Annotated in this window: 49 protein-coding genes (2 of these 49 only partly in view); 15 read left to right on the top strand and 34 right to left on the bottom strand. The window is 40.5% G+C overall.

The window, feature by feature from the left end; translation table 11 throughout:
• The 14 genes from ACHUE3_RS12605 to ACHUE3_RS12540 all read right to left on the bottom strand — a co-directional run.
• On the bottom strand, positions 1 to 1,021 hold the beginning of the coding sequence (locus ACHUE3_RS12605; RefSeq protein ID WP_394192759.1) for a diguanylate cyclase domain-containing protein. 2,066 nt of this gene lie to the left of the window's left edge; 1,021 of the gene's 3,087 nt are visible here — the first part of the coding sequence; it begins with the start codon at positions 1,019 to 1,021; its stop codon lies beyond the left edge, outside the window.
• A 29-nt stretch (positions 1,022 to 1,050) separates the two neighbouring features.
• The gene (locus tag ACHUE3_RS12600) at positions 1,051 to 1,536 is read right to left on the bottom strand and encodes a phosphatidylglycerophosphatase A family protein (RefSeq protein ID WP_394192758.1); all 486 of its coding nucleotides are present in this window, start codon (positions 1,534 to 1,536) and stop codon (positions 1,051 to 1,053) included.
• Complete coding sequence (thiL, locus tag ACHUE3_RS12595) at positions 1,533 to 2,507, bottom strand: thiamine-phosphate kinase (RefSeq protein ID WP_394192757.1); 975 nt, start codon at positions 2,505 to 2,507, stop codon at positions 1,533 to 1,535. Before thiL ends, ACHUE3_RS12600 begins: the two co-directional genes overlap by 4 nt.
• A 45-nt stretch (positions 2,508 to 2,552) precedes the next feature.
• On the bottom strand, positions 2,553 to 2,963 hold the full coding sequence (gene nusB, locus ACHUE3_RS12590; protein ID WP_394192756.1) for a transcription antitermination factor NusB: 411 nt from the start codon (positions 2,961 to 2,963) through the stop codon (positions 2,553 to 2,555).
• Positions 2,964 to 2,978: 15 nt separating this feature from the next.
• The gene (gene ribH / locus ACHUE3_RS12585; protein WP_008110216.1) at positions 2,979 to 3,443 is read right to left on the bottom strand and encodes a 6,7-dimethyl-8-ribityllumazine synthase; all 465 of its coding nucleotides are present in this window, start codon (positions 3,441 to 3,443) and stop codon (positions 2,979 to 2,981) included.
• An 81-nt stretch (positions 3,444 to 3,524) separates the two neighbouring features.
• Positions 3,525 to 4,637: a bifunctional 3,4-dihydroxy-2-butanone-4-phosphate synthase/GTP cyclohydrolase II gene (gene ribBA / locus ACHUE3_RS12580; RefSeq protein ID WP_394192755.1), complete on the bottom strand. Its 1,113-nt coding sequence runs from the start codon at positions 4,635 to 4,637 to the stop codon at positions 3,525 to 3,527.
• Positions 4,638 to 4,664: 27 nt separating this feature from the next.
• Positions 4,665 to 5,318 (bottom strand): riboflavin synthase, encoded by a 654-nt coding sequence (locus ACHUE3_RS12575; protein WP_394192754.1) that lies wholly within the window; start codon positions 5,316 to 5,318, stop codon positions 4,665 to 4,667.
• 22 nt (positions 5,319 to 5,340) lie between these two features.
• Positions 5,341 to 6,474 (bottom strand): bifunctional diaminohydroxyphosphoribosylaminopyrimidine deaminase/5-amino-6-(5-phosphoribosylamino)uracil reductase RibD, encoded by a 1,134-nt coding sequence (gene ribD, locus ACHUE3_RS12570; RefSeq protein WP_394192753.1) that lies wholly within the window; start codon positions 6,472 to 6,474, stop codon positions 5,341 to 5,343.
• 1 nt (position 6,475) lies between these two features.
• Complete coding sequence (gene nrdR / locus ACHUE3_RS12565; protein WP_058561959.1) at positions 6,476 to 6,925, bottom strand: transcriptional regulator NrdR; 450 nt, start codon at positions 6,923 to 6,925, stop codon at positions 6,476 to 6,478.
• Between the two features lie 95 nt (positions 6,926 to 7,020).
• A complete protein-coding gene (glyA, locus tag ACHUE3_RS12560) occupies positions 7,021 to 8,277 on the bottom strand; it encodes a serine hydroxymethyltransferase (protein ID WP_394192752.1) in 1,257 nt (418 codons plus the stop codon).
• A gap of 727 nt (positions 8,278 to 9,004) precedes the next feature.
• Complete coding sequence (thrC, locus tag ACHUE3_RS12555; protein ID WP_394192751.1) at positions 9,005 to 10,288, bottom strand: threonine synthase; 1,284 nt, start codon at positions 10,286 to 10,288, stop codon at positions 9,005 to 9,007.
• A gap of 18 nt (positions 10,289 to 10,306) precedes the next feature.
• Complete coding sequence (thrB, locus tag ACHUE3_RS12550) at positions 10,307 to 11,233, bottom strand: homoserine kinase (RefSeq protein WP_394192750.1); 927 nt, start codon at positions 11,231 to 11,233, stop codon at positions 10,307 to 10,309.
• Positions 11,234 to 11,242: 9 nt separating this feature from the next.
• On the bottom strand, positions 11,243 to 13,660 hold the full coding sequence (thrA, locus tag ACHUE3_RS12545) for a bifunctional aspartate kinase/homoserine dehydrogenase I (protein ID WP_394192749.1): 2,418 nt from the start codon (positions 13,658 to 13,660) through the stop codon (positions 11,243 to 11,245).
• 230 nt (positions 13,661 to 13,890) lie between these two features.
• Entirely contained in the window at positions 13,891 to 14,256 is a 366-nt protein-coding gene (locus ACHUE3_RS12540; RefSeq protein ID WP_394192748.1) for a response regulator, read from the bottom strand.
• Between the two features lie 252 nt (positions 14,257 to 14,508).
• Between ACHUE3_RS12540 and ACHUE3_RS12535 the strand changes: the two genes are divergently transcribed.
• Both ACHUE3_RS12535 and rdgC read left to right on the top strand, forming a co-directional pair.
• The gene (locus ACHUE3_RS12535; protein WP_394192747.1) at positions 14,509 to 16,272 is read left to right on the top strand and encodes a sensor histidine kinase; all 1,764 of its coding nucleotides are present in this window, start codon (positions 14,509 to 14,511) and stop codon (positions 16,270 to 16,272) included.
• A gap of 121 nt (positions 16,273 to 16,393) precedes the next feature.
• On the top strand, positions 16,394 to 17,305 hold the full coding sequence (gene rdgC, locus ACHUE3_RS12530) for a recombination-associated protein RdgC (protein WP_099296340.1): 912 nt from the start codon (positions 16,394 to 16,396) through the stop codon (positions 17,303 to 17,305).
• Positions 17,306 to 17,357: 52 nt separating this feature from the next.
• Here the strand turns inward: rdgC and ACHUE3_RS12525 are convergent, their stop codons facing one another.
• Positions 17,358 to 18,197, bottom strand: a complete 840-nt coding sequence (locus tag ACHUE3_RS12525) for an HDOD domain-containing protein (RefSeq protein ID WP_394192746.1) — start codon at positions 18,195 to 18,197, stop codon at positions 17,358 to 17,360.
• 275 nt (positions 18,198 to 18,472) lie between these two features.
• Here ACHUE3_RS12525 and ACHUE3_RS12520 point away from each other — a divergent pair, with 275 nt between their 5' ends.
• On the top strand, positions 18,473 to 20,167 hold the full coding sequence (locus tag ACHUE3_RS12520; RefSeq protein WP_394192745.1) for a dipeptidyl-peptidase 3 family protein: 1,695 nt from the start codon (positions 18,473 to 18,475) through the stop codon (positions 20,165 to 20,167).
• Positions 20,168 to 20,217: 50 nt separating this feature from the next.
• On the opposite strand, the gene ACHUE3_RS12515 is transcribed toward ACHUE3_RS12520, so the two are convergent.
• Together ACHUE3_RS12515 and ACHUE3_RS12510 are read right to left on the bottom strand one after the other, a co-directional pair.
• Positions 20,218 to 20,964 carry a substrate-binding periplasmic protein gene (locus ACHUE3_RS12515; protein WP_394192744.1) on the bottom strand — a complete coding sequence of 249 codons (747 nt, stop codon included), beginning with the start codon at positions 20,962 to 20,964 and terminating at the stop codon, positions 20,218 to 20,220.
• Positions 20,965 to 21,127: 163 nt separating this feature from the next.
• Entirely contained in the window at positions 21,128 to 21,523 is a 396-nt protein-coding gene (locus ACHUE3_RS12510) for an HIT domain-containing protein (protein ID WP_394192743.1), read from the bottom strand.
• 109 nt (positions 21,524 to 21,632) lie between these two features.
• On the opposite strand from ACHUE3_RS12510, the gene ACHUE3_RS12505 reads away from it, so the two are divergent.
• On the top strand, positions 21,633 to 23,858 hold the full coding sequence (locus tag ACHUE3_RS12505; protein ID WP_394192742.1) for a S9 family peptidase: 2,226 nt from the start codon (positions 21,633 to 21,635) through the stop codon (positions 23,856 to 23,858).
• 313 nt (positions 23,859 to 24,171) lie between these two features.
• Entirely contained in the window at positions 24,172 to 25,809 is a 1,638-nt protein-coding gene (locus tag ACHUE3_RS12500; RefSeq protein WP_394192741.1) for a methyl-accepting chemotaxis protein, read from the top strand.
• A 65-nt stretch (positions 25,810 to 25,874) separates the two neighbouring features.
• Here ACHUE3_RS12500 and ACHUE3_RS12495 read toward each other — a convergent pair whose 3' ends face one another.
• The 4 genes from ACHUE3_RS12495 to ACHUE3_RS12480 all read right to left on the bottom strand — a co-directional run bounded on the left by ACHUE3_RS12495 (position 25,875) and on the right by ACHUE3_RS12480 (position 30,857).
• Positions 25,875 to 27,398 carry a M17 family metallopeptidase gene (locus ACHUE3_RS12495; protein WP_394192740.1) on the bottom strand — a complete coding sequence of 508 codons (1,524 nt, stop codon included), beginning with the start codon at positions 27,396 to 27,398 and terminating at the stop codon, positions 25,875 to 25,877.
• A 124-nt stretch (positions 27,399 to 27,522) separates the two neighbouring features.
• Positions 27,523 to 29,205 carry a carbon starvation CstA family protein gene (locus ACHUE3_RS12490; protein ID WP_394192739.1) on the bottom strand — a complete coding sequence of 561 codons (1,683 nt, stop codon included), beginning with the start codon at positions 29,203 to 29,205 and terminating at the stop codon, positions 27,523 to 27,525.
• A 329-nt stretch (positions 29,206 to 29,534) separates the two neighbouring features.
• Positions 29,535 to 30,587, bottom strand: a complete 1,053-nt coding sequence (gene dinB, locus ACHUE3_RS12485) for a DNA polymerase IV (RefSeq protein ID WP_394192738.1) — start codon at positions 30,585 to 30,587, stop codon at positions 29,535 to 29,537.
• Between the two features lie 63 nt (positions 30,588 to 30,650).
• Entirely contained in the window at positions 30,651 to 30,857 is a 207-nt protein-coding gene (locus ACHUE3_RS12480; protein WP_394192737.1) for a hypothetical protein, read from the bottom strand.
• Between the two features lie 153 nt (positions 30,858 to 31,010).
• Between ACHUE3_RS12480 and ACHUE3_RS12475 the strand changes: the two genes are divergently transcribed.
• The 3 genes from ACHUE3_RS12475 (at position 31,011) to ACHUE3_RS12465 (ending at position 33,520) form a co-directional block, all read left to right on the top strand.
• The gene (locus tag ACHUE3_RS12475) at positions 31,011 to 31,439 is read left to right on the top strand and encodes an acyl-CoA thioesterase (RefSeq protein WP_394192736.1); all 429 of its coding nucleotides are present in this window, start codon (positions 31,011 to 31,013) and stop codon (positions 31,437 to 31,439) included.
• A gap of 11 nt (positions 31,440 to 31,450) precedes the next feature.
• Positions 31,451 to 32,503 carry an aldo/keto reductase gene (locus tag ACHUE3_RS12470; RefSeq protein ID WP_394192735.1) on the top strand — a complete coding sequence of 351 codons (1,053 nt, stop codon included), beginning with the start codon at positions 31,451 to 31,453 and terminating at the stop codon, positions 32,501 to 32,503.
• 108 nt (positions 32,504 to 32,611) lie between these two features.
• Positions 32,612 to 33,520 carry an ABC transporter substrate-binding protein gene (locus ACHUE3_RS12465; RefSeq protein WP_394192734.1) on the top strand — a complete coding sequence of 303 codons (909 nt, stop codon included), beginning with the start codon at positions 32,612 to 32,614 and terminating at the stop codon, positions 33,518 to 33,520.
• On the opposite strand, the gene ACHUE3_RS12460 is transcribed toward ACHUE3_RS12465, so the two are convergent.
• The 3 genes from ACHUE3_RS12460 to ACHUE3_RS12450 all read right to left on the bottom strand — a co-directional run bounded on the left by ACHUE3_RS12460 (position 33,492) and on the right by ACHUE3_RS12450 (position 38,071).
• A complete protein-coding gene (locus ACHUE3_RS12460; protein WP_394192733.1) occupies positions 33,492 to 34,097 on the bottom strand; it encodes a fumarylacetoacetate hydrolase family protein in 606 nt (201 codons plus the stop codon). The genes ACHUE3_RS12465 and ACHUE3_RS12460 overlap by 29 nt on opposite strands.
• Positions 34,098 to 34,278: 181 nt before the next feature.
• Positions 34,279 to 36,798, bottom strand: coding sequence for a glycoside hydrolase family 3 protein (locus tag ACHUE3_RS12455; RefSeq protein WP_394192732.1), 2,520 nt, complete (start codon positions 36,796 to 36,798; stop codon positions 34,279 to 34,281).
• Between the two features lie 13 nt (positions 36,799 to 36,811).
• On the bottom strand, positions 36,812 to 38,071 hold the full coding sequence (locus ACHUE3_RS12450; RefSeq protein WP_394192731.1) for a sugar MFS transporter: 1,260 nt from the start codon (positions 38,069 to 38,071) through the stop codon (positions 36,812 to 36,814).
• A 271-nt stretch (positions 38,072 to 38,342) separates the two neighbouring features.
• Here ACHUE3_RS12450 and ACHUE3_RS12445 point away from each other — a divergent pair, with 271 nt between their 5' ends.
• Genes ACHUE3_RS12445 through ACHUE3_RS12435 form a run of 3 tightly spaced genes read left to right on the top strand, consistent with a single transcriptional unit; the run spans position 38,343 to position 42,009 of the window.
• Entirely contained in the window at positions 38,343 to 39,635 is a 1,293-nt protein-coding gene (locus ACHUE3_RS12445) for a GH1 family beta-glucosidase (protein ID WP_394192776.1), read from the top strand.
• 39 nt (positions 39,636 to 39,674) lie between these two features.
• The gene (locus ACHUE3_RS12440) at positions 39,675 to 40,997 is read left to right on the top strand and encodes a glycoside-pentoside-hexuronide (GPH):cation symporter (protein WP_394192775.1); all 1,323 of its coding nucleotides are present in this window, start codon (positions 39,675 to 39,677) and stop codon (positions 40,995 to 40,997) included.
• A gap of 10 nt (positions 40,998 to 41,007) precedes the next feature.
• Complete coding sequence (locus ACHUE3_RS12435) at positions 41,008 to 42,009, top strand: LacI family DNA-binding transcriptional regulator (protein ID WP_394192730.1); 1,002 nt, start codon at positions 41,008 to 41,010, stop codon at positions 42,007 to 42,009.
• Here the strand turns inward: ACHUE3_RS12435 and ACHUE3_RS12430 are convergent.
• The 5 genes from ACHUE3_RS12430 to ACHUE3_RS12410 are packed head-to-tail and all read right to left on the bottom strand — an operon-like array spanning position 41,989 to position 47,523.
• Positions 41,989 to 43,965, bottom strand: a complete 1,977-nt coding sequence (locus ACHUE3_RS12430; RefSeq protein WP_394192729.1) for a response regulator — start codon at positions 43,963 to 43,965, stop codon at positions 41,989 to 41,991. The genes ACHUE3_RS12435 and ACHUE3_RS12430 overlap by 21 nt on opposite strands.
• A 17-nt stretch (positions 43,966 to 43,982) precedes the next feature.
• Positions 43,983 to 44,444 (bottom strand): response regulator, encoded by a 462-nt coding sequence (locus tag ACHUE3_RS12425; protein ID WP_394192728.1) that lies wholly within the window; start codon positions 44,442 to 44,444, stop codon positions 43,983 to 43,985.
• The gene (locus ACHUE3_RS12420; protein WP_394192727.1) at positions 44,445 to 45,929 is read right to left on the bottom strand and encodes a sensor histidine kinase; all 1,485 of its coding nucleotides are present in this window, start codon (positions 45,927 to 45,929) and stop codon (positions 44,445 to 44,447) included.
• Positions 45,930 to 45,945: 16 nt separating this feature from the next.
• Positions 45,946 to 46,161 (bottom strand): histidine kinase dimerization/phospho-acceptor domain-containing protein, encoded by a 216-nt coding sequence (locus ACHUE3_RS12415; protein ID WP_394192726.1) that lies wholly within the window; start codon positions 46,159 to 46,161, stop codon positions 45,946 to 45,948.
• 21 nt (positions 46,162 to 46,182) lie between these two features.
• Entirely contained in the window at positions 46,183 to 47,523 is a 1,341-nt protein-coding gene (locus ACHUE3_RS12410) for a sigma-54-dependent transcriptional regulator (RefSeq protein WP_394192725.1), read from the bottom strand.
• Between the two features lie 153 nt (positions 47,524 to 47,676).
• Here ACHUE3_RS12410 and ACHUE3_RS12405 point away from each other — a divergent pair, with 153 nt between their 5' ends.
• On the top strand, positions 47,677 to 48,189 hold the full coding sequence (locus ACHUE3_RS12405) for an NUDIX hydrolase (RefSeq protein ID WP_394192724.1): 513 nt from the start codon (positions 47,677 to 47,679) through the stop codon (positions 48,187 to 48,189).
• On the opposite strand, the gene ACHUE3_RS12400 is transcribed toward ACHUE3_RS12405, so the two are convergent.
• From ACHUE3_RS12400 to ACHUE3_RS12390, 3 genes are read right to left on the bottom strand one after another with little or no spacing between them, the layout of a single operon-like run.
• The gene (locus ACHUE3_RS12400; RefSeq protein WP_394192723.1) at positions 48,176 to 48,682 is read right to left on the bottom strand and encodes a YgjV family protein; all 507 of its coding nucleotides are present in this window, start codon (positions 48,680 to 48,682) and stop codon (positions 48,176 to 48,178) included. The genes ACHUE3_RS12405 and ACHUE3_RS12400 overlap by 14 nt on opposite strands.
• A gap of 48 nt (positions 48,683 to 48,730) precedes the next feature.
• Positions 48,731 to 49,297, bottom strand: coding sequence for a Crp/Fnr family transcriptional regulator (locus ACHUE3_RS12395; protein ID WP_394192722.1), 567 nt, complete (start codon positions 49,295 to 49,297; stop codon positions 48,731 to 48,733).
• Between the two features lie 6 nt (positions 49,298 to 49,303).
• Positions 49,304 to 50,335: an NAD(P)H-dependent flavin oxidoreductase gene (locus ACHUE3_RS12390; RefSeq protein ID WP_394192721.1), complete on the bottom strand. Its 1,032-nt coding sequence runs from the start codon at positions 50,333 to 50,335 to the stop codon at positions 49,304 to 49,306.
• A gap of 194 nt (positions 50,336 to 50,529) precedes the next feature.
• Between ACHUE3_RS12390 and ACHUE3_RS12385 the strand changes: the two genes are divergently transcribed.
• A complete protein-coding gene (locus ACHUE3_RS12385; RefSeq protein ID WP_394192720.1) occupies positions 50,530 to 51,906 on the top strand; it encodes an NAD-dependent succinate-semialdehyde dehydrogenase in 1,377 nt (458 codons plus the stop codon).
• A 100-nt stretch (positions 51,907 to 52,006) separates the two neighbouring features.
• On the opposite strand, the gene ACHUE3_RS12380 is transcribed toward ACHUE3_RS12385, so the two are convergent.
• On the bottom strand, positions 52,007 to 53,104 hold the full coding sequence (locus tag ACHUE3_RS12380) for an endonuclease/exonuclease/phosphatase family protein (RefSeq protein ID WP_394192719.1): 1,098 nt from the start codon (positions 53,102 to 53,104) through the stop codon (positions 52,007 to 52,009).
• 490 nt (positions 53,105 to 53,594) lie between these two features.
• Here ACHUE3_RS12380 and ACHUE3_RS12375 point away from each other — a divergent pair, with 490 nt between their 5' ends.
• Positions 53,595 to 55,172, top strand: a complete 1,578-nt coding sequence (locus ACHUE3_RS12375; RefSeq protein WP_394192718.1) for an ATP-binding cassette domain-containing protein — start codon at positions 53,595 to 53,597, stop codon at positions 55,170 to 55,172.
• A 65-nt stretch (positions 55,173 to 55,237) separates the two neighbouring features.
• A complete protein-coding gene (locus ACHUE3_RS12370) occupies positions 55,238 to 57,292 on the top strand; it encodes a TonB-dependent receptor (RefSeq protein WP_394192717.1) in 2,055 nt (684 codons plus the stop codon).
• Between the two features lie 267 nt (positions 57,293 to 57,559).
• Here ACHUE3_RS12370 and ACHUE3_RS12365 read toward each other — a convergent pair whose 3' ends face one another.
• Positions 57,560 to 57,671: the 3' portion of a Na/Pi symporter gene (locus ACHUE3_RS12365; RefSeq protein WP_394192716.1), read on the bottom strand. It continues 1,028 nt past the right edge of the window; 112 of the gene's 1,140 nt are visible here — the last part of the coding sequence; its start codon lies beyond the right edge, outside the window; the stop codon is at positions 57,560 to 57,562.

The raw sequence follows: 57,671 nt of genomic DNA, 5'->3' as shown, positions 1-57,671 counted from the left end.
TTTGGGAAATAGCTGAATGACGCTCTATACGCCCCTCGTGAGCAAGCCATAACCCTTCGCTAAAGCTGGCTAACCAAACGTTATTATCGTTATCACGATACAAGTCAGCGAACCAGATATTTTGATCTAGCTGACTTGGCTCAACCCATTGCCAATCACCTGAATTATCCCTAACCAACAATCGCCCATAGGTTGAAATCCATAATGCACCATCTGAGTCGCTCATAAACTTATAAACAGCAGAGTTATTAGCATTAGGTAATGGGAAAGGACGAAGCTCATCATCTAAATCAAGAAAGTATGCACCCAACTCAGAAGCAAGATAGAGGTTTCCTTCAAGAAAGGTTAGGTCATGAATAATTGTTTGTGCAACACGCTCCGGTAACGATACTTTTGCGGTTAGCTCTAATCGTAACTTTGCAAAGTCAGATGAGGAGTTAGTCAAACGTAATAGCTGTCTTTCATTAACAAGCCAAATACCCTCAGGTGATAAAGCTAATTGACTTACCGTGCCTGTAATTTGTTTTACAGAACTGGCTTTCACTGTGTTATTCGATGTATTAGTATTTAATTTGAGGTCTATTTGATTGCGAGGAACAAAATACAAACCATTTGCTGCAATCCAAATACTACCGCGAGAATCTTCAATAACATCACGAACAGGGCCTTTAACTATGTACTCTTGAGCGGCCATTGTTTGTGGATCAACAACGACAATACCTTTTTTTGTGCCTACCCATAAATACCCCTCACTATCGATGATAAGTTTATTAATACCGTTACTCGGTAAAAAAGGGGTATTTAGCGTATTATAATTTGTGAAAGTATTACCATCAAAACGGCTAAGGCCAAACTGAGTGCCTAGCCACATATAGCCTTGTTCATCTTGAACGACGCTTTTTAATGATTGCGAAGGTAAACCGTTCTTTATATTCCACTGTTTAACAACATAATCAGTAATTGACGCACTGCTTGGTAAACTGCAAAACAATAAAATATAAACCAATAAAAACCGCATCATAACGTCAATACCTCGTTGAAAAACTAAGGTTAAAAAGGTAAATAACCCATTTTGAATAGAGCTTGTAAACAAATTAGTGAGAATATTCCCGCTAAAACATCATCTGCCATAATCCCTATACCACCATGTAGGCGCTTATCTAATATACGGATTGGGCCTGGTTTAGCAATATCAAAAAAGCGAAATAACAAGAACCCAACTAACAGTGATTGCCAGCTTAACGCCGCACCAATCATTGTTATATAAAAGCCAGCAACCTCATCCCACACAATTGCAGGGTGATCATGTACACCCAAATCATCGGCTGTTTTACCACAAGCCCAAACACCAAATATACTAATAACTACAGCAAATACAATTTGTAGCCAGAGCGGGTAATGCATGGTAATAAAAATAAATGGTAAAGCGGCAAATGTGCCAAAAGTGCCAGGTGCTTTAGGCGCTAAACCCAAGCCAAAGCCCAGACCAAAAAATTGGTGTGGGCGCTTTAAGTTAAATTTTGAGGGGTTATTCAAACCGGCTCCTTGGAGAAATGTTCAAAGCCGGTGTCATGAAAATCGAGCTTTTCACCATCAAGCGATAGCTCAATTTGTCCTTCACCACTTTTTATCTGACCGATACAGGTCGCTTCTACGCCATATTGGCGTAATTTAAGTTCCAACATACTCTTATTATCATCAGGCACAGTAAACAATAACTCATAGTCATCGCCATAATTGAGAATAAAAGGTAACTGCTGAGATTTATCTAATGTGTCTTGCATTGCATCAGATGTTGGCACTTTTTCAACATGGATTTGAGCACTGACTTGTGACATAGCCAAAATATGACCTAGATCTGCAAGTAAACCATCAGAAACATCAATAGCAGATGATGCCAAACCTCTAAGAACTTGGCCTGCCGCAACCCGAGGAGCAGGATAATCAAAGCGCTGATTCACATAGCGAAGGTGCTCTGGAGCAATTTTAAATTCTTGCTTGCGAGACTCAATAGCAAGACCTGCATCTCCCAATGGTCCAGTAACATAAATCCAATCACCTACTTTTGCACCACCTCGTCGCAGAGCTTTGCCTTCAGGGACAGTGCCTTTAGCACAAATAGTGATTGTTAATGGGCCTTGAGTTGTATCACCACCAATGATTTGCACATTATAGTACTCTGCAATTTCATGCATTCCCTCAGTGAACTCTTCAAGCCATTCAACATCTATATTAGGTAACGTCAGAGCAACTGATACCCAAGTAGGCTCAGCACCCATTGCAGCTAAATCACTTAAATTTACAGCTAATACACGATGCCCTAAAGCACGAGGTGAAATGTCATCAAAAAAATGGACGCCTGCCACAAGTGTGTCTGTGGTGACTGCTAATTGGCAGTTCGCAGGGACAGTTACTAAAGCACAATCATCACCAATACCAAGGTTTACATCGCGGCGAGTTACTCCACGCCCCTTAAAGTAACGATTTATTAATTCAAATTCCTTCATACACAAAAAAGCCGGCCTATGCCGGCTCTCCTTTTTGCAGTAAAATTACTTACGTAATTCTTTAACTGCTTTATCAAGTACACCATTTACAAATTTATGGCTGTCTTCAGCGCCAAATATTTTAGCAAGCTCAATGCCTTCATTGATTGCTACTTTGTAAGGTACATCTTCACGGAACTTCAGCTCATAAGCGCTCAGACGTAAAATCGCCTTTTCAACCATATCTAACTCATCAAAAGGACGTGTTAAATGAGGAGATACAGCTTCGTCAAGTTGCGTCTTATTTACAGCAACGCCACGAGCGAGATCTTTAAAATATTCAACGTCGATTTTAGTCACGTCGTTTTCGATCAACATTTGTTGTTCGATATCGGCAATTGCATTGCCACTTAGTTGCCAAGAATAAACGGCTTGAAGTGCTAAGATACGTGCTTTACGTCTTGCTGCTGGTTTCACAAAAATTCCTTAAACTTAAATTTTATCTAACACATTAACCATTTCAAGTGCACCTAAAGCAGCTTCGCCACCTTTGTTGCCCATCTTGGTGCCAGCGCGTTCAATCGCTTGCTCAATGCTTTCTGTGGTTAATACGCCAAATGCAACCGGGATATCATACTCAAGCGACACTTGCGCCAAGCCTTTATTTGATTCGCCAGCAACGAGGTCAAAGTGTGGTGTACCACCTCTGATCACAACGCCTAAAGCGATGATTGCATCATACTCTTTCTTTGCCGCAACGCGTTTTGCTGCCAAAGGTAACTCAACCGCACCTGGTACATAAATAACAGTGATATCATCTTCAGATACACCACCAGTACGCTTTAGTTCATCAACAGCACCTGCTAAAAGGCTGCTACCAATAAAATCATTAAAGCGAGAAATGACAATGGCAAATTTCTTGCCCGGAGCGTATTTATTACCTTCGATAATTTTCATTCGATAACCCTAAAAATAAGTTTAAGCGATTGCGCAAAAATTGCTGCGCATCATAGCACAAAAATAAAAAAATAGCCTAGCTTATTGCGGCTCTACGTAGTCAACCACTTCAAGGTGAAAACCAGAAAGTGCGTGATACTTTTTAGGTCGACTCATAAGGCGCATTTTCTCAATACCTAGATCCGCTAAAATTTGTGAGCCCACACCAACGGTACGTGATGTGCCTTGAAATTTACGATGACTCACATTTTCGCCCGCATCTTCAGCGGCAAATGCTTTAACTGTCGCCTCTAACTCTTCTGTATGCTCTTGCTTTCCTAAGATCACAAGTGCGCCTTGGTGCTGTGCAATGTAGGCCATTGCTTCAGACAAGCCCCAGCTTCTGTCGGCACTACGATCTGATAGTAAAATATCGTTGAATGTGCTTTGTAAGTGAACACGTACTAACGTTGGTTCATCAGCTTTAATCTCACCATTTAATAATGCGTAGTGCAGTTGGCCATCAATGGTGTCTTTATACGTTACTAGGTCAAACTCACCATGCTGAGTGGGTAACTTACACTTAGCAACCTGCTCAATAGTGGTTTCGTTTATGTTGCGATACTCAATTAAATCCGCAATAGTACCAATCTTAATATTGTGCTCTTTAGCAAATATTTCTAAATCAGGACGACGGGCCATTGTGCCATCTGCATTGAGGATTTCTACGATTACAGAAGACGGCTCAAGGCCTGCTAAACGTGCTAAATCACATCCAGCTTCAGTATGGCCAGCACGCGTTAGTACGCCACCTGGTTGGGCCATAATTGGGAAAATATGCCCAGGCTGAACAATATCTGATGGTTCAGCGCCTTTTGCAATGGCAGCTTGTACTGTACGTGCGCGATCGGCAGCAGAAATACCGGTTGTTACGCCTTTCGATGCTTCAATCGACATAGTGAAATTAGTAGAAAATGCAGCACCGTTGTTTTTAACCATTAACGGCAAGTCAAGCTGTTCACAGCGTTCTTGGGTCATAGTTAAACAGATAAGGCCGCGGCCATGAGTAGCCATAAAGTTAATTGCTTCAGCACTAATATGCTCAGCAGCAATAATTAAATCACCTTCATTTTCTCTGTCTTCGTCATCCATTAAAATAACCATTTTACCGGCTTTAATGTCATCAATAATTTCTTGCGCGCTGTGTAAATTCATAGTCTACTCATAATTAATTTGTGGAGTTTATTTTATAAAACCAGCTTGAGCTAATAAGCTCATTGAAATATCTGAGCTTGCTGGTTGCTCTGCACCTTTGATCAAACGCTCAAGGTAACGGGCTATTTGGTCAACTTCTAAGTTTACTGAAGTGCCAACTTTAAAGTCAGCAATCGTGGTTTGTTCTGATGTGTGAGGCACGATGGTGAGTTTGAATTTATTATCTTCAACCGCATTTACGGTTAAACTAATACCATCTACACATACTGAACCTTTGTATGGAATGTACTTCATCAACGCCGCATCGGTCGATAACCAATATTCAGTTGCGCGTGCGTTAGCTGTGATTGCGGTAATTGTTGCCATACCATCAACATGACCTGACACTAAATGCCCACCTAATCGCGATACTGGCTGCATTGCTTTTTCAAGGTTAACTTTTTGCCCTTGTTTGTAATGTGCAAATCCCGTCAAATCAATTGTTTCATTTGATAAATCAGCACTAAACCCATCATCATGCTTAGCAACAACGGTTAAGCAAACACCATTAGTGGCGATGCTATCACCTAGTTTTACATCTGCCATATTCAAATCATGGCTTTGAATACGAATAGCCAAATCACCTTGAGTTTTGCGCAAATCACTTATAATGCCTGTTGCTTCAATAATACCAGTGAACATAAAGTTTACTCTCAAAAATAAATTAAGACGATTTGGTGGCCGCCACACTAGCTGTGATACGAATATCACCGCCAATTAGCGTACAGTCACTAATTGTTAGGTTAATAGTATCTTGCATACTGGTTAGAGTTGCAAAGTTTAGTAAGCTTTTTGCATCATTTCCTAGTAGTTTAGGTGCAACATACACGATAAATTCATCAATTAAATTTTGCTGTGCCATCTCACCGGCCAATGTCGCGCCGGCTTCAAGCCATACTGTATTTATTTGTCTTTTAGCTAAAATTTGCAATGCAGCGAGTAAATCTACTTTTTGAGATTTTTCGGGCACTTCAACATGGCTAACGTAATGAGGCCATTGAATCGATTTATCAAGCTTAGTCGTAAGAATAATGATCTCGCTTTCAATACTGAATAAAGCAAGATCAGGTGTTAAACGGTTTTGAGAGTCAATAATAACGCGTATTGGTTGGCGAAGAGGTAAATTTGTTGGTAACGCTTGAGGCAGCTCATTAATACGTACATTGAGCTTAGCATCGTCAATTAATACTGTATCTGCACCCGTTAAAATGGCACAACTTTGCGCTCTAAATAACTGCACATCTTGGCGAGCTTGTGTACCAGTAATCCATTTACTTTGGCCATTTTTTAGGGCTGTTTTACCATCTAAACTAGCAGCCATTTTACATGTTACAAAGGGTAAGCCTTGTTCCATACGCTTTAAAAAGCCCCTGTTTAACAATCGAGCCTGTTGCTCAAGTAATCCTGAGGCAACTTCGATGCCGGCACTCGCTAATATTGCCAATCCCTTTCCTGCTACCTGAGGATTTGGGTCAACCATAGCAGCAATTACCTTACTGACGCCGACTTCTTTTAATGCTTGAGCGCAAGGCGGGGTTTTACCAAAGTGGCTACAGGGTTCAAGGGTCACATAGGCCGTAGCCCCTCTCGCTTTTTCACCGGCTATAGCAAGGGCGTTTACTTCAGCATGCCCTTGGCCCGCAACCTGATGAAAACCTTCACCTATCACTACATTGTCTTTAACTAATACACAGCCTACATTAGGGTTGGGTGTTGTGGTAAATCGACCTAAACTAGCTAATTCTATGGCACGAGCCATATAGTGATGATCTTGCTCAGTGAACATTTGAGCGCTCATACTACTCCCCTAAGCGTGCTATTTCTTCACCAAACTCTCGGATATCTTCGAATGAACGATAAACCGAAGCAAACCGAACATAGGCCACTTTATCGAGTTTTTTTAATGACTCCATGATGCATTCGCCAACGAGATGACTGGAGATCTCTCGTTCACCGGTCGCACGCAATTGAGATTTGATAATGTTTACCACCTCATCAACTTGCTCGGTGCTTACTGGGCGTTTTTCTAAGGCACGGTGTAAACCGTTAAGGAGTTTGTCTTCGTTGAAAGGTTCGCGACTGCCATCTTGTTTAATAACTCGCGGCATAACCAACTCAGCACCTTCAAAAGTGGTAAAACGCTCATGGCATTCGTTACATTCACGACGGCGTCTTACTTGATGACCACCACCAACTAAACGCGAATCAATTACCTTGGTATCTTTCTCAGAGCAAAAAGGGCAATGCATATAGTGTAAATTCCATAACTAAAAACAAAAAGGCCGCTCTAGGGCGGCCTTTATGATAGCAAAAAACATTGCTGTTGTTATCTAAATTACTGTGATTAAGCGTACACAGGTAATTTTTTACAGATAGCTTGTACTTTCTCTTTTACTTGTACTTGTACTGACTCATCGTTAATGTTGTCTAAAACATCACAAATCCAGCCTGCTAGCTCTTTTGACTCAGCTTCTTTAAAGCCACGACGCGTGATTGCAGGTGAGCCAATACGTAAACCAGACGTAACGAACGGAGAACGTGGATCATTTGGTACTGAATTTTTGTTTACTGTGATATTCGCATTACCTAATGCTGCATCAGCATCTTTACCAGTGATGTCTTTATCGATTAGATCAAGTAAGAACAAGTGGTTTTCAGTTTTGTCAGAAACGATTTTATAGCCGCGCTCTTGCATTACCGCAACCATTGCTTGTGCGTTTTTAACAACCTGTGTTTGGTATTCTTTAAACTCAGGTTGTAGTGCTTCTTTAAATGCCACTGCTTTTGCAGCAATAATGTGGCATAAAGGACCACCTTGGCCACCTGGGAATACAGCGCTGTTAAGCTTTTTATAAATAGCTTCGTCGCCACATGCTGAAATAATTAAACCACCACGAGGACCAGCAAGTGTTTTATGTGTTGTTGTAGTAACAACGTGTGCATGTGGTACTGGGTTAGGATAAACACCCGCCGCGATAAGACCTGCAACGTGAGCCATATCAACAAATAAGTAAGCACCTACTTTATCTGCAATTTCACGGAATTTAGCCCAATCAACAATACCTGAGTATGCTGAGAAACCACCGATGATCATTTTTGGCTTATGCTCAAGCGCTAAAGCTTCAACTTGTGCGTAATCAATTTCGCCTGTTACTTCATCAAGCCCGTATTGAATCGCATTATAAAGTTTACCAGAGAAGCTTACGTGAGAACCGTGAGTTAAGTGACCACCATGAGCTAAGCTCATACCTAGCACTGTATCGCCAGCTTCTAAAAGCGCTAAAAAAACGGCCGCATTAGCTTGTGAACCAGCATGTGGCTGAACGTTTGCGTATTCAGAACCAAACAACTCATTAGCACGGTCGATAGCCAATTGCTCAACTACGTCTACATGCTCACAACCACCGTAATAACGTTTGCCAGGGTAGCCTTCTGCATACTTATTTGTAAGCTGCGATCCCTGTGCTTCTAATACGCGTGGGCTACAGTAGTTTTCAGATGCAATAAGCTCAATGTGTTCTTCTTGACGAGCAGTCTCTTTATTGATTGCTGCAAATAACTCTGGATCGAAATCCGAAATATTCATGCTACGTTCTAACATGGGGGCTCCTAGGGCAACGTGTATGGTATTTTGAAGGCTGAATTATACGCTGAAAACGTCAATTTGCCTATGGTCTAAAGATGAACATATTTAAACAGGGATTGAATTTAATTCACAGTGTTTTTGTAATGATATTTTTTTATAGAAGCATAAGTATTATTAATAAACATACCACCTAAGCATTTACAATTATAATATACAATCACATTGCATACGTTTCTATTTAAACAACAATTTAATGAAATGTGATCAAGGATGATACTTTAACCGCTATGCTCGCAAAACCTATATACGAATCGATTCCCTATTTTTACTTCACCTTTGGTGCAAGCTGCTTACTTATCGCAAGCTCTATTATCCCAACCATGATTGGTATTCTAGTGTTTTTAAATGGGGCTAACATTTGGCGATTACGCTCTAACGCTCGACGGGTTGATCACAAAGTTAATCGCAAAAAAGTAAAGAAATACTATTATTACTATGAGTTTAAACCCTTTCTTTTATTAACTTGCGCACTACTTTTGATTAGGTGGGCTCCTTATCAAATAGTGACAATTGCAGGTTTAATACTGTGTTTAATCGCGATGCTGATAATATTGCTGAGAGTATTAAACAGGCGCTCACGCTCAATAGTGTGATTAACAACTTCACTAGTAAGAGTATTTTAATTACGGCTCAGCTTAGAGTGCAACAGCATTGCTCATCTCGCTGCTGTTGCACTTTAGGTCTAACCTAGCTTTTCTAAGATAATGTTTCGTAACTCTTCATAATCATCTTTAATTTCTTGTGCTAAACACGGCTTAGCAAGGGCATCTGCAAGTGGTTTTGGCATATCAAGTTCAATTTCTAAAATCTCTTCTACGCTTTCTTTAAACTTAGCCGGATGTGCGGTTGCTAAAAAGATACCGGCACTCCCTGGCGCTAAATCAGCTTTTAAGCCTTGATAAGCAATCGCCGTGTGTGGCTCTGCAACATACCCTTTTGTTTGAATTGCTTTCATTACTGCTTGGGTGTCATTTTCGTCAACACTGGTTGAATAAAAGTTATCATAACTAAACCAGTTGTTATCAAGCATGGTTTGCACGCGAGGCCAGTTATTAGGTTTACTCACGTCCATTGCGTTTGAAAGTGACTCGATAGTTATATTAGGTGCCCAGTTTTTATCTGCAATAAAACGCGGCACAGTATCATTTTGATTGGTTGTGGCGCTTAGTTTAGCAACGGGTAAGCCTATCACAGCACCAATCATTGCAGCACATACGTTACCAAAGTTACCACTTGGCACTGAAACATGCGCCGTTGCACGTTTTTCTTTTGGTAGCTGTGCGATGGCCTCAAAGTAATAGCATACTTGTGCCACTAAACGGCTAATATTGATTGAGTTCGCCGAGTTCAAGCCTAAGCGTGTTTTTACTTCATCATCTAAAAAGGCATTTTTTACCATGCTTTGGCAATCATCAAAACTGCCCTCTACTGCATAGCAATGAATGTTATTGCCAAGAGTAGTAAAGAGCTTTTGCTGAGCCAGTGATATTTTGCCTTTAGGGTATAAAATGACCACATCGATATTGGGCTTATTATAAAAAGCATGTGCCACAGCTGCGCCAGTATCTCCTGAGGTCGCAGTTAAAATAGTCGTTTTTTCGCCTTGGCTAAACTGCGCCAAGCACTCCGCCATAAAACGCCCGCCAAAGTCTTTAAACGCAAGAGTTGGACCATGAAACAGCTCTAGGCAATAAATGTTCTCTTCTACTTCCACTAATTTAACCGGGAAGTTAAACGCATTTTGCACCATTTGTGCCACGGTATCTGCCGGGAGCTCATCGCCAATCAGGTGAGATAAAATAGCCGAGCTACGGCTGACAAAATCCATATCAAGCAAGGCATCAATATCTGCCATAGGTGCTAACGATTCAGGAAAAAACACCCCTTGATTACGCCCTAAGCCTGTTTTAACCGCTTCAATAAATGATACTTTTTGCGTGTCGTCTTTTAAATTATGTAATTGCATTATTAATTCCTTAAATTCTTATAGCTGACGCGTGCCGGCGTTATCAAGCTTACAGATATAGCAAAAGCCTTGTTCGTTAATATAATTGCTTTGTAACCATTGCTCGCACTGTTTTGCCGCTTCAAGCGTTTTACACACAGTAAATAACGTAGGTCCTGCTCCTGAAATACTGACAATTTCAGCACCTAACTCAGGCAAAGCAGCTTTAGCTTCGCTAAACCCAGCAATAAGCGGTGCACGATGTGGTTCGGCTATTTCATCATTCATAATTGATAGAGCGTCATCAAAGCGACTCGTGAGCAGTAGCGTGCTAAACGCCGATAAACGCTGGGCAAATTCTACACTCGCATGCATGCTTATCTGCGTAGGTAACACCGAACGCGCCTTGGCTGTATTGAGTGAAAAACCAGGAAAAGCCGCCACGTAATACCAGCTATCATCCACAGGTAAACTAATCGATTTATCCGGGATTAGATCGCCCGTTAACTGCAAACCCCCTAAGTAACATGGAGTAATGTTGTCATAATGACGACCGCCACTGACAATGGCTTCAAAGTCAGCCATTAACTCAATGAGTGCAACTTGACTAAGCTTTGTATCAGCAAACTTATCAAGCGCTGCAAATGTGGCAACTACTGAGCAAGCACTTGATCCTAACCCTGAGCCAATCGGTAAGTTCTTTTTCAGTTCAAGCTTAACCGTAGGCATATTAGGTGCAACATGTTCACGAAAATGCACCAAACATTGATACGCTAAATTTTCACTGGCGTCACTGGGGAGCTTATGGGCATAGTCACCAGAGCAAATAAACTCATCAGCTGGCGCTGAACTAACAGCCACTACATCACCCAATAAAGTGCCATCAATCGGCGCAAGTGCTGCACCTAAGGCATCAAACCCTACCGCAAAGTTACCAATAGAAGCTGGCGCGTATACTTCAATCATAGCCCTCTCCTAACGCGACAATGTTTTTAAGATATCAGCGAATACACCCGCAGCGGTTACAGCAGAGCCTGCACCATAACCACGAATTACAAATGGGCGCGGTTGGTAGTACTCACTCAAAATTGCTAATGCGTTTTCACCATCACGGATAACACTCAATGCGTGGCTAGAGTCAACAGCCTCAATACCTACTTTGCAGTGACCTTGTTTGATTGTGCCAACATAACGTAGCACTTTGCCTTCACTCGCAGCACTTTGAATACGGTCATTAAAGGCAGCATCTAAGCTAGGCAACTTAGTCATAAAGTCATCAACACTGTCATCTTGTGCAAACCCTTCTGGTAGCACAGATTCTACTTCGATATCACTAAGCTCTAATTTTAACCCAGCCTCGCGAGCAATGATTAATAGTTTACGTGCAACATCAGTGCCCGATAAGTCATCACGCGGATCTGGCTCAGTAAAACCGCTTTCTTTTGCTTTTACTGTGGCCTCTGATAGTGACAAACCATCTTCTAAGGCACCGAACATATACGACAACGAACCCGATAAAATACCGCTGAACTCAAGTAGCTCATCACCTGCACCAAATAGCGACTGCAAGTTATCAATAACCGGAAGGCCTGCGCCTACGTTGGTTTCATATAAAAACTTACGGTTATTTTTTTGCGTTGCACTAATTAAATCTTGGTAATAAGTATACGAGCTGGTTGTGGCTTTTTTATTGGCCGCAACTACGTGGAAACCAGCATTTAAAAAGTCAACGTATTGCGCAGCTAATGCATCCGAAGATGTACAATCAACCAGCACCGGATTGATTAAATGATTTTGTTTTACAAATTGTTCAACCAGCTTCAAATCAAAAGCCTGCTCTGATTCTGCAAGCTTTTGCTGCCAATCAGCAAATGCAATGCCTTCGCTGTCTAAATGAAGTTGACGAGAGTTAGCAACGCCATATAAGTTAAGTTTAATGTTACGTTTTTCAAGCCACGCTTGCTGACGCTCTAACTGCTGAATTAGCTCTTGCCCAACTAAGCCACAACCCAGTAAAAATACATCAATTGATGGGACATGAGTAAAGAAGTTTTCGTGGCATACTTTAACTGCATCGTTACACAATTCACCGTCAATAACTGCTGAAATAGCACTTTCAGTCGAATCTTGTGCAATTGCAACAATGTTTACCTGTGCTTGCGCTAAAGAGGCAAAAAACTTAGCAGCTAAACCTTTGTGTGCGCGCATGTTGTCACCAACGAGCGTAACAATCGCTAAATTACGCTGTACTTGTACTGGTTCAATTAAGCCCGCTTGCGACTCTAGTTCAAAAGCCGTTTGTAAAGCTTCAAGTGCAAGAGCTAAATCTGATTCATGAACACAAAAGCTGATACTAAATTCACACGACGATTGCGTGATTAACACGATAGACACGTTATCATGGGCAAGTGCATTAAATACCTTTGATGCCATACCTACTTTACCTTTCATGCCAGGGCCCGACACCGTTAACATAGCAAGATCTTGTAAGCTAGACAGCGCTTTTACCGGTTCATCTGATGAGTAATCATTACCAATTAATGAGCCTTGCGCCTCTGGGTTATGCGTATTTTTAATTTCACATGGCACGCCCGCTTTAGCGCACGGTAAAATGGTTTTCGGGTGAAGTACTTTGGCACCAAAATACGACAGCTCCATCGCTTCTTTATAAGATAAGAAATCGACCTTAGTTGCCTTTTTAATATAGCGAGGATCGGCATTATAAACGCCATCTACATCAGTCCAGATTTGGCACACATCGGCTTCTAAACACGCTGCTGCAATTGCCGCAGAGTAATCAGAGCCATTACGGCCAAGTGTTGTTAGCTCACCTTGTTCATTGCTTGCCGTAAAGCCAGGCATGATATAAATACTGGCAGGGCTTTCTTTTAACGCCGCTTGAAAACGAACCTTACTTGCAGCTAAGTCAGCTTCAGCATCAATATGACCACCTGTAGAAGCGATACAAGCTGTTGCTTCTAAATAACGTGCACTGTGCGAGCCCAATAAACACTGCATTAGTGACACACTCACACGCTCACCAAAACTAATAACATACGCACGCACTTGATCAGGGCAACATTTAATAAGTTTTACGCCTGCCAGTTTATTGCTTAATTCATCAAGATCAGGCCAGTTCTCGACTTGACCAAAATCGGCTTCTACCGCACTTTTTAAACTTTCACAACGCTTTGTTAAAGCTTGCCATTGGTCGCTGTAATCAAGCCCTTGCTCTGCACTACTTGCCAGTGCAACTAAAGAGTCTGTCATTCCGCCTGGTGCTGACAGCACCAATAACATTTCATCTTTTAACTGTGCTTTAACCAACTGAGCTACCTGTTGTAAACACGCAAAGTCGGCGAGCGATGACCCACCAAATTTTAATACTCGCATTTTTTATGTTTCCTCATCCCATAAAACGAAAAAAGGCCTGTGTTCTTAGTGAACACAGGCCTTTAAATTTGTTGCACCGACCTATGCCACTATCCAGTAAGAATGGTGGTTGTAATAATAATGGTCAGTACGTGATTATTTGTTTTCATAGCCTTTAGACTGCACTAAAGGAGGCTATACTGTCAACCCTACATAAAAAGATAAATTATGTCTTTTGGTTATATTAAGAACTATCTAATACCAAATTTATGCAAAACTTCTTTCAACCTTGGTTTATCTATTGGCTTGTGAATAAAGTCAATCGCCCCCAATTGAGTGACGCGTAGCTTCATTTTTTCTTGAATATCGGCTGAAATAACTAATACAAAACACTCAATTTTTTGTGCTTTTATAGCTTCTAATACCTGCACGCCATCTACTTCAGGCATGGTTAAATCAAGACACAGTAGGTCAAAGCTCTGGGTCTTCATAAATTCAAGTGCTTCTTTACCGTTTTTAGCCTGCTTGATATCTGCATCAATACATTCATTTAAACAGCGCACTACTTGCTTACGTGCTACAGTTGAGTCGTCACAGACTAATACAGAAAAATTCATACCTTTAACTACTAGTTTAAGAATAAAAAAGTTAATAAGTGGATCATACACTCATTGCGTTTTGACAAGTGATTATAGATTTTATATCACAAATAATAAAATGAGATAAGCTTAAGTTTTTGCTAAAAAAAGAAAATTTCCTTACTTTGTTGCTTAATAAACAATTCTTTTATTTATTTTTATACGTTTATTAGCTAACTTTAGTAAAAGCAAAACGTAATTCAATTGCCACCAAGGAGCTATGGACAATCCATGCTACAAAAAAGTCTCTCAAAAAAGCTATTGACCAGCGTATTATCTGTCTACTTTTTACTTACATTTGTCGTCACTTGCGGCCAAGTAATTGCTGAATATATCAATACTAAAGATTACATTCGCAACGAGCTAACTACGTTACAAAAAACTTTTAGCCGTAGTTTAACTCGCGCAATTTGGGAGTTAAACACAAAGCAAACCATCACAACAGCTGAAGGGCTGCTTGCGATCCCAATGATTGAGGGCATTATTGTACGCGATGATAGCGGTGAAATAATTTCACAACTAGGCCGCTCATTAGATATACGAGAACTATACAGCCAGCAGCTTGTTCAAGAAGAGGCCATTATTGAAGATACGCCTTCAGGTTTATTTGGTTACACTTTCCCCTTAATTTTTGAATTCTCAGGACGCGCCACTCAAGTAGGTGACGTGACTCTTTTCTCAAGTAGAGAAGTTGTCTTTAGCCGAATTATGATCTCAATTTACTTTTTAATAGGTAATGCGATGATCAAAACCACATTTTTGATCATTCTATTTTTAATGGCCTTTAGGAAGCTTTTGACCGATCCTCTTGCTCAATTAACAGAGCAAATAGAAGATTTAGAACTGAACGATATTGAAGGACAACACATCAATATTGAAACAACTGAACATAACGAATTAAAAGTTATGGAGCAGTCTTTCAATACATTGATAGATAAAGTAGTGCAATACCGTAAAGAACTTGAGCACACTCAAAAAGAACTTATTATCAGTAATGAAAAGCTTGACCAACAAAATCTACAATTAGAGCAGGAAGTGGCACGAAAAACCTCTAATTTGAGCCAAGCAATGATGGACTTACAGCAGCAAAAGTATGAGCTTGAAAAACAAAAGCTAACATTGACTGAAGAAGTTGATTTACGCCGTCATACAGAGCAAGAACTCCTTACTAAGCAAACTCAGCTACAACGCTATGTTGACGAGTTAAACATTGCTCAGGAGCGCTTAGTTAGTTCGGAAAAGATGGCTGCATTGGGTGGCTTAGTCGCAGGTATTACTCACGATATCAATACACCAGTAGGAATAGGTGTTACAGCTACGTCGTTTTTACAAGAGCGATTAGTGCAAATCGAAGCTGCATATAAAGACAAAACACTCTCGCCAAAAGCGCTAGAAGAGTTTATTAATGACGCTAAACAAAGCACCAGCTTATTAACCAGCAACCTTGATAGAGCGTCAGAGCTTGTCGCTAGCTTTAAGCAAATAGCTGTTGACCAAGCAAGTGAAGCAGTGCGTACTATTAATTTTAAGGAATATCTCGGTGAAGTAATTCGCTCATTACACCCTAAGATTAAAAATACTAGCCACCACATAAATTTAGATTGCCCTGAAGAGCTAACACTGAACTTACCCGCAGGAGCTATTAGCCAGATTTTCACTAATTTGATCATGAATTCATTGATTCACGGTTTTGATGGATTAGAAAATGGCATTATTGATATCATAATCAAAGATGATGATGATTACGTTGTTATTGATTTTAAAGACAACGGTAATGGCGTGAGCGAGCAACAACTAGAAAAACTATTTGACCCATTTTTTACCACCAAACGTGACCAAGGCGGAAGTGGTTTAGGTACGCACATTACATTTAATTTAGTTAAGCAAACATTAAGTGGCGATATCGACGTAACAAGCTCGCCGGGTAATGGTCTCCACTACCATATTAGCTTTCCTAAAGACATGCCAAAGCCACTTTCTATCTTCAATAATTAACGGCATTTTAAGTTTAGGTTAATGCTTGGCTTAATTGCTGAGCATTAACTAAATCAGCCGTTCCAGCATCCGGTTTTTATTGCTATGATTGAGCAAATTTACCAAATGGATCAATTCCCCTATGTGGTTTAGTAACCTAATTTGTTACCGCTTTAAACAAGACGTTTCATACACTCAAGAAGACTTTGATAATGCCCTAGAGCAAGATGTTTTTCGCCCTTGCGGCAGTCAAGACTTAAGCACGTTTGGCTGGACCAAAGCCTTTGGTAAACACGGTGAATCACTTTCACACTTTTCTCAAAAAAGTATCTTAGTGTGCGCAAAACGTGAAGAAAAAGTTTTACCCGCTGCCGTTGTAAATGAAATGGTTGCTGAGAAAATTGAGCAGATTGAAGCTGAAGAAAATCGCCCAGTAAAGAAAAAAGAAAAAGATGAGCTTAAAGAAAACATTCTTCACACTTTGTTACCTCAAGCTTTTAAAAAATCGAGCTTACAATTTGCTTTTATCGATCAAGAAAACGGCTGGGTCGTGGTAAATAGTGGTAGTTTCAACAAAGCAGAAGAACTATTAGCACTATTACGTAAATCACTGGGCACTTTACCAGTTGTTCCTGCGTTTGCAAATTATGACTTAGACGTGTTTTTAACTGACTGGCTAACCAACTTTAGTACTCCTGAAGGGTTTGCAATTGGTTCTGATGCAGAACTTGAAGAAGCGGACGACAGTGGCGCACAAGTAAAACTTAAAGGCCATGATCTTGCCTGTGACGAAGTTAAATCACACCTTGAAAGTGGTAAGCGAGTGACTAAGCTAGCCCTTGATTGGCAAGAACGTCTTAAGTTTATGTTACAAAACGACGGGTCAATCAAACGATTGAGTTACTCAGAGACACTCAAAGAAGAAAATGCTGATATTCCTAAAGAAGATATGCTGATTAAGCTTGATGCTGATTTTATTTTAGCTTCTGAAGAAATAAAGCAAATGTTAGAAGAGCTAACGTCGGGTTTAGGCGATGCTGACGATCTAGCTTAACCCTAAAAAATAAGCGCCTATGTGGCGCTTATCAATCTAGGTAAAGCTTTAACTAGCTAAAAACAGCTTTCACATCATCTAACATTTCATTGTATTCATCAGTAGTAAACACATCTAAAGACGAGATAGTGCCCTTATCGATATACATCTGTAAAGCAGCTGACTTATCAGAAACTTGAAGAATACCTTCCATAATTGCACCAATACGAATGAAATCAACATAGCAAATATGCTCAGGACGATAATTTGGATTTGCCCAACTCTCAGCTACTTCCACAAATTCATCAGTAAACTCCCAAGCGCGCATAATAGCCCCACCTACTTTTCCACTCAGTTTTTGAATTGCATGAGCTAAAAAGCTTGGATTTGCAAACACCTCAGGATGACGCTCAGCCTCAGTTAAAATAGGTAAAACACCGATATTATAAACAAGGGCTGCTAAGGTAATTGTGTCTCGATTTAATGAGGTTTGCTTGTTCTCTTTTAAGAAGAACTCCATAAGCGTAATAGAGTGGCATGCCACCTTAAGCGTTTTTTGCCATGCTTTATCCATATAGCCTTTGATTAGCTCGTTTTGAGAAACAAAGAGTTGTTCCATCGCCATAGCGGTTGCAATATTCTTGATTTGCCTTAAGCCGATACGCGTTACTGCTTGGTTTAAATTAGATACTTTAACTGAGCGCCCCATAAATGCACTGTTTGCCACTTTGATCATGCGAGCAGCTAGTGCCGGATCATGAGATATTACATCAGCCATCTGCATTAAGTTTACATCTGGGTCATCTGCCGCTTGGCGAACGCGAATCGCAATTTCAGGTAATGTAGGTAACACGAGAGTGTCATTATTAATTCGGTCAACCAAAATGGTTAATAGTGCGTTTTCTGTTGACATAAATGTGTCATCCTTTGTTATTAGCTTGCTGAAAAAGCCAAACTATGGAACTTTTATTTGTTATACCCACAGTATTGTCTAAGTTCTCGCTAAAGTTAAGGAAATTACTGAAATTATCTCGCTTTATTTTATAACTAAGCTCACTTTGTCCAGTCTGTTTATAAAATTGCAGTAAACTTGCTATTTGCGCTTAAGGTTTGCTTTAATGCGTTATTCAAGCAAAGCTAGTAACCCAAAGTGACTGGCTATTAACTTCTCTTTTAACAGGCAATAAAATGACTCTTAACCAAATTAGCAAAGCACTCGTTTTATGCGGTGCCGCTTTTCTTAGTGCATGCTCAGAGCAAGCTACAACCTCAAACTCAGACACATCAGCTGAAAATAAAACTCAAAAACCACTCTCGCAGCAGCTTATTAATGTCGATACAGACCGCTTAGCTATTTATACTGACTTTAGCTTAACCACAGATCTTTCGCATTTAACTGATAATCAAAAAGCGATGATCGCAACGTTAATCGATGCCTCAAAAATTATGGATGAGCTATTTTGGCGTCAAGCATTTGGTGAAGACAAAGCCAGCTTTTTAGCAAAAATAAACGACCCGAAAGTACAAAAGTTTGCCGCCATTAACTACGGCCCTTGGGACCGCTTAAATGGTGACCAAGTGTTTTTATCAGGTTATGAAGAAAAAGCACCTGGCGCACAATTTTATCCTGCAGACATAACAAAAGAAGAACTAAATAATGCAGACATCAAGGATAAAAACGGACTGTACTCAATTGTAAAACGTGATGAAGCAGGTAAGCTTTATACAGTTGATTACTCTGTTGAATACGCACAAGCACTAGAGAAAGCAGCTGGCCTATTGCGTGAGGCAAGTAAACTTGCTGATGATAAAGAGTTCGCGAACTACTTAAACCTTCGTGCTGATGCGCTACTGAGTAATGAATACCAAGCATCTGACTTTGCTTGGATGGATATGAAAAACAACCCTATCGATGTGGTTATTGGCCCAATTGAAACATATGAAGATCAATTATTTGGCTCACGTGCGGCATTTGAATCTTATGTACTTGTTAAAGACTTAGCCTGGAGCGAGCGCTTAGCCAAATTTGCAGCTTTCTTACCTGAGTTACAAAAAGGCTTACCTGTTGATGCTAAATACAAACAAGAAGTACCAGGATCAGATGCAGACCTAAACGCATACGACGTTGTTTACTATGCAGGTCACTCAAATGCGGGTAGTAAAACAATTGCTATAAACTTGCCGAACGATGAACAAGTTCAACTAGAAAAAGGCACACGCCGTCTTCAGCTTAAAAATGCCATGCGCGCTAAGTTTGATAAAATTTTAGTACCTATCGCAGAGCAATTAATTGTACCAGAGCAACGTAAGCACATTACTTTTGACGCATTTTTTGCTAATACGATGTTCCACGAAGTTGCCCACGGTTTAGGTATCAAAAACACAATCACAGGTAAAGGAACCGTTCGCCAGTCTTTACAAGAACACGCCAGCGCGCTTGAAGAAGGAAAAGCAGACATCCTTGGCCTTTACATGGTTGAACAATTACTTAAAAAGGGCGAAATCACGCAAGGTACACTGGTAGATTACTACACCACGTTTATGGCGGGTATTTTCCGTTCAGTGCGTTTTGGAGCTTCAAGTGCTCATGGTAAAGCAAACATGATCCGTTTTAACTTTTTTGCCCAAGAAGGCGCTTTCTCTAAAAACGAGCAAGGCCTTTACCGTGTAAATATGGAAAAAATGGGTCAAGCAATGGCTAAGCTATCTGGGCTTATTTTAACTTTGCAAGGCGATGGCGATTATCAAAAAGTAGATCAACTTATTGCTACTCATGGTGATATTAAGTCAGAACTTGCTAAAGACTTAGAAAAGCTCAGCCAAGCCAACATTCCTGTGGATGTAACCTTTAAACAGGGTAAAGACGTGTTGGGTTTAAATTAACAACTAACAACGCTATCATTATTAGGGGACTAAGACTGAAAGTCGGTACTTTAATAATGATAGTTTAAACCATATGACTCACTTAAATATTGAATCTCACCATTAACTAACATCTTAGTTAACTCACTATCAAACTGTTCAAAAACCTCTGTTAAACTTTCTTTTTTAGTAAACCCAAAATAACCTTTATTCACCGTAAGTATAGGTAACACTCGTCTCACTTTATATTCTAATGCTAATTTTTCAATTACTGGTGCAGCAGCACGGGGATGGCATACGATTACATCAACGCGATTATATAATAACTGTAAAAAACTCGCTTCGACTGTATTCACTGCGGAGATATTTAAATTAGCTTCGTTTTTTTCAAACTGTTCACCATAATTCCAGCCTCTTATGACTCCAACCACAAGTTTATTAAGCTTACTGTAATGCCCTTCCCATTGCAGTGTACTATTTTGTAATACATAGAACATTATCTGGTCTTGATAAAAAGCCACATCTGTGTAATTCATATATAGCTCTCTCTCAGGTGATTTATAGGGGCCAATCATGCCATCAGCGACCCCTTGCTCAACCATTTTTAAAGCTCTTTTTAATGGCATTACTTCAATTATTAGCTGATGTCCTAAACGTTTAAAGATTTCCTGTGCTATATCAACTCCAAGTCCAGTAATTTCACCATTTTTTTGTTGTTCTACTATGGCTGGGAAATTGGTTCCAACAAAATAAAATGAACTTGCTTGCGTTGGTGATGACATTAATAACAGACAAATTACCAACATATAATCTTTCATAAGATATATTGAGCTCCTGACTTTTAATCAATCCATTACCCGTATGACACAACAATTATTTACAGGCAGCTAACCCATTTAATGTAGCTAAAAATTTTCAAACCACAAGTTTGAACAGTTCAATTTCGTGTTTAAATCATTGTAAATAAGTATGAAATTAAACCTAAAAATGCAGTTTCAATTCTGCTATCTGCGCATCAGAGTAAGGAATAGCGAGATGCTTACCCCATACAGGTGCTGGCCAAGCAGCATCCGTTTTATTGCGGGCAATGTGATGAATATGTAGCTGTGGCACCATATTACCCAGCGCTGCGACATTGAGCTTATCAGGGGAGAAAATATCTTGTAGTAATCGACTTAACTTGGCCGACTCTTGCATTAAAACAATTTGCTCTGTTTCACTTAAATCTATGCTTTCTTTTAACCCAGCCTTACGAGGTACTAAAATAAACCAAGGATATTGGCTATCATTCATTAATAACACTTTGCAAAGAGGCCAGTCAGCCACGTCAATGCAATCACGGGCAAGCTCTGGTGCTAAAGTAAATCCAGCAGTCATTTTTATTCCTTATGATTTAGTTACTATCGCTACTTTAAAGCATTTAGTTGCAGTTGCACACGCTTGGCTTTAACATCATGGCAGTTTTTATTCGAGCGAAGGTAATTACGTGTTAAAAAAAATTAAACACCTCTCATGGGCTCTGCCCCTAGTAGCTACAACACTAACAGTGCAAGCAAAACCTCTCACATTAGAGCGTATTTTTGATGATCCTAGTTTAGCGGGCAAAGCGCCTGTGCAACTGAAGTTTTCGCCTGATGGTAGCCGTGTTACTTACCTACAAGGTAAAACCGACGATTACAACCGCTATGATTTATGGGAATACAATCTTAAAGATAACAAAAACCGCTTATTAGTCGATTCGGCACAGCTATTTTCTGGTCCTGAAAACCTATCAGACGAAGAAAAAGCCCGCCGTGAGCGCCAGCGTATTTTTGGTAAAGGTATTTTGGAATATAAATGGTCAAAGGATGGTAAAGCGCTGCTTTTCCCGCTAAATGGCGACCTTTATTATTACGACTTAGCCTCAGCAAAAAGCCGTAAATTAACAGATACCGACGCATTTGAAACCGATGCTCGCTTCTCGCCAAAAGGGAATTTTGTATCTTTTATACGTGAACAAAACTTATTTGCGCTAAACCTGAGCTCAGGTAAAGAAATTCAACTAAGTAAAGACGGCGGCGGCGTTATTAAAAACGGCATGGCTGAGTTTGTGGCGCAAGAGGAAATGGGCCGAATGACTGGCTACTGGTGGGCAGGTGATGAATCAAAAATAGCCTTTACCCGCATTGATGAAAGCCCTGTAAAAGAAGCTATCCGCAATGAAATCTACGCCGATGAAGTTAAGCTTTTTAACCAACGCTACCCGTTTACCGGCACCAATAACGTAAAAATCCAACTCGGTGTGGTAAAAATTAACAACCAGCAAACAGACTGGATTGATTTAGGTAAAAATGAAGATATCTATATTGCGCGTGCAAAATGGTTAGAAGACGACACCACGTTATCTTACCAATGGCAAAACCGCTCACAACATAAATTAGAACTGCGCTTTTACAACGCTAAAACTAAAAATCAACGCGTTGCCCTAACTGAAACCAGTGACACGTGGATCAATTTGCATTTTGACTTACAGTTCTTAAAAGACAAAAAGCACTTTGTATGGGCGTCTGAACGTGATGGTTTTAAACACCTTTACCTATACCGTACTAATGGCAAACTTGTTCGTCAAATAACCCGTGGAGACTGGGTTGTTGATAGCTTAAAAGGTATTGATGAGAAAAAAGGCATTGTGTATTTTGCTGGCCGCAAAGATACACCACTTGAAAGCCATTTATACAGCGTACCATTATTCAAAAAAGGTAATATTGAACGCATTACCGAGCAAGGTGCTTATCACAAAGTAGTTATGGCTAAAGACAGCAAAACCTTTATTGATAATAGCTCGTCGGTAAATCAACCTAACTCAGCAGCACTTCGCAAAGTAAATGGTGAGTTTATTACATGGCTTGAACAAAATAAGCTTGATAATAACCACCCACTAACCCCTTTCCTCGACCAGTTAGCTGAGCCTGAGTACGGCACGTTAACAGCAGAAGACGGTCAGGTTATGCACTACCGTTTATTTAAGCCTGCGACAGTGAATAATGGTAAAAAACACCCTGTACTTGTTAACGTATATGGTGGCCCGCACGCACAACGTGTTACTAACAGCTGGCGTAGCAAAAACTTATATTTCCAATATATGGCACAACAAGGCTATGTTGTGTTTCAACTTGATAACCGAGGCTCTTATAATCGCGGTAAAAAGTTTGAAGATGCCATCTACAAAAACTTAGGTGAAATAGAAGTTGCCGATCAGATAAAGGGCGTAGAGTTCTTACGAACGCTTGATTACGTAGACCCACAACGTATTGGTATTTATGGTCACAGTTATGGTGGTTACATGGCATTAATGACCATGTTTAAAGCCGGTGATTATTTTCAAGCGGGCGTATCTGGCGCGCCGGTAACCGATTGGGCTTTATATGATACGCATTATACAGAACGTTATTTATCGCACCCAGCAACAAACGCTGAGGGTTATAAAAACAGCGCCGTGTTCCCTTACGCTGATGGCCTAAAAGGCCCGTTGATGATTTACCATGGTATGGCTGATGACAATGTATTGTTTACTCACGCAACCAAGTTATTTAAACAACTGCAAGATAATAAAAAGCAGTTTGAAATGATGACTTACCCAGGCTCAAAACACAGCTTACGTGGTAAACATGTACAAACACATTTGCACCAAACTATTACTAACTTCTTTAACCGTCACTTTGACGTGCAATAAGTTATTTAAAAGGTATTAAAACTACACTAAAGGCTGATTACAAAAATCAGCCTTTTTTTTGCTTACCCATTACTCCCCATGAATTTTAAAAGATAACCTAGATATATTACCTGTTTTTACTACACTCAATTAAGAGTGCTTAGCCTTAAATATTAGAGCTTACTCTGATTAGGTAAGCTTAGGCTTAATAAAATCTTAGTAAATACTGAGAAACCAGCAAACACTCAAGCAATTATCTTTAAAGGCTCTTAAATAAGAGCAGGTGTAACAACACACAAGAGCTACCAAACACATTAACTTATTGAGAACAGCTATGTCGTACCTTCGTCGATTTACAATTTTTCAGCGATTAGCGCTATTAGTATGCGTTGTTGTTATTGGTTTAATGCTGTTAAGTGTTACCACATTAACTCAGCAATATGATTCGTTGAAAACCGAGCAACACACTAAAACAAAAAACTTGGTTGAATCTGCGCACAGTATTTTTAGTCATTTTTACGCACTACAGCAAAGCGGAAAAATGAATGAGCAACAAGCCAAACAAGCTGCGCTCAATGCACTAGAAGCACTGCGTTATGATGGTGATAACTATTTTTGGGTTAATGACTACACACCAACAATGGTTATGCATCCTTTTAAACCAAACCTCGTTGGCAAGTCATTAAGCAATACCAAGGATCCTGATGGCGTATTGCTATTTGTTGACATGGTTAACTTAGTAAAAACACAAGGTGAGGGGATCATTCCCTATAAATGGCCAAAACCCGGGGCCGATAAACCCGTTGATAAAATTGCCTATGTAAGAGGCTTTAAACCTTGGCAGCTGATTGTAGGTTCAGGTGTTTATATCGACACAATAGATGAAGCTTTTGCACACCTTCGCAACTTAGTGATTATTAATGCAACTGTTATTATTTTACTGCTAATTGGGCTTAGTTACTTAATTGCTCGCAGCATATTATTACCCACAAAACTTGCCGCAAACATGATGAAAGATATCTCTCAAGGTGAAGGCGATTTAACTCAAGCACTTGATGAGCAGGGAAATGATGAAGTATCACGCCTTTCTCGCCACTTTAATTTATATACAAATAAAATGCGTGAATCACTCAAACATGTAGCGTTAAGTGCAAATAACGTAAATCAATATGCGCACAATATTGATGAGGCAAGTAAAACAAATTTATCATTCATCGAATTACAAAATGATAGCTCAACCCAAGTTGCCACCGCTATGGCGCAAATGACTAACCAAATACATGATGTAAGTCGCAATGCTGAAGCTGCAGAGCACGCCGCAGCTGAGGCGGCGACTAACGCATCTGATGGTAAAAATGTGGTAGCACAAACGATCAAAGCAATCGAAACGCTGTCGCATCATATCGAAACAGTAAGCCAAGTAACGGCTGATTTAGCGCAAGAGAGTAACAACATAGGGTCGGTACTGGATGTTATTCGTGGCATAGCTGAACAAACAAATTTACTTGCATTAAATGCGGCCATTGAAGCAGCTAGAGCAGGAGAGCAAGGTCGGGGATTTGCTGTTGTCGCAGATGAAGTACGAACGCTGGCCAGCCGAACAGGTAAAAGTACCGACGAAATTCAGGCCATGATAGCCAAACTACAAAAAGGCGCACAAGCTGCTGTTGAAGCTGTTACCGCAAGTCAGCAACTATCTAGTAGTACAGTTGAACAAGTCGGCACGGCTAACAGCTCACTTTCTGAAATTGAGCGTCTTGTCACTGTAATTACAGACATGAACAGCCAAATAGCGCGGGCAACTGAACAACAGTCAAGTGCTGCGGATGAAGTAAACCTACGAATTAGTGAGCTATCGCAATCAACAGAACAGTCATTACAAAATACGGCTCAATTATCTGATGCCAGTGATAATTTAAAGCATAGCAGCCAAGAGCTCAATGACGTAGTTAACCGTTTTAAATTAGATTAATACCTTCTCAAATAACAAAAAGCCCCGCCAATTTGATTGGCGGGGCTTTTTATTTACCATTTACGTTATAAACAGTAGCGAGCAAATAAACTACTTAAACCTGCTGCTGTTGGCTTACCATGCTGCCAATCGCCACCTTCAACGCCACTACCAGCAATGTCCATATGTACATACGGTAAAGGCTGTGCTGATTCAGAGCCATGCTTATCAAGACCACCTACAACTGCTAAAAACGCCATTGGGAACTGATGACCACGAGCAGTCACCGCAGACGCTGCATTGTTACTTGAAAGCACATCATCGGCCAAAGTACGTGGTTTAATAAAATCATAATCTTCACGGCGGCTACGAGATACTTCAGCACCATCAGCCCATAAATCACCGCAATCAGCTAATTTACGTGACACATTAGCAAGACGTGCAGGGCCATTTTCAACATAGGCACTATAAGGCCCCATAGCACGAGCTGCATGACCTGTTAATGTTGCAACAGTGAAAAGCTCAGGGTTAACTTCATTTTTAGCAAGGTCTTTCATCTCACTTAATAAATCGCCCATTGCTAAACGTCCTTCTGCATCAGTATTACCAATACGAACGCGAACACCTTCACGGCTAGTAATAATTTCATCTGGAACAAAACAATCTGAACCAATTGAGTTGCGAACCACAGCTAAAAAGGCAATAACCTTAACGCCTTTTGGTTGAAAGTCAGCAACTGACTTCATAAAACCAGCAACCGATGCTGCGCCGCCTTTATCTCGACTCATGCCAGCCATGTAGCCGCCAACTTTTAAATCTGCGCCGCCTGTATCGTAAACTAACCCTTTACCGACGAACATTAACGTACGGGTAACTTCGCCCTCTGGGATATATTCAAGTTTTACAACACGTGGGTGGTGGCGCTCTACCGCATACGATGCACGGGCAACCGTACTCATCATTGGGTAATCTTTATCAATCGCTTTGATATCTGAAATTACTTCGACATTTACGCTTGAGTCTTTAAATAAATCAACACAATAATCAGCAAATCTTGGCGGTGCCATACGCTCAGGTTCAGTACCACATAAATCACGTGCTGCATACTGCCCTGCTGCAATAGCGTTAACGGCTTTAATCGTTTGCTCTGAGGCACCAAATAGCGCGATTTGTGTAATAGGCTCAATGCCCTCACCGTGGTGCTCACGCGCTTCTAGTGGTTGCCACAATGCTTGACATGCTCCTAAGTACGCAACTTCTAACGCATATTGATAACGAGAATCTTGGCTTGCCTGAGGAAGGAAAATTGCAGGCTTTTTACTACCAGAAGCTTTTGCTTCATTGATAGCCAACTTTGCTGCATCAAAATAACGACGTACATCGTCGTAATCACGGTTTAAAGGACCAGTTGGTGCTAAAATCACACGTTTAGAGTCAACGACAAGAAGTGTTACTTTTTTACCTATGCGGGCATCAACAGCCATTTGAGCTTTAATTGCTTTGCTCAAATTAGGATCGTCTAGCTGTGAAAAGTCATCAGCAATGATAATAAGCGCATCGTGTTTAGCGTTATCTAATTGCGGGGCCGCAACTGCATGTGGGTATGCCATAAAAAAAGGTCCTGTTGTCAAAAAGCTTAGGACCTTATTATCATTTATTTAAGTACCTATTGCCAGTAATGTGAGATGAGTTAACACATAACTGGCAACTAAGTTTTACAGCTTAAACTGCCTGCTATTGGTCAGATTTAAGTGCGTTATCGCGGCGGTGTTTTGCAATAACAGACCACGCTTCAAGCATTACGAATACACTGATCACCAGCACAACAACATCAAGTATCACAAGTAACCAATTACCTTGCTGGTAATATTCGCCTAATTTAATAACACCCGCGAAGAATGCCATAACTAATACAAAGCTCATTGGGATCAAAGTATATCGCGCAGGTCGATTAGCTTTAATCAAAATTACCGAGATAACCAATAAAGTTAAGCTTGCTAAAATTTGATTCGTCGAACCAAACAGAGGCCATATAATCATTCCCCCGCTTCCGCTGGCGCCACCTGCACCAAACGCAAGTAATAAGCAGCTCAAAACAGCAATTAGAGTTGCTATCACACCATTTTTAATCACTTTGATGTTATAGATATCGCCCCACTCTTGAATAATATAACGCTGTAAGCGAACGCCAGAATCCATTGTAGTACCAGCAAATAACACTACCATAACAGCAAGCAGAGTTGACGCTATTTCGTTGGATATACCCCAACCGCTTTCAATCAAGTTCGCGCCACCATTAACAAAGGCCCCCACACTACCCGCACCTAGGTGGCTATAAATTTCATGCCACTCTTCAGGTGAAACAGCCAACGCGACGCCACTGACGGCAACAAGAGTAATCAATGCAAGCATACCTTCACCAACTGCGCCTAAATAACCTACAAAGCGCCCATCGGTCTCTTTGTTTAGTTGCTTAGAGCTCGTCCCTGATGACACAATGCCATGGAAACCAGAAACCGCACCACAGGCAATGGTCACAAATAATAGCGGAATAATACTCGGGGTATCCATTGCTGTTTGCGTGTTAAATGCAGGTGCCGTGATGTCAGGCATTGAAACAAATACTGCTCCGTATAACAGCACCAAACCCACCAGCAGTTGCATACCGTTTATAAAATCACGTGGTTGCAATAACATCCAAACAGGTAATAAAGACGCAATTGCAGCATAAATGAATAAGATAATTATCCAATTTGCGTTCGCAGATAAACCAAATAGCTCATCCGGTAACATAATTGGCATACTACTACCTAGATAGATGGTGTAGTACAAGATCCCAACACCTATAAAACATAACGGAATTAGCGATACTTTTTTACGTAGTAGTTGGCCTATAACAAGTGCTACCACAATGGCTGACCATGCAGGAAACACGGCATTTGGGCTATTGATAAACGACTTTGCAATGACCACGCCAAATACGGCATTAACCATTAACAGAACAAGGAAAACAACAATCATAAATAAAGCGCGAGTGCGTTTACCTATAACCGACTCAGAGAGCGCTCCCATGGATTTACCTTTATTGCGCGCACTTGCCCACAAAGCGCCCATATCATGTACACCGGCAAAAAATATGGTACCAAATACAACCCAAAGTACGGCAGGCACCCACCCCCAGTAAACTGCAATTGCAGGTCCTACAATTGGTGCAGCCCCTGCAACAGAGGTAAAGTGATGCCCCCATAAAACCACTTTATTCGTGGGCACATAATCCACACCGTCTTCTAACTCATGAGCGGGTGTGACAAAATTGTCATCCATCTTGAAAATCTTTTCGGCGATAAACTTTGAGTAAACAAACCAACCAAAAAGCATTCCAACCATACCCAGCAGTACAATTACAACTGATTGCATAGCATTCTCTCTTATAATTAAAATTGATATACCCAAGTGTCATCTTGATACGAGCTGAGTTGTATTTAAAACTTGCTTAACAAGCGGTTAAAAGAAAAGTTAACCATCTTTTTATTGCCAGTTTGGTGATATGAATGAATTTGAAACTACACGCAAAAGCATTTCATTCCAATGCATTTAGAGTTTAAAAAGACAACATATCAGCCAATTATAACAACGCTTATTACTGCTTTTTGTTTCAACACTCAACTTAGGTCTTGAGGTGACAAAGGTATTAGTATGTTCAACTTCCACACTAACAATAATTCCCTCATTCTGACTCTAAACCTTTAGTCTAATATGCTTAACTGAAGATGTTGTTGTGGCTCGCTTTTGATACCAACCCCAATACCTAGCAGCCGCACGGGCTGCTGGTTGCCACGCTGATATGCTTTAGTTAACAGTTCACCTAATATACTTGAGTTGAGCTGGTGAGAACTCTGATCCGCAGATGTAACAACAAAATTAGCAAATTTGACTTTAACACTTAACTTATTAATTCTCTGCTCTAACTGCTGCTTAGCTAACCGCCGAGTTAGCTCCTCTAATAACGCTGGTAATTGATCTAAGCACTCTTGTAAGCTGGTTTTGTTGTATTCATAAGTGTGCTCTACACTCAGCGACTTTCTTACTCGCTCTGTTGATACTTTGCCAATATGTAACCCCGCACATTTTTGATAAAGCGATACACCAAAGTTCCCCACATGCTGCTGCATCCAATTAACTCCTTTCTCGCATACATCGGCACCGGTATACAGCCCTTTTAAATTAAGCTTTTCCAGTGTGACCTTCCCAACCCCCGGTATTTTACCAAGTGGTAAGGTTGCTAAAAAGTCATCTACATTTTCTGGTAGCACAACACATTGGCCATTAGGCTTATTTTCATCACTGGCTATTTTGGCAATAAACTTAATCGGTGCAATACCCGCAGACGCAGTGAGTCCGGTTGTTGCAAATATATCAGCTCTGATTTGCTGCGCTATTAAGGTTGCACTGCCTTTACACGCACTGCTATCGGTTACATCAAGGTAAGCTTCGTCTAATGAAAGAGGTTCTATTAGGTGTGTATAGTCTTGGAAAATCGCGCGAATTTGTTGAGATACTTCTTTGTAAACATGCATGCGCCCTGGCACGATAACTAAGTCAGGGCATAGTTGTTTAGCATGGTAGTTCGACATTGCCGAGCGCACACCATATTGCCTAGCAATATAATTAGCGGTGGAGAGTACACCTCGTCGACTCTTTCCCCCTATCGCTAAGGGAACATTCGCAAGCGATGGGTTATCACGCATCTCAACGGCCGCATAAAAGCAATCCATGTCGATGTGAATAAACTTTTTCATTCCCCAACCAAACAACTGTATATATGAACAGCTATTATTAATTAAGTTTTACTGATTAGCAAGTCAGTAAGTATGTGACTCGGTACCTTTGGTTTTTTTACGCGTAAGTAACTTATGACCAAATAACCAAAAAACACCTTCAAACGCAAAACCCAGTACAATTAAAATAATGGCGCCTGAAGCATTTCCCATTGCATAGCAAGTAAGCGACAAACAAAGCAGAACGAATAAAGCTATCCACTTTAATACTTTTCCTGTAACCGATTGCATAATCAACTCCTTTAAGTCAAACATCAAAAAATGAAGCGGTAAATACCATTTAGCTTTTAAATATAGTGATGTTTTTATAAAAACTCTAATCTGCTTGAGCTAAAAGCACCATGTTGCTAACCTAACGACTCTTTAAATTAATAGAGCTTTGCTATGCAATCGTTTATAGAACAATACCCTATCCACACTAAAATAAATGTAGCGTGGGGTGAAATGGACGCCCTGCAACACGTCAACAACGTGGTATATTTTCGTTACTTTGAAACCGCTCGCATTGACTTTTTTAATCAAGTAAACCTACTTGAAGACTTACAAACAACCGGTGTTGGCCCGGTGATAAGCGAAAATAATGCCCGCTATAAACGCCCGGTAACTTTTCCTGACACCGTACTTGTTGGTGTGACAATCAGCGATATTAAAGCTGATCGTTTTATGATGCACTACACTGTTTTTAGTCAGCAACAAAATGCCATAACAACCGTTGGATCATCACAAGTCGTTATGTTTAATTTTAAAACAGGTAAAAAAGCAACCTTAAGTGACCCGCTCATCGAGGCGCTGAAAACTTACTCGCAAGAATAAAAGGAATAACCATGTTATATAGTCCATTAGGTAGAAGTGGAGTCAATGTTTCTCGCGTATGTTTAGGAAGTATGACTTGGGGTCTACAAAATTCACAAGCTGATGCAGATGAGCAAATAGCCTATGCATTGGCCAGTGGTGTTAACTTTATTGACACCGCAGAAATGTACGCAGTCCCCCCATCGGCTGATACCTACGGTAAAACAGAAGCGATCATTGGTGATTGGCTGTCACGTAATAAAGCTAAACGTGATGGTATTGTTATTGCGACTAAAATTGCAGGCAATGGCTTACCTTGGGTACGAGAAGGTGGCGACATAACACGCCAATCAGTTATTGATGCTGTTGAGGACTCACTCAAACGCTTAAAAACCGATGTAATCGATTTATACCAGTTACACTGGCCAAATCGTTCAACTCCTCACTTTGGCCGTCATTTTCCAGGAACAATTCGTTTTAGCGAAGCTGACACCGAACAAAACACAGCCAGCATGCTCGATATTCTAGAGGGGTTAAATGACTGTGTAAAAGCAGGAAAAATAAAACACTGCGGTTTGTCAGATGATACGCCTTGGGGCATTAGCCAATTTTTACGCCTAAGTGATGAACATAACTTGCCACGCATGGTGTCTATTCAAAACGAGTTTAGCCTTGTTCATGGTAAAGATTGGCCTTACCTAATAGAGCAATGTATTCATGAGGATGTTGCGTACCTTCCGTGGTCTCCCTTGGCTGGTGGTATGCTCAGTGGCAAATATCAAAATGGTGCACGCCCAGCAGGTAGCCGCTGGACAATATCGCAACGTAATGGTTTGTTTCGTAATACCCAAGCTTCAGAGCAAGCAATCGGCCAGTACATGGCGATTGCCAGCCAACTAGGTATTACACCAGCCCAACTCGCCCTTGCATGGTGTAATCAAGTCGATGGTGTGTCATCAACAATAATTGGTGCCACCAGCATAGCGCAGCTCAAAGAAAATATAGATGCATTTAATATTCAACTCAGCGAACAAACGTTAAATGATATTACACAGGTATACCAACAATTTCCTGTCCCTTTTTAATCCATACTCTTGATAAAATAATGAGCTTCTAATGGTTAATCATTAGCAGCTCATTAAAAACCTTCTATAATTAACAGCTGGATAGAATTATGTAGTTGGGGTTTGTTAATGATTAAACGGTGGAACAAAAACAACACAGCGCTTTTATTACTTTGGACATCAGGCGCATTCGCTAACACCACTGATAATATATCAGAGATTACATGGCTACAAAGTGACACTCCTCCCTTTCATTTGAATAAGAGTGAACTCACACCTTACGGCGGGTTATGTGACAACCTCGTTGAGCAACTGATTGAACACTTACCCTCACTTAAACACACCCGTGTTGTGATGCCACAAAAGCGCATTGGAAAAAATTTGGACGAAGGTGAAAATGCCTGCTTTCCATGCATGATTTACCTTAAAGAAGATACCGCAAGAGCAACCTACTCAGTCCCGACAGCGGTTTATCCCCCTTTTAGTATTATTACCACCGCTAACAATGCGACTAAAATAAATAATAAGCACGGACAACCCGTGCAACTTGTAAACCTGCTTATTGATCCCGAGTTTGTTTTTGGTCAAAGTGCAGCGAGAAAATTCACGCCTAAGCTAAATGAGATTGCAAAAAATACTCAAATCTATAACTCAGCTTCTTTAAGCTGGAGTAGTGAAAATGAATCTAAAACCGTGATCTCACGTATTAATCATGGGTATATAGACTATACAATCGACTACCCATTTATGGCCGATTACTTCAACCGAGAAAATGAGCACAATACTATTGTTTCTTTAAACTTTGAGGCGAATCAGGCGCCCTTTGTAATGGGTGCCATTGGTTGCTCATCAAGTGCACCAAATGAGTTTGGTCGCAAAGCTATTGAAAAAATAAATAAGGTACTAACGCAAAAAGTACTTCCTTCAAAAGCATATCAACGCAGTCAACTATTTTGGTTAGAAAACTCATTTACTAATTTTAATCAAATTTACCAGCAAAATATTTTGGCTAAACCGCCTGCCAAGACACCTCAATAAGCGATTGCTCTGCACATAATAAGTGGGCCTTAAACACATCCCCAGCGATTACTTTTCCTACCCCTGCTGGTGTGCCAGTCATAATAATATCGCCGTCATTTAAAGTCATAAACTCATTTATTTGCGTTAATATATCTGCAGGCTTGTAAAGCATTAACCCTACATCACCTTGTTGCTGAAGTTGATTATTAATACTGAGTGAGATTTTTAATTTAGCAATGTCATCCTGCTCTATTGCAACAAAATGACTAAATAAAGCGGAACCATCAAATGCTTTTGCTCGCTCCCAAGGTAAACCTTTCGCTTTTAGCTTTGATTGTAAATCGCGTTTAGTAAGATCTAAACCAACCCCTACAGCAGCTAAGCGACCATGCTGTACTTTAAAACAGATCTCAGTCTCAAAATGCAATGGCTCGCCATTATGTTCACTCGAAAGTTGACTGCTAATAGCTGTGTTTGGCTTATTAAACACCACCATCTGGTCGGCTATTTGATTGCCCAACTCGTTAATATGCTCAACATAATTTCGTCCAACACAAACAATTTTCGAGGGAACTAACGATAAAGATGGGTTCATTTTTAATGGCCTTTTTTAGAGCTTAAACACAGCAGTTTATTATCAAATCACAGTAGCATAAAATTTAATGATTTTCATCAATGGGTTAGCGTGAGAAGGCACAGAGTATACAGGATGTGAATAGTTAAAGAATAGCAGGTACTAATGGGCTAAGTACCTGCTAGGAGGGATTAAACTGCTTTTACTGACAAGTTATTGCAGAGGTAGTATCACGATTAGTGTGAATACTTAACTTTGCAATTGATACATGCCAAGCTGCAGAAGTGCTTATTTGCCAAGGTGAGAATACCTGAGACAAGTTAACTCCTTGATCTGCAAAACACGCTAAATCTATGTTAAGAGTTTGCCAACCACTTTGCCCCTTGAGCTGTTCTGAAATATCAAATTTCCCCTGACAGTCATCGCCACATTGCATACCAAGCCATAGCGGCGCATCAGCAGCCTGATCGACTTTAATTTGCATTTGCAGTTGACCTGACTTTTCTACATATGAGCGCAAGTCTGATGGAAATGCAGCCATTAAGCGAACAGCAGCGGTTTCACTGCCTGTAAAACTGATTGCTCGTGCATCTTCTTGTACATCTTTATCAAACGTTTTAACACTAACAGCACCAACAGACTCACGACTACTAGCCATAGTTTTTTGTTGCTCTGCACTTTGTAATACAAGACTCCACGGCGATTTAACTGCTCGCTCAAACATTACTAAATCTTCAAGTTGTTGTGATGATTGACTTTGCTCAGCAAGGTCATCACCGAGCGTGTTTTTGTCTGTATAGGTTAAACCAAATCCGTATGGTAACAATGGCGTGTAGTCTTCATCACCACGGTTATGGTTATCAACTGGGTTATTTGGCCAAGAAAACGATAACTTGCCTTTAAAGTCATAATTTACAGAGCCGTCAGCGTGCGAAAATAACACATCACTGATAGCATCACCTTCGGTGCCTGGTAACCAAGTTGCCACAAAAGCATCGCTGGCATTTAATTCAGCATTTACCCACATTGGTCGCCCGCTAATAAATAACGACACAACAGGGATACCCTGATCTTTAAACTTATGTAATAAAGCTAAATCGGTTTTATTACCACGTTGATACTCAAGGTTATCTAAATCACCATTACCTTCTGCATATGGCTGCTCACCGAATACCACAATTGCAACGTCTGGACGGGTATTAAATTCACCATTTAAGTCATACTGAACTTGCCCACCAGCTTGGTTAATAGTGTGTTTAATACCATCCAGAATTGACGTACCACCTGGGAAGTCACTATTCTCATTGCCTGTTCCCTGCCACGTGATACTCCAACCACCTGACTGCATACCAATATTGTCGGCCCCTAGGCCTGCTACAAGTACGTTAGCTTTAGGTGAAAGAGGAAGCAATTGTTGCTTGTTCTTAAGCAGAACAAGTGATTCACGAACAGCTTGTTTTGCAATTTCACGATGCTCAGCGCTACCAATAACCTCTGTTTTACCTGAAAGTGGTCGTTTTGCAGGGCTTGGTTTGTCAAATAAACCCGCACGCATTTTCACACGTAAAACACGGGTTACAGCATCATCAATACGTGATTGCGCAATGGTGCCATTTTTAACTTGTTTAACCAGGTTTTCATACAAAGGCTTCCACGCATCTGTTGGAACCATATATACATCTAAGCCTGCATTAGCAGCTTGTGCACAGTCAGCGTTGGTGCACCCGGGGATTTGCCCATGACCATTCCAATCGCCAACAACAAATCCATCAAATCCCATTTTTCCTTTGAGTACATCAGTAAGTAGGTACTTACTGCCATGTATTTTTTCACCATGCCAGCTATTAAACGACGCCATAACCGTTTGCGCACCCGCGCTTAAGCCACCCACGTAACCTTGCGCGTGAATAGCAAATAAATCGGCTTCACTGTCTATATTATTTCCTTGATCATCACCGCCTTGCGTACCACCATCACCCAAAAAGTGTTTAACAGTGCTGATGACGCGTCTATCTGATAAAAAGTCTTCATCAGCAGCGCCTTGCAAGCCTTTTACTATTGCCGCTGAGTACGCTTTAACTATCTGTGGATCTTCAGAGTACCCTTCATATGTGCGGCCCCAACGATCATCGCGTACTACTGCAACGGTAGGAGCAAATACCCAGTCAATACCTGTTACCATCACTTCTTGTGCGGTAGCTGCGGCTATTTTTTCAATTAGCTCAGGGTTATTTGTCGCCCCTAGACCAATGTTATGTGGAAATAGCGTCGCACCAATAACGTTATTGTGACCATGTACAGCATCGGTTCCCCACATAGTAGGAATATTGATGCCATCTAACGAATCATCGACTGATGCCTGATACATTTTTTCAGCTAAATCTATCCAGTCTGCTGCGGTGGCATGTTTATTGTTATTAGGAAATGCTCCCCCACCGTTCAAGTAAGAACCAAAGCCGTATTTACGCATATCTTCAACCGTAATATCACGGATTTCAGGCTGTATCATTTGTGCAATTTTTTGCTCTAATGTCATACTCGACAGCAGTTTAGCTATTTTAACTTCCATATCGGCATCGTCTTTAATACCCGTTGAAATGGTTGGCCAAATTTGTAAATCACTTTTCTCGTTTACAGGTTTGGTATCAGGGCCAGAACAGCCGTTCATCGCAATTGTCGCCATTAGTAGCGCCGAGAGTGTGAATGGTTTTTTTAAAGTCATGGTTTGCACCTAATTATTGTTGACGAGTTGAAGAAACCTTTGAGCCTGATAGCGCAAAGTATGTGATGTAGAGGTAACAAATAATAGGCAGCATCAACGCTAACTGAACACCCATGTTATCTGCTAATACGCCTTGCAGCAGCGGCACGATAGCCCCGCCAACAATTGCCAGACATAAAATCCCTGAGCCCTGAGAGGTATATTTACCTAAGCCTTGTAATGCCAAACTAAAGATAGTCGGAAACATTATTGAATTACATAAGCCAACCAATAAAATAGCCCACATAGCTAATGAGCCCTGTCCGGTCATAGCAATCAGAATAAACACAACGGCTAGTAACCCATGACAAGCCAGTACTAAATGCGCGTTTACTTTTTGCATGATTACCGCACCTGCAAAACGTCCAATCATCGCCCCTGCAAAATAATAACTAATATAATGTGCGGCTTGTTGCTCGCTGAGCGCAGTAATATGGTCAAGGGTTAAAAAGCCCACTAAAAAGCTACCAATAGCAACCTCAGCCCCGACGTACACAAAAATACCTATTGCACCAAGAATAAGGTGGCGATACTGCCAAACGCTGCCTAAATCTACAAAGTTATCATCTGGTTGAACATGTTCTTGAGAATCGCTTTTGCCCAATTTGGGCAGCTTTAGAAAAGCAAAAATGACAGCTAATATTAGTAAGCTTGCAGCTAGGATTAAATAAGGCAGTTTAACTTGCTCAGCTGTGGCTTGGCTTATTTCACTAAGAATCAACCAACCACCAAAGATAGGCGCAACAGTTGTCCCTAATGAATTAAACGCTTGTGTCATTGTGAGTCGCGAGGAAGCTGTTTTAGAACTTCCCAATACACTGACATATGGGTTGGCTGACACTTGTAAAATTGTTATGCCGCACGCTAATACAAACAATGCAAATAAAAACAGTTCATAAACATGTGCATCAGCGGCTGGATAAAACAGTGCACAGCCTATTGCTGCAACTACTAACCCAACAACAATGCCATATTGATAGCCTATTTTACTGACCAGTTTGCCTGCGGGAATAGACATCACGAAGTAGGCGCCAAAAAAGCAAAACTGCACCAACATGGCCTGCGTGTACGAAAGCGAAAACATGCCCTTCAGATAGGGGATTAAAATGTCGTTTAAACATGTTATGAAACCCCACATAAAAAATAAGGTGGTTAACGATGCAAGAGCAAATGTTTGCTTTGGCATCGCCTGGGTGTCATTGTGTTGATGTGTTGTCAAAGGCGCTTGTGCCATAATATATCTCTAATTATTAATAATTATCAGTTGATTGCCTCTAAATAAGTACCTTTCTAAGTATTTAAAAAAGTAAATAGTAGTTGCAACATACAATGTAAGCGCTTACATTTATACCATATAAATTTTATTTATCAATTTATTTACAATAATATTGTAAGCGCTTACATAAACTCGTTATGATGTGTTTTATCTAATGCGCATTGCCACTAAAAGTAAGAGGATATCTCTAATCGTGTTTAAAACAATCTCTTTACCTAAGCAATCTGCAATGCTAAAGCCATCATTCACCTTTGGCGTTGCTACTGCCTCATTTCAAATTGAGGGCGCCCGTGACTCACGCCTCGCATCTATTTGGGATACCTTTTGTGCGCAGCCCAACACCATTGCAGACCAAAGCAATGGCGATAAAGCATGTCAGCATGTTCAATACTGGCAACAAGATGTCGAGATGATAGCCGATTTAGCTGTAGATGCTTATCGTCTTTCAATCTCATGGCCTCGTGTAATTAACCAAGATGGTAGCGTCAACCAACAAGGCATCGCGTTTTATCGCGAATTATTAACAGCGTTAAAAGCACGTAATATCAAAACTTACGTCACTTTATATCACTGGGATCTACCTCAATATCTGGAAGATGTGGGTGGTTGGCAAAGCCGCGATACAGCTTATGCGTTTGCAGCATATACAGATACAGTGAGCCAAGCACTAAGTGGGTTAGTTGATTCATATGCAACATTAAACGAACCATTTTGCAGCGCCTATTTAGGGTATGAGGTTGGCGTTCATGCACCCGGCATTAAAAGTCAAAAAGCAGGCCGACAAGCTGCCCATCACTTATTGCTAGCCCATGGTTTAGCAATGAAAGTGTTACGTAAAAATTGCCCTGATGTTGAAGCCGGGATTGTTTTAAACTTTAGCCCTGCTTATCCACTGACTGAAGATGATGCACTCGCGGCACAACGCGCTGATCAATACCATAATCAATGGTATATAAAAGCCGTGTTAGAAGGTCAGTACCCCTCACTAATAAATGAATTACCTTTAGCCGCACAACCAAATATCGCACCAGGTGATATGGCAATCATTAGCCAATCGATTGATTTTATAGGGGTGAATTACTACACTCGAATACATTATCAAAAAACAGCTGATAACTGGTTTGAAGAAGTTGCATTACCCGATGTTGCCGTCACGGATATGGGTTGGGAAATATATCCACAAGGTTTAACTGAGCTATTAACCTCATTAAATAAGTTATACACCTTGCCTAAAGTTTATATTACTGAAAATGGTGCTGCTATGGCAGATACTTGCCAAGATAACCAAGTACTAGATTATGACCGTGTGAGTTACTATCACACCCACTTGAATGCCGTTGACGACGCAATTAAACAGGGTGTTGACGTACGAGGTTATTTTGCTTGGAGCCTCATGGACAACTTCGAGTGGGCTTATGGTTATGAAAAACGCTTTGGTCTGGTTTATATTGATTATATAACCCAACAACGCACACTCAAAGAAAGTGCAAAACAGTATCGCGCACTCTTAAAACAACGCTAATAACAATGAGAACCGGCCATGCTAACTAAAAAAGAAAAAATAGCCTATGGTTTAGGTGACACCGCAAGTAACATCATTTTTCAAACCGTGATGTTATTTCTAACTTTTTTTTATACCGATATTTTTGGTATTTCTCCTGCTGTAGTGGGTACTTTATTTTTAGTAGTTAGAGTTATAGATGCTATCACCGACCCTCTTATGGGCTCATTAACTGACTCAACTCGCACTCGTTATGGCAGTTATAGACCTTACTTACTGTGGCTTGCAGTGCCTTTTGGGTTAATTAGCATCATCACGTTCACAACCCCTGATTTAAGTGATTCAGGCAAAGTTATCTATGCATTTATCACTTATACCTTACTCATGTTGGTTTACACCGCAATTAATATCCCCTACTCCGCACTTGGCGGTGTACTGAGTCGCGATCCGAGTGAGCGTGTGTCAATTCAATCATACCGATTTGTATTTGGCATGCTCGGCGGCTTAATTGTTAGTGCGTGCACATTACCATTAGTGAATTGGCTGGGCGAAGGTGACAACGCGCTGGGTTATCAACTTACCATGGTATTGATGAGTTGCCTTGGCGTTGTGTTGTTTCTTATTTGTTTTAGGTTTACCAAAGAGCGCGTTTGCGCAAGTCAGGCCACACGGCTCAATTTAAAACAACAAATGGCAACACTTTGGAAAAATGGCCCCTTTAAAGTCCTTTGCTGCGCATCAGCTGTGCTGTTAACAAGCATGGTATTACGTACAACGCTTGCTATTTACTACATAAAATATGTGTTGGGTGAAGGTGATTTAGTCACCCATTTTGTGACCCTTGGAATGATAGGAAACATTTTAGGCTGCGCCTGTGCACAGCCTTTAAGTAAATTTGTAGATAAGAAAACCGCCTACATATACTTACAGTACATTTCTGCTGCTATTAGTTGCCTTGCTTTTTGGCTACCCAATGACAACCTGCTACTTGCTTTTGGTATTTATTTTTTATGGTGTTATTTCACCCAAATGGCAACCCCATTATTGTGGGCAAAAATGGCCGATACCATTGACTTTGGTCAATGGCAAAATGGACAACGTTTAACTGGCCTTGTTTATGCCAGTGTTGTATTTTTTATCAAGCTTGGCCTTGCCCTTGGTGGCGCACTAGCTGGCTGGCTACTCGCTTATTATGATTATCAAGCAAATACAGTACTCAGTGAAACAACTAAAAATGGTATATTGATGTCATTCACCTTATACCCCGCTATTGGTAGTGTGCTTGTCGCATTAATCATGAAAAGGTATATTCTTGACAATAAAACCGTAAAACAAATAAACGCTGATTTAGCAACAAGTAACAACACGTCTACCAATACGTAAAAGGAAAAACATGGCCACCATTTATGAGGTGTCAAAGCTTGCTGGGGTTTCTCTAGCGACTGTTTCACGAGTAATGAACAACAATGCGAATGTCAGTGATACCACGCGGAAAAAAGTAACGTCCGCGATGAATGAGCTCGGCTATAGACCCAACTCAATTGCTCAATCACTGGCCTCAAATTGTTCAAACAGTGTGGGGTTATTAGTATCCGAGTTATCTGGCCCCTTTTACGGACCGATGATGGGCGGCATAGAAAATGTTTTTCGCAAGCAAAGTAAGCACGTTATCATTGCTGCCGGTCACAGTGACAAAGCACGTGAAGAACAAGCAATAGAGTTTTTAATTAGCCGCAATTGCGATGGCTTAATTTTGCATGTTGAAGCGGTAAGCGATCAATATCTTATTGAGCTGGCTAAAGGTAAAACACCATTTGTTTTACTCAACCGTTTTATTCCTGAATTAGCAGAGCGCTGTATCACGTTAAATAATAAGCACGGCGGCTATTTAGCGGCAAAGTATGTTTTAGAACAAGGGCATAAAAACATTGCCTATATAAGCGGCCCACTTTGGAAAAAAGATGCACAAGAACGCCTAGTAGGCCATAAACAAGCCTTAGAAGAGCATGATATCGCGTTTGATGAGCAACTACTTTATGAAGGTGACTTTATGGAAAGTGGCGGCACACATGGCTATAAACACTTACATGCTTCGCAGCACTCTTTTACAGCGTTAATTTGTGCGAATGATGAAATGGCAACGGGTGCTATGGCAAGTGCACGCGAATGTGGTGTTGTGCTGCCAGAAGCCCTTTCAATTATGGGATACGATAACGTGTTTTTCACTCGGCACGTTTTCCCGCCATTAACCACAATTAACTACCCTATTGACGAAATGGGCCGTATGGCAGCTAACTGGGTCTTAAGCGAAGTGTATCAAAAGACCACTCCTGTGCTACAAACCGTCTTTGAACCCGAACTTGTCATTCGCCAATCAGTTGTTAATAAGGCTTGATAACAACGATAAATTAATTGGTTTTAATAAAACCGACTCAATTTTAAGTTGCTCAATTTGTAAAGGATCGGGCTCTACGCCACTGATAATAACGCGTTCTATATGTGGATAGTGTTGCTTTATATGTTGAGCAAGCTCAAGCCCACTACCGTCAGGTAAATGCATATCGAGTAATGCTTTATCATATTTCGAATCCCCTTTAAGCATCGTAATACACTGTTCAAAACTGCGTGCAATCGATGTTTTAACTCCTAAACTTTCCAATAATAACTGAGTTATTTGCGCAGCATCAGCATCATCTTCCACGAGTAAGAAACGAGGTAACACTTCGTCTATTGCATCTGGTTTTTGCGTCTTGGGTAACTCAGCTATATCGGCTTCTTTAGCCTGTGTTAGATACTCCTCTAAACACTGATAAAGGTGGCTTGCGTCTACAGGTTTACCAATCACTTCATTAAAGCCTAGAGCAATCAACTCGCTTTTTATGCCCTTCATTGTGGCTGCGGTTAATGCGATGATAGCGCCCTTAAATTCTTGGCGTCTTAGTTCTATCGTTGTCTCTTTTCCGCCCATTATAGGCATGTGGATATCTAAAAACACAATATCAAAAGGCTTTCCCTCAGACCTTGCTTTTTCAACTTTATCCAACGCTTGTTTACCATTTTCAGCATAAACAACATCAGCACCAGCAGAGGTTAACATGTGCCCCACTAACATACGTAAATCACGTAAATCATCCACCACAAGTACACGCCCTTCAACACGGCATGAGGTTGCTTTTTGCTGCATATTTGGAGTTAAATCAAGTTTTAAAACATGACGCTGTACATCTTGTATATCACCTGGATACAGAGAAATTGTGAATTCTGAGCCCTTACCGACAGTGGAGTCCAGTGTTATTCCACCTTGCATATGACTGAGCAATTCAGAACAAATGGCCAAACCAAGCCCAGCACCACCCACCGCGCGCGATTCAACATCAGCTATTTGTTCAAATGGTTTAAATATTAACGCTTGTTTTTCCTGAGCAATCCCAAGACCTGAATCCTTAATACTAAAAAATAGCATCTCTGTGCCATCAACTATTTCAGTCCAAGCGCGTACGGTTATTTCACCTTGCTCAGTAAACTTAATCGCATTATTTATAATATTTATTAAAATTTGTCTTAAACGCGTGGCATCAACGTTAACAACAAGAGGGAGTGGCTCAAGTGATTCAAAGCGTAAACTTAATCCCTTATCAAGAGCCGATACGCGCATCAATGTGAAAACATCTGCCATCAAGCTATCCAGATTGACATCTGTGCAGGTTATCTCAAGTTTGTCGGCAGCTATTTTTGATAAATCGAGGACATCATTTAATAAACTCAACAAATGCTTACCATTACGGTAAATAACACCTAACTCATTGCTTGCATATTCATTAAAATCCCCCTGCATGAGTAATTCGGTATAGCCTAAAATAGACGACAGTGGCGTACGTAATTCATGGCTTAAGTGGGCTAAAAAGCGGTCTTTTGATCTATTTTCAGCCTCCGCTTTGAGCCGCTCAATTCGCTCACCTTCAATATCTCTTCGAGCCAAAGCATAACGGATAGAGCGAGCAAATCGACTGCTACTCATCTCATTTTTAACAAGATAATCAACAGCGCCTGCATCCAATGCAGCTGAGTCAAGGGCATCGTCAGATTGCCCTGTAAGCATTATAATTGGCCCATCAAAACCATTACTAAGCGCTTCTTTTAACACTACTAACCCATCGGACGCGCCAAGTCGATAATCAAGCAAACATATATCATGTCGGCTCTGAGAAAGCACTTCGACTGCTAGCTGTGGATCACTAACCCACTCAATATCAAAAGTATGTGAAGTAAGTTGATCCAGATAGTCACACGTTAGAATGTAATCATCTTCATCATCTTCAACAAGTAATAGTTTCGTGGGCTTGTCTATCATAGCGCTTATGGATTTCCTTAATCGTTAAACGTACTTGGTAACTCAACAAATTCGACCCAGTATTTACCTAATGTTTTCATCAGCTCAACTAAGCCATCGAACGTGACCGGTTTGGTAATATAAGAAGCGGCTCCTAAGTCATAGCCTCTGACCATGTCCTCTTCTTGCTTGGAAGTTGTCAAAATTACAACTGGGATCCCTTTTAGATTCGCATTTGCTTTAATAGCCTGCAACGCTTCTCGGCCATCCATGCGCGGCATATTTAAATCTAGTAAAATAAGCCCAGGACGTGGTGACAATTCTTTATCTTCATACTTGCCTCTGCGCTCAAGGTACTCAAGTAATTCGACGCCATCTTCAACAAAATGTAAGTCATTTATCACTCGACTTTCGGCAAGGGCATCTTGTGCTAACAAACGATCATCTTCATCATCATCTGCCATTAAAATAGTGATTGGTTTAACTTTCTTGAATGACATTTAAGCCTCTCCTTGCAATGTGAAAAGCTCTGCTTCCACTGGTAATTTAATAATAAAAGTAGCACCTTCATCAGCAGCACTTTTAGCCGTGATAGTACCACCATGTCGTTCAACAATACGTCTGCAAACAGACAAACCGATGCCTGTGCCTTTATACTGAGAGCGTCCATGAAGACGTTGAAACGGAACAAATATTTTGTCTGTATACTCTTGTGAAAAGCCAATTCCGTTATCTTTAACGGTGATCACCTGCCAATCCAGCTCAGTATTGTGGTCGTCACTAAACTCATGCACATGTTCATAATTAACTGTAATAATAGGTGCAACATCTTTTCGCCTAAATTTAACGGCATTAGATAACAAGTTTAAAAATAACTGATGCATTTGGCTTGGATCAGCCTGAATAACAGGCATATCAGAGATACTAACTTGTGCATTTGATTCTTTAATCGCGATTTCTAAATCACTCACAATTTCATCAAGCACTTGCTTTAAATCAGTATCAACAAAGTCTTTGCCTCGCGTTGTCACCCTAGAAAACTCTAATAAATCATTTATTAAATTAGACATTCTTTGCGCGGCATTTTTCATCCGGGCAATGTAATCTATGCCTTTTTCACCAAGCTCATCTTTAAACATGCTTTCTAATCGGTCACTGAAGGCTTGTATTTTACGCAGTGGCTCTTGTAAATCATGACTCGCTACAAAAGCAAATTCTTCAAGCTCTCTGTTAGAACGGCTTAATTCGTCTGAATATAAGGTAAGCTCTTGAGTACGCTCTGTTACCTTTGAAGCCAAAGTCTCATTTTGATGTTCAAGCTCTAGCCTATATTTTGCAGATTCGCGTAAATTAATACGGATCAACACAAACATGCCAAAGATTAATAGCCCGCTTGTAATAGCTGTTATTGCGAATGTAATCTTTGCCTCTTGTTTTATCTGGCCCAACTTTCTAAATTGCGCTAGCTCAAACGCTGATTCTGCCGATTGGATTTTATCCGTTAGAATACGGATTTCTCTATAAAGATTTCGCCCTTCATGGGTTTCAAGCAAATAATGAGCTTTGCGCTCTTTATCTGCCAAAGCAAGTTCAGCAGTGCGTGTAAGAATATGCACTTTCTCATCCACTAGCAGTAATAGCTTCGCTACACTTTCAGGCTGCCCATCTATTTCAGAGCGTAATCCCTTTACAATTTTGGCCTGTGAAGTGAGTTGCCCTAAAGCATCGTAATAAGGAATCAAGTAATCATCCTCACCAGTTAGCAAATAACCTCGCTGGCCAGACTCTGCTTGCAAAACAGACAAATGTAACTTCTCAACAGCCGTATTTAACATACTCGTATCATCAAGGCGTTGCTGTGTTTGTGTTAAATTTTGAATTGTATTGACAGCTAAAAACGCATTGCCAATAACAATACACAATACAACAGCGATAAAGCTTGCCCATATAACATTTGTGCTACCTTGTTGCTTTTGCAGTATCATTTACTTTCCTTGGTGGTCAAGTTGACTCTGAAGAATCTAAATCAGATATTTTTTGCAAGTCTTCACTGCATTGCTGACAATTATTAATAATTTTATCTAGTGCTGATAATGCTTTGTCCTTTGGCATATCATTTTCTAAGATCATTTTAATTAATTCAGCATTCATTGAAATTCGATTAAGCGGTGCTCTTGCATCATGAACCAATGTTCTTAATATCTCTTTATCCTTCATACTACTCCTCAGCTGTTATTATTAACTGTATTCGCCAATACCACCGTATGCATTTAATCGGTTGTATAATGTTTTTGTGCTAATTCCAAGCATCTGCGCAGCAAGCGTTTTATTCCCTTGAACTTTATCCAAGGTAGCGTGGATCAGATCTTTTTCAACTTCTTCAATCGTCTGACCTGCGCTAACTTGATTTGCTTGAGACTTTTTATTAACACGTGAGAATGGGGATTCTAAATTACTTGGTAAAGTTATTGTTTTACCTTTTGGGTCACTCATAATAAATGCACGATGAATTGCATGACGAAGCTCACGCACATTTCCCGGCCAATCATAGCCACTAAGCTCTTTCAGTTGCGCTGCTTGCCAAGTAAAGTCAGTGCCATTTTCATCATTTAACTGTTCTAAAAATGCCTTAGCTAGCAATTCAATATCTTCTTTTCGATCTCTCAAAGCTGGAATATCAATGGGGAATACGGCTAAACGAAAGTAAATATCTTCACGAATAACGTTATTTTGCGCTAAATCTTCCAATGAGCGGTTAGTCGCTGATATTACTCGACAATCAACAGGTAATTCTTTATTACCACCAACACGCACTACTTTTTTGCTCTCTAATACTCGCAATAAGTTTGGTTGCATATCAATCGGCATTTCTGTCACTTCATCTAAAAATAAAGTGCCGTTTGCGGCTTGTTCAAACACCCCTTCTTTTCGGGCAATCGCGCCAGTAAACGCGCCTTTTTCATGACCAAATAACTCACTGCCGATTAACTCTTTAGATAACGCGCCACAGTTAGTTGCAACTAATGGCCCTTCACACTGACTGGCATTATGGATAGCTTGTGCAACCACTTCTTTACCTGCACCACTTTCACCCATAAGCATAACGTTTGCATTGGTATTCGCTACGCGCTCAATCATAGTGTATAGCTGTTGCATAACTGGCGATTCGCCAATTAAAGTACCAAAATGTTTTTGTATACTTGGCTGTTTCTTTTTCTTTTCAGTGTTCTTTTTTGGGTTTAAAACACGCTCAATGTCTTCTCGCTGAAGTGGTTTAACAAGGTGCCCTACATTTGGAGCACACATCTCAGCAAGCTTACCTTTCACCGATGGATGGCCCGAAATGAGCGTGATTTTGGGGCTTTGCCCAATACTGTTGAGGTGTTCAACCAAATGCAAACCGCTGCCATCTGGCAGCATAAAGTCAAGGAACACATGGTCAAAGGTATTATTTTCAAACCATTGCTGTGCTTCAGCTAAATTAGCGGCTGTGTCTATATTATGACCTAAAAACTCCACTATATGGCAGACAACATCGCTGAATTCACTGTCATCATCGACCAAAAGTATGTTTAACATGATTATTCCCTATGCTTTATATTTCCTAATAGAGTAACATAATAAGTGGGTTCTGAACCTAAAAATTCAACTGACAACTTTATATATATGCAAATAAAAACAATTTAGATCACATGTAACTGGTGATTTTTTATATAGACTTCTAGGAACGTTATGCAACTTCTTAAAACCACAACCCACCCGAGTATAACGGCCGACAACACAAGTCAATTTACACGCGTCACTAGCCGCGCAATTGTGTTAAAAGAATCACAAATATTATTAATGTATACCGCTCGTTATGAAGATTATAGTTTACCAGGTGGTGGCGTTGATAATATTGAAACGATAGAACAAGGGTTAATCCGTGAACTCCAAGAAGAAACGGGCGCACAAAATATTAAAATAACTGGAAAGTTTGGCCTTTATGAAGAGTATCGCCCTTGGTACAAAGATGACTATGAGGTCATTCATATAAAATCTTACTGTTATTTTTGTGATATAGATAACACCTTAGGTCAAGCGCAACTAGAACATTATGAACAACAAAATGGTATGCAAGCCAAGTGGGTAAACATACATGAAGCTATTGCTCACAATGAGCGCACAATTGCGAATAGTGACAAACAAGGGTTATCTATCATTAGAGAAACCTACTTACTAAAAGCAATTGCTAAACAGCTTTAGTAGCAAACGCTTGATGGCGGTAAAATCGATACAAGCCAACAATATTACTGGTTAGGAATAAGCCTTCCATTAACACTGCAATGGGCGAACCCACCATTACGTTATGCGCCATCCATAAGCTGGTACCTACTATCATCAAGATGCGTAGTTTAAAATCTTTAGCCTGAAATGACGCTAGCGTTTGAATAAGTGTTGCAATTAAAGCTAATCCACTCAACCAGTTATACCAGGTAATAAATACAGTCACCATACTTAATATAATAAAGCCTAGCATCACCATGTATTGCCTTGCAAAAACGCAATACATGTAGCGTGCGGCTGCAATAAGCATTAGCCAGCCAGCACTTTGCTGACCCAATATGAAAAAGTGTGCAGAGGTTAATAGCACCGAGCTAAACAAACACAGTAAAATGATTCGTCGAGACTTAAATTGAAATGAAGCTAAGTCGAGTAAAGTAGCAACGCCAACCAAACATTGAGAAAGTAAAAACATAGTGACTCCTGAAAAACAGCAGTCTAATTGAGTAAATTGAGTATTACCTTAACTTAAGTTAAGGCGTTTACGTATACGAGATAAAGAAATAGGTGAAATGCCTATATACATTGCCACTTGGCTTAAGCTTAGCTGTGCCAACCAATGAGGTTTATGTTTAAGTAAATAGCAGTAACGCTGCTCAGGGCTATTGAGTAATAAAAATGCCTCTTTAGCTTCTTTAAAAATAAGTTGCTGTTCAATAAGCTGCTGCTTAATCAGTTGATACTGTGCTTGCTCAAATAGTGTTAGTGGTACTTTAATTACACTTGCTTCGTTAATCACCTTTAATTGATAAAACGCGGGGCTTGAGGTCATCCAATTGGCAAACAGCAATGCAAATTCATTTTTAAAATAAAACTCTTTACACTTTTGCCCACCGTCAATGTCGTCATGAATAGCGCCTAAAACCCCTTGAACAATTAAATACCCATAATCTTGCACATCGCCTTGTTGCACTAATACTGTATTACGCGTTATAAGTTGCTGAGGATACTTACAAGCCAATTGCACTTTGAACTTGTTTACTAGCGCTTCGTAACTGTCGCCAAGCGATAAAAGTGGATTATCAGACATTAAAAATTACCATTTTTTCATTAAAGCATGTGTAATAGCAGCCGCTGACACACCCACTCTAGGAATATATTTTTGGCCACACCATAAAGGTGAAAAGTCACTTTTAGCACTTTTTTCAGCTCGACTTCTTAAGGCTGTTATTGCACTGCTGGCGTGTGGAAACGCAGGAACACCCTTTGGTATAGCACCTAATTCTTGCATTACTCGATTTTTAATACCCCGCGCCGCTCTACCAGAGAACAATGTGGTCAGAGTGGTCTCGTCTTGTTGTTGATCTAAAATAGCCTGTTGATGCAAAGCTGATGTTGTAGCCTCTTTACATAGTAAATAAACGCTCCCGACTTGGACAGCACTGGCTCCTAACGCTTTAAACCGCTGTACATCATCGGCTGAAGCAATACCACCAGCAGCAATAATAGGCAGTGATATATGCTCAACACAACGTTTAACTAACTGCTCAGTATTTTGTTGTAAGCTTAAATCCATTGATAAAAAATGCCCTCTGTGACCTCCAGCCTCTATACCCTGAGCGATAACCGCATCTGCACCATTAGCTTCAAGCCATTTAGCCTCATCAACGGTTGTTGCGCTAGCAATCACTTTACTCCCCCAGCTTTTAATTTCTTGAACAATATCATCGCTTGGTAAGCCAAAATGAAAACTCACCACCGGTGGCTTGAAAGGCGCAATTAGTTTTACTATTTCTTTATCAATTGGCTGACGAGTTGCCGTCATGCTCAAACTAGACTCATCAATACCATGCTCTTTTAAATAGGGTGAAAGTAATTGATGCCATTGCTGCTTTTGCTGCTGCGTATAACCGATTACTTCGTGACAAAAAAAGTTTAAATTGTAAGGTTTGTCGGTTGCTTGGCAAAGCTTGGTAATTTCATCGATTAATTGCTCCTTTGATAACATAGCGCAAGGCAATGAACCTAAACCACCACTGTTGCTCACAGCTGCGGCCAAACGATAGTCTTGCACACCTGCCATTGGGGCTTGGATAAGTGGTAACTCAGTATGTAGAAATGTTTGCATGTAAACGTCCTTGTAACTTTTTCATTCATTTGCATTAATTACCTGCACCAACCTTAAAGTACAGTAATATGAGAAGCATTAATTTTATTTAAACTTATTTTAAATCAGTACATTAAAATAAAATAGCCCTTATTGCTAAGAGTTGGTGTTAGCTTTGCAATCACCCTACCTACTATAATTTGTAAGGAGATAAAATGACTGATTCAGTAACTACAATCAATCCAGCTACCGAAGAAACTATTGCAGACTATACCCTGCTAAATCTTGAGCAGGCAAATAATGAGGTAGATAAAAGTCATAATGCATTCTTACAGTGGCGGCACACATCCCTAGACGAGCGAGCTGAATATTTAAATAAACTTGCTGACGTATTTGAAAAAAACCAACAGTCGCTTGCCCGTTTGATGACGAAAGAAATGGGAAAGCTCTATCCACAAGGCTTGCAAGAAGTAGAACTATGCGCTGCAATATGCCGCTATAGTGCCGAGCAAGGCCAAGCACAGCTTGCTGATGAAGAGCGCTCAATGGAAAACGGCCGTGCCATAATCACCTATCAACCTACCGGTGTGCTTTTAGGTATTCAACCTTGGAACTTCCCGCTGTATCAGGTCATACGTTATGCGGTAACAAATATTATGGCAGGTAACACCGCAATACTTAAACATGCAGGTAATGTATTTGGCATGGCAGAAAAAATAGAAGAGATGTTCTGTGATGCTGGCTTCCCTGATTATGTATTTAAAAACCTACTGATTGACGGTAAAACAGCCAGTGAACTTATCAGTCACTCTGCAATTCGCGGTGTCACATTTACAGGTAGCGATGGCACAGGTAAAAAAGTGGCTGAGCAAGCAGGGAAACATGTAAAGAAAACCGTATTAGAGCTAGGTAGTAATGACGCCTACCTCGTACTTGATGACGCCGATTTAGAGCTGGCAGTTAAAACCTGTATGCAGGGTCGCATGGTTAACAATGGCCAAACCTGTGTATCCGCAAAACGTTTCGTTGTTGTTGATGCGTTATATGATGATTTTAAAGCCGCCATTGCAAAGCAGTTTAAAGCAATGAAGTTGGGCGATCCTATGGATGAAGAAACAGATCTTGGTCCTATGGCACGTGAAGACCTAAGAGATAAGATTCATGACCAAGTTCAAGAATCTGTAAAAGCAGGTGCTAAAGTCGTCGTTGGCGGTGAAATACCAAAGCAAACAGGCTTCTATTACCCTGCAACCTTAATTGAAAATTTATCACCAGGCATGCCAGCCTATGACGATGAGTTGTTCGGTCCTGTCGCATCGCTTATCAAAGCCAAAGACAATGATGACGCAATGCGTATTGCCAATGATTCCCGCTATGGCTTAGGTGGAGGCATTATTTCAAAAGATGAAAAGCGTGCTATTGAACTGGCAAAAAGGCACTTTGATACAGGTATGATAAACATAAATGGTTATGGCCTTGCACAGCCAAACCTACCCTTTGGCGGCGTGAAAGATAGCGGCTATGGTCGTGAACACGGCGGATTTGGTATTCGTGAGTTTGTAAATATCAAAGCTATTATGATTAATAACTAAAGCACAAGTTATGATTAATAACTAAAGCACAGTTATAATTAAAAAAGGGCCTTTCGGCCCTATTTTATGCTTAAAGTAATAAATTCAACAACGCCTCAGCTTATTTAAGCTGGGCTTTGTTTATACCCTCATCAAATGTTGGTACTGACTTATGTGACGTATTATCCATTTGCAGTTCATCCACAGCTTTCTGAATATCCATGTCATCATCTAACTGCTGATTACTATTAGCTGGCTTATGGACTAACTCAGTTAACAGCGCAAAATGATCTGAGCCATATTTTGCCAAACGTTTAATCCGTTTAACCGTAAAGCCGTGACTATGAAATAAGTGATCAAGCGGCCAGCGCATAAAGAAATACCCAGCATGAAAAGTGTTAAAAAAACCTCGCCCTTTTCTGGGATCTAAAAAGTCACTAATTTCCATAAACAATCTAGTGCTTCTAGACCAAGCAACATCATTTAAATCTCCCGCGACAATCGTCGGTCGCGTATTATTTTTTAATGCTTTAGCAAGTAAAATGAGTTCAGTATCACGGGGTCTCGAGGTGTCTTCTTCTGTTGGGCTAGGCGGCGCCGGGTGTATAAAGTGCCCTTGCATTACATGCCCTTGCGCTGTTTCAAATAAAATATGTATGGAAGGAATATCCTCTTCAACTAGCTCACACACTTGCTGCTTAATTATTTTAAATTTGCTGTATAAGTGCATGCCATAGCGATTATCTTTTGGGCAAAATATTGTATGAGGGTAACCTTTTTCAAGTACTGATAAATGTTGCTGCCATTTAATATCCGACTCAAGCGTGATCAGTAAATCAGGTTGGTTCTCGTTGACTAAATCGATTAAATCTTGATAGCGCGTATTCGACATCAACACATTAGCCGACATAATACGAACACTATGCTCACTTCCTTCTGGGCTATGAGCCACCTCTTTTTTTGCAAGCCATGTGTACGGGTATATCCATTTACCTTGAATGAGTAATATAACACTTGCCATTATTAGCGACGATGCAACCAAAGGCGACCACTCAATTGATGCAAAATATCCAGTCAAAAGCAGCCCAGCCAATGCAAGATAAAACACTTGTAATCGAATAAAGTCGCAACTACGAATTAAATAATGCTGGCTGAAAGAAAAAGGTAAGAGTGTTACAAGGAGCAAAACGCTCAAGACACAACACAGCACAATTAACATTCAACATTCCTTTTAAGATAATAGAAATAAATATAATCAATGATATAACTTACACATTCAGTTATTTTAACAATAGAACCACTATTATTTGCAATCAATGCCTTGCCTAAATCGCTTTTAATTCCAACGACGCTCGCATCTTGAAGTGGTGTGGGTATACATTTCCACTCTCAACTAAATCTGTATGCTCGGCATAAAATCAACGCACTCATGATAGTTTACACAGTTTCTAAGCTGCATTTTAATTAAAATGTGATGATATAAGTAAAAAGTACAGACAACCTCCTCCATTTTTGTATATTATTAACTCACTTTCCTTATTGGAGTTTGCGCCACGATGAATAACTAACACCTGTTGAAATTCGTTTTTATTTTTTGAATTTACAGGGTTAGTGGGCGCAAAATTCGTCATATATCTCGTTATCGACTTAGCGATTCATAGTTAATTTAATAGCTTTGCGCGCCATGCCCTTCTCACACCAGAGGCATTATGCACACATTACACATCTATAATTTAAGTTATCAACACCCTGATGGCCATGTACAATTTAAACAGCTTAACTTTTCAATCAATGAAAAGATCACCGCAATTATTGGCGCTAATGGCAGCGGAAAATCCATATTGGTGAATATTTTAGCAAACCATATACAACCTAGTGCGGGACGTGTTGAGTTTAGCGGCACACGTTTATTTGTATCACAGCAATTATGTGATCACTATTTACAAGACTCCTCAAATACCATTGCCCAACAGTTAGGAATAGATAAAAAGTTGGCGGCTCTTACACGTATTACACATGGAAGTATTGCTGACGCGGATTTTGCGCTGGTAGGCGACGATTGGCTATGTGAGCAATATTACCAGCAACAGCTATCAGGCATAGGTATTAATGCACCCATCAACACCCCTATTACCCAATTGAGCCCTGGGCAACAGCGTTGCTTAACACTCTATTGCGCATTAGCTGCAAAGCCAGATCTTTTGATTTTAGATGAACCAAGCAATCATTTAGACCGAGCAGCAAAGCAGTGGTTAATATCACAGCTACATATATTTGGGGGGCAAGTAATTATCGTTAGCCATGACTGCCAATTACTTGATCACAGCGATGCTATTATTGAATTGAACAATCAAGGCTACCACTACGAAACAGGAAACTTCACCCATTTTTGCCAGCAAAAAGAACTGCAACAAACCGCGCTGACAAAACAAATAAATCACTTAGCCAAAGAGCAAAAAAAACACCAACAGCAAACCCAAATTAATCATGAAAAAGCACAACAAAGAGCCGCACAAGGTAATAAGCACCGCCGCAGTACCAGCCAAGCTAAGGTCATGCTCGATTTTAATAAAAATAAAGCACAAGCAAGTAAAGGTGCTAATGAACGCTTGGCATCAACAAAGCTCAATAACCTCGCGCAACAGCAACGCGCCCTTAGAAAACAACAACCCCACAAAATTGAGAGCAACCTAACATTCACTCAATCCACCAGCAAAAAACGCCTACTGTTCATTGATAAACTATGCTTACCCTATGGTTGTATTCAAACCCCAGTGACCTTAATTATTAACAGTGGCGATAAGTTGCATATTGATGGACTAAATGGCTCTGGGAAGTCAACACTCCTGAGGATGATCAATGAAACTCCAAGCTCATATTTATCGACGACAATTCAACTAAATACTCAGGTACTTTATATTGACCAGCATTGCTCTTTTTTAAACGCTAATCATAGTTTAATAGAGGCACTAACGTTTCATTGTGAGCTTAAACTAGAAACAGTCCGTAACATATTAGCCGGTATTGGCTTTAAAGGAATTGATGTTTTTAAGTTAATTAGCCAACTGAGCGGTGGAGAGAAAATGCAAATAGCCATGCTTATTGCAGCACAAAAGGCAGCTGAATGCTTACTTTTGCTTGATGAACCCGATAACCATTTAGACTTAGCCAACAAACAACACCTTGCAAAAAATCTTACTGATTTTACTGGCAGTTTTATATTAGTCAGTCACGATGAGGTGTTTGTTGAGCAATGCCATGTTACGCAGCAACTTAGCTTACATTGATTGCCTCGAGAGTTAAGAGTTGCTACTTTACATTCAATTAAATTATTAAATTACATAGGAAAATAATGCGTTCTTTTATTGTACTGCCGCTATTACTTATAAGTTGTGAAGGGTTAAGCCAGCAAAAAAATACTGATATTGAACGCATTACCACTACAGCATCTCGGTCGCAGGTAAGCGCCGATCCTCTTCCTTTAGTTGTCAGCAGTATTACTCAAGCAGAGCTCGATTTAATTGCTCCCACCCATATTGAGCAAGTTTTAAAACAAATTGCTGGCGCAAATGTACAACACGGTAATGGCCAAGAATATTTGCCCGCGCTGCGCTCCCCGGTGCTATCTGGCGCTGGGGCCTGTGGTGGTATTTTGACCGCTGAAGATGGTATTCCACTGCGTGCGGCTGGTTTTTGTAATATTAATGAATTATTTGAAGCCCACACCGAAATGGCCGACCGTATTGAAGTATTAAAAGGTCCAGGCTCTGCCCTTTATGGTTCAAATGCAGTGCATGGTGTTATCAATGTCATCACACCAGACACCACTTACGATGAACATTTACTTGGGGTTGACTTAGGCTCTTACGGTTACAGCCGTTTAAAACTGCGCAGCGGTAAAGACTTTGGCCTTCAAGGAGTTGGAATCAACGCCAGTGTCACTCGCGATACCGGCTACCGTAATGATGAAAGTGTAGATCAAGAAAAACTCAACCTACGTCATCGCTATCTAAATGACGACTTTTCGATTAATACAGGATTGAGTTATACCCATCTAGACCAGCAAACAGCGGGCTTTATTACCGGTTTTCAAAGTTATAAAGATGATGAAATAGCTCAGCAAAACTTTAACCCTGACGCATTTAGAAAAGCCCGCTCTTTTAGAGTTTGGTCAAGGGCACAGTGGCAAACACAAATCGATACAATCACCATAACCCCCTATATGCGTAAACAAAGCATGACCTTTTTCAAGCATTTTTTACCGGGTACACCGCTTGAGGAAAATAGCCAAAATGGCGTTGGAATACAATCACTTTGGCAACATAGCTACTCGGATGAATTTACTTTAAATTTAGGCTTAGACAGCGAATATTCTCGCGCTGACTACCTGCAATATCAAGACAAGCCAACCCAAGGCTCTGCGTTTTTAGTTGCGACTGTGCCGCAAGGCAAACATTACGATTACGATGTAAATAGCACGCTGATTGCGCCATTTATTAGTATTGATTGGCAATGGCAACAGCTGAATGTCAGCCTAGGTGCTCGCTTTGAACGACTCAATTACGACTATACCAATAACATGCTTGCTGGGCGCACCGCTGAAGATGGCAGCGAATGTGGCTTTGGCGGATGTCGTTACTCTCGCCCACCCAGTGATGAGAATACCTTTACCAATACATCACCCAAATTAGGCTTGAGTTACCAACTAACTGTCGATAACTATTTATACGCAAACCTTTCCCGCGGTTATCGAGCTCCACAAGCTGCCGAGCTTTATCAACTCCAGCGCGAGCAACAAGTGGCTGATCTAGAATCTGAAACAGCAGACAACCTTGAGCTAGGCCTCAAAGGCCAATATCAACAATTGCACTATGTAGTGTCTGCCTATGCTATGGATAAAGAAAACGTCATTTTTCGCGACAGTGACTTTTTTACTATTAATGACGGGAAAACCCAGCACCGCGGCATTGAGTTAGAGCTAGACTATCAGCTTACTCAATCCTTACAGCTTAGCCTTGCAGCAAGCCATGCCAAGCATACATACGACTATGACCGTGTTTTATCAGATCTAAATATTAATGGGAATGACGTAGACACAGCGCCACGCAATATCGCCAACCTCCAAGCAAACTGGCAAATCAGTGATAACACCCTTGTTGCGATTGAATGGCATTATGTTAGTGACTATTTTACCGACCCTGAAAACCTTCATAGCTATGATGGTCATAACTTACTTAATTTGCGCGGTGCATGGCAGCTGACTAAGCATTTAAAACTTACTGCACGTGTTAATAACCTAACAAACACCAACTACGCAGAGCGTGCTGATTATACAGGTTTCAGTGGGGATCGGTATTTCCCAGGCAGACCTCGTAACGTTATGTTTTCAGCAAGTTATGCTTGGTAATCAATACGAGTTTTAGTAGAGCTTTCTCAAGTGCGCTTAAAGTACAGGTGCACTTTTGAGCTGCTCTTGAGCTGACTTTTTATAACCCATAATTCGAGCCACATATAGCAGCTTATGGGTGTGCGCTTTAGCAAGTGCACTCTGCGCTATCTTTGGTTATCTCGGGGGCCGCAATATTATGATAAAGCAGACACTACAACCCTCTTAAATAAAAAATGCGCTATATGGATGACCACATAGCGCATTGTTATATTTTTTTGGGTTTGACTAACGCACCGCTAGTACGATTAAACCTGGTACTACAAAGAACGAACCCAACACATAACCCAGTGCTGCCGATTTATTCTTAGTGCCTATTTCAGCCAGCTTTTCCGCTAGT

Source organism: Pseudoalteromonas atlantica (assembly GCF_043641955.1).
In the GTDB taxonomy this organism is placed as follows: Bacteria; Pseudomonadota; Gammaproteobacteria; order Enterobacterales; family Alteromonadaceae; genus Pseudoalteromonas; species Pseudoalteromonas atlantica_A.
Note: the sequence above shows the minus strand (reverse complement) of the source record. Positions and strands in the feature narration are given on the sequence as shown.

Coding starts and splice junctions, on each gene's coding strand:
- ACHUE3_RS12460 (WP_394192733.1), bottom strand. CDS start 34,097: ATGAACCCATCTTTATCGTTAGTTCCCTCGAAAATTGTTTGTGTTGGA.
- ACHUE3_RS12475 (WP_394192736.1), top strand. CDS start 31,011: ATGCAATCGTTTATAGAACAATACCCTATCCACACTAAAATAAATGTA.
- ACHUE3_RS12385 (WP_394192720.1), top strand. CDS start 50,530: ATGACTGATTCAGTAACTACAATCAATCCAGCTACCGAAGAAACTATT.
- ribBA (WP_394192755.1), bottom strand. CDS start 4,637: ATGAATTTACACAGCGCGCAAGAAATTATTGATGACATTAAAGCCGGT.
- ACHUE3_RS12435 (WP_394192730.1), top strand. CDS start 41,008: ATGGCCACCATTTATGAGGTGTCAAAGCTTGCTGGGGTTTCTCTAGCG.
- ACHUE3_RS12470 (WP_394192735.1), top strand. CDS start 31,451: ATGTTATATAGTCCATTAGGTAGAAGTGGAGTCAATGTTTCTCGCGTA.
- ACHUE3_RS12400 (WP_394192723.1), bottom strand. CDS start 48,682: ATGTTTTTACTTTCTCAATGTTTGGTTGGCGTTGCTACTTTACTCGAC.
- ACHUE3_RS12370 (WP_394192717.1), top strand. CDS start 55,238: ATGCGTTCTTTTATTGTACTGCCGCTATTACTTATAAGTTGTGAAGGG.
- ACHUE3_RS12540 (WP_394192748.1), bottom strand. CDS start 14,256: ATGAATTTTTCTGTATTAGTCTGTGACGACTCAACTGTAGCACGTAAG.
- ACHUE3_RS12500 (WP_394192741.1), top strand. CDS start 24,172: ATGTCGTACCTTCGTCGATTTACAATTTTTCAGCGATTAGCGCTATTA.
- ACHUE3_RS12425 (WP_394192728.1), bottom strand. CDS start 44,444: ATGTCATTCAAGAAAGTTAAACCAATCACTATTTTAATGGCAGATGAT.
- ACHUE3_RS12415 (WP_394192726.1), bottom strand. CDS start 46,161: ATGAAGGATAAAGAGATATTAAGAACATTGGTTCATGATGCAAGAGCA.
- ACHUE3_RS12405 (WP_394192724.1), top strand. CDS start 47,677: ATGCAACTTCTTAAAACCACAACCCACCCGAGTATAACGGCCGACAAC.
- dinB (WP_394192738.1), bottom strand. CDS start 30,587: ATGAAAAAGTTTATTCACATCGACATGGATTGCTTTTATGCGGCCGTT.
- ACHUE3_RS12535 (WP_394192747.1), top strand. CDS start 14,509: ATGCTACAAAAAAGTCTCTCAAAAAAGCTATTGACCAGCGTATTATCT.
- ACHUE3_RS12520 (WP_394192745.1), top strand. CDS start 18,473: ATGACTCTTAACCAAATTAGCAAAGCACTCGTTTTATGCGGTGCCGCT.
- thrC (WP_394192751.1), bottom strand. CDS start 10,288: ATGCAATTACATAATTTAAAAGACGACACGCAAAAAGTATCATTTATT.
- ACHUE3_RS12455 (WP_394192732.1), bottom strand. CDS start 36,798: ATGACTTTAAAAAAACCATTCACACTCTCGGCGCTACTAATGGCGACA.
- ACHUE3_RS12575 (WP_394192754.1), bottom strand. CDS start 5,318: ATGTTCACTGGTATTATTGAAGCAACAGGCATTATAAGTGATTTGCGC.
- ACHUE3_RS12410 (WP_394192725.1), bottom strand. CDS start 47,523: ATGTTAAACATACTTTTGGTCGATGATGACAGTGAATTCAGCGATGTT.
- ACHUE3_RS12395 (WP_394192722.1), bottom strand. CDS start 49,297: ATGTCTGATAATCCACTTTTATCGCTTGGCGACAGTTACGAAGCGCTA.
- ACHUE3_RS12445 (WP_394192776.1), top strand. CDS start 38,343: ATGCTAAAGCCATCATTCACCTTTGGCGTTGCTACTGCCTCATTTCAA.
- ribH (WP_008110216.1), bottom strand. CDS start 3,443: ATGAAAATTATCGAAGGTAATAAATACGCTCCGGGCAAGAAATTTGCC.
- rdgC (WP_099296340.1), top strand. CDS start 16,394: ATGTGGTTTAGTAACCTAATTTGTTACCGCTTTAAACAAGACGTTTCA.
- glyA (WP_394192752.1), bottom strand. CDS start 8,277: ATGTTAGAACGTAGCATGAATATTTCGGATTTCGATCCAGAGTTATTT.
- thiL (WP_394192757.1), bottom strand. CDS start 2,507: ATGAAGGAATTTGAATTAATAAATCGTTACTTTAAGGGGCGTGGAGTA.
- ACHUE3_RS12515 (WP_394192744.1), bottom strand. CDS start 20,964: ATGAAAGATTATATGTTGGTAATTTGTCTGTTATTAATGTCATCACCA.
- thrB (WP_394192750.1), bottom strand. CDS start 11,233: ATGATTGAAGTATACGCGCCAGCTTCTATTGGTAACTTTGCGGTAGGG.
- ACHUE3_RS12380 (WP_394192719.1), bottom strand. CDS start 53,104: ATGTTAATTGTGCTGTGTTGTGTCTTGAGCGTTTTGCTCCTTGTAACA.
- ACHUE3_RS12430 (WP_394192729.1), bottom strand. CDS start 43,965: ATGATAGACAAGCCCACGAAACTATTACTTGTTGAAGATGATGAAGAT.
- ACHUE3_RS12525 (WP_394192746.1), bottom strand. CDS start 18,197: ATGTCAACAGAAAACGCACTATTAACCATTTTGGTTGACCGAATTAAT.
- ACHUE3_RS12510 (WP_394192743.1), bottom strand. CDS start 21,523: ATGACTGCTGGATTTACTTTAGCACCAGAGCTTGCCCGTGATTGCATT.
- nrdR (WP_058561959.1), bottom strand. CDS start 6,925: ATGCATTGCCCTTTTTGCTCTGAGAAAGATACCAAGGTAATTGATTCG.
- ribD (WP_394192753.1), bottom strand. CDS start 6,474: ATGAGCGCTCAAATGTTCACTGAGCAAGATCATCACTATATGGCTCGT.
- ACHUE3_RS12375 (WP_394192718.1), top strand. CDS start 53,595: ATGCACACATTACACATCTATAATTTAAGTTATCAACACCCTGATGGC.
- ACHUE3_RS12480 (WP_394192737.1), bottom strand. CDS start 30,857: ATGCAATCGGTTACAGGAAAAGTATTAAAGTGGATAGCTTTATTCGTT.
- ACHUE3_RS12420 (WP_394192727.1), bottom strand. CDS start 45,929: ATGATACTGCAAAAGCAACAAGGTAGCACAAATGTTATATGGGCAAGC.
- ACHUE3_RS12390 (WP_394192721.1), bottom strand. CDS start 50,335: ATGCAAACATTTCTACATACTGAGTTACCACTTATCCAAGCCCCAATG.
- thrA (WP_394192749.1), bottom strand. CDS start 13,660: ATGCGAGTATTAAAATTTGGTGGGTCATCGCTCGCCGACTTTGCGTGT.
- ACHUE3_RS12450 (WP_394192731.1), bottom strand. CDS start 38,071: ATGGCACAAGCGCCTTTGACAACACATCAACACAATGACACCCAGGCG.
- ACHUE3_RS12490 (WP_394192739.1), bottom strand. CDS start 29,205: ATGCAATCAGTTGTAATTGTACTGCTGGGTATGGTTGGAATGCTTTTT.
- ACHUE3_RS12465 (WP_394192734.1), top strand. CDS start 32,612: ATGATTAAACGGTGGAACAAAAACAACACAGCGCTTTTATTACTTTGG.
- ACHUE3_RS12495 (WP_394192740.1), bottom strand. CDS start 27,398: ATGGCATACCCACATGCAGTTGCGGCCCCGCAATTAGATAACGCTAAA.